This is a genomic window from Acinetobacter sp. YH12145, from assembly GCF_013418335.1.
Taxonomy (GTDB): domain Bacteria; phylum Pseudomonadota; class Gammaproteobacteria; order Pseudomonadales; family Moraxellaceae; genus Acinetobacter; species Acinetobacter amyesii.
In genome coordinates this window covers 1-57,671 of the sequence record NZ_VPCE01000018.1, presented here as the reverse complement: position 1 = coordinate 57,671, position 57,671 = coordinate 1, and the positions used below count along the sequence as shown (strand labels likewise).

General features: G+C 40.4%; 49 protein-coding genes and 3 pseudogenes. 29 read left to right on the top strand and 23 right to left on the bottom strand.

All coding sequences use genetic code 11. From position 1 onward, the window contains the following. Positions 1–173 precede the first annotated feature (173 nt). From FTU80_RS15295 to FTU80_RS15275, 5 genes and pseudogenes are all read left to right on the top strand, one after another. A complete protein-coding gene (locus FTU80_RS15295; protein WP_180085980.1) occupies positions 174–1,547 on the top strand; it encodes an MFS transporter in 1,374 nt (457 codons plus the stop codon). A 360-nt stretch (positions 1,548–1,907) separates the two neighbouring features. Continuing rightward, positions 1,908–3,353, top strand: a complete 1,446-nt coding sequence (locus FTU80_RS15290; RefSeq protein WP_180085978.1) for an aldehyde dehydrogenase family protein — start codon at positions 1,908–1,910, stop codon at positions 3,351–3,353. Between the two features lie 117 nt (positions 3,354–3,470). Next, positions 3,471–3,982 (top strand): annotated as a pseudogene (locus tag FTU80_RS15285) (DUF1287 domain-containing protein). Positions 3,983–4,349: 367 nt separating this feature from the next. Continuing rightward, a complete protein-coding gene (locus FTU80_RS15280; RefSeq protein WP_180085976.1) occupies positions 4,350–5,834 on the top strand; it encodes a sodium-dependent transporter in 1,485 nt (494 codons plus the stop codon). A 1-nt stretch (position 5,835) separates the two neighbouring features. After that, entirely contained in the window at positions 5,836–5,943 is a 108-nt protein-coding gene (locus FTU80_RS15275; protein ID WP_078194501.1) for a methionine/alanine import family NSS transporter small subunit, read from the top strand. 74 nt (positions 5,944–6,017) lie between these two features. Here the strand turns inward: FTU80_RS15275 and rsmB are convergent, their stop codons facing one another. Both rsmB and fmt read right to left on the bottom strand, forming a co-directional pair. Then, complete coding sequence (gene rsmB / locus FTU80_RS15270; protein WP_180085974.1) at positions 6,018–7,325, bottom strand: 16S rRNA (cytosine(967)-C(5))-methyltransferase RsmB; 1,308 nt, start codon at positions 7,323–7,325, stop codon at positions 6,018–6,020. Further along, positions 7,325–8,284 (bottom strand): methionyl-tRNA formyltransferase, encoded by a 960-nt coding sequence (gene fmt / locus FTU80_RS15265; protein ID WP_180085972.1) that lies wholly within the window; start codon positions 8,282–8,284, stop codon positions 7,325–7,327. Before fmt ends, rsmB begins: the two co-directional genes overlap by 1 nt. A gap of 437 nt (positions 8,285–8,721) precedes the next feature. On the opposite strand from fmt, the gene ilvD (FTU80_RS15260) reads away from it, so the two are divergent. The 6 genes and pseudogenes from ilvD (FTU80_RS15260) to FTU80_RS15240 all read left to right on the top strand — a co-directional run bounded on the left by ilvD (FTU80_RS15260) (position 8,722) and on the right by FTU80_RS15240 (position 15,978). Next, on the top strand, positions 8,722–10,551 hold the full coding sequence (ilvD, locus tag FTU80_RS15260; RefSeq protein ID WP_111885144.1) for a dihydroxy-acid dehydratase: 1,830 nt from the start codon (positions 8,722–8,724) through the stop codon (positions 10,549–10,551). A gap of 687 nt (positions 10,552–11,238) precedes the next feature. After that, positions 11,239–12,924 carry a dihydroxy-acid dehydratase gene (gene ilvD, locus FTU80_RS15255; RefSeq protein WP_180085970.1) on the top strand — a complete coding sequence of 562 codons (1,686 nt, stop codon included), beginning with the start codon at positions 11,239–11,241 and terminating at the stop codon, positions 12,922–12,924. 151 nt (positions 12,925–13,075) lie between these two features. Beyond that, positions 13,076–14,398, top strand: coding sequence for a hypothetical protein (locus tag FTU80_RS15250; protein ID WP_180085969.1), 1,323 nt, complete (start codon positions 13,076–13,078; stop codon positions 14,396–14,398). Then, positions 14,379–14,666, top strand: coding sequence for a chorismate mutase (locus FTU80_RS15245; protein WP_180026224.1), 288 nt, complete (start codon positions 14,379–14,381; stop codon positions 14,664–14,666). The genes FTU80_RS15250 and FTU80_RS15245 overlap by 20 nt, the downstream gene beginning before the upstream one ends. A gap of 175 nt (positions 14,667–14,841) precedes the next feature. Further along, positions 14,842–15,147 (top strand): annotated as a pseudogene (locus FTU80_RS16500) (DUF6508 domain-containing protein); the annotation flags it as partial. Positions 15,148–15,174: 27 nt separating this feature from the next. Then, positions 15,175–15,978: a GIY-YIG nuclease family protein gene (locus tag FTU80_RS15240; protein ID WP_257221580.1), complete on the top strand. Its 804-nt coding sequence runs from the start codon at positions 15,175–15,177 to the stop codon at positions 15,976–15,978. A 69-nt stretch (positions 15,979–16,047) separates the two neighbouring features. On the opposite strand, the gene nadS is transcribed toward FTU80_RS15240, so the two are convergent. The 3 genes from nadS to FTU80_RS15225 form a co-directional block, all read right to left on the bottom strand. Next, on the bottom strand, positions 16,048–16,320 hold the full coding sequence (gene nadS / locus FTU80_RS15235; RefSeq protein ID WP_180078947.1) for a NadS family protein: 273 nt from the start codon (positions 16,318–16,320) through the stop codon (positions 16,048–16,050). Further along, entirely contained in the window at positions 16,313–16,633 is a 321-nt protein-coding gene (locus tag FTU80_RS15230) for a type II toxin-antitoxin system RelE/ParE family toxin (protein WP_002126330.1), read from the bottom strand. The genes nadS and FTU80_RS15230 overlap by 8 nt, the downstream gene beginning before the upstream one ends. 156 nt (positions 16,634–16,789) lie before the next feature. Beyond that, positions 16,790–17,398: an FMN-dependent NADH-azoreductase gene (locus FTU80_RS15225; RefSeq protein WP_078194113.1), complete on the bottom strand. Its 609-nt coding sequence runs from the start codon at positions 17,396–17,398 to the stop codon at positions 16,790–16,792. A 98-nt stretch (positions 17,399–17,496) separates the two neighbouring features. On the opposite strand from FTU80_RS15225, the gene FTU80_RS15220 reads away from it, so the two are divergent. Together FTU80_RS15220 and FTU80_RS15215 are read left to right on the top strand one after the other, a co-directional pair. Beyond that, entirely contained in the window at positions 17,497–18,408 is a 912-nt protein-coding gene (locus tag FTU80_RS15220; protein ID WP_078194112.1) for a LysR family transcriptional regulator, read from the top strand. Between the two features lie 379 nt (positions 18,409–18,787). Then, the gene (locus FTU80_RS15215; protein ID WP_180085965.1) at positions 18,788–19,525 is read left to right on the top strand and encodes a sulfite exporter TauE/SafE family protein; all 738 of its coding nucleotides are present in this window, start codon (positions 18,788–18,790) and stop codon (positions 19,523–19,525) included. A 9-nt stretch (positions 19,526–19,534) separates the two neighbouring features. On the opposite strand, the gene FTU80_RS15210 is transcribed toward FTU80_RS15215, so the two are convergent. The 4 genes from FTU80_RS15210 to FTU80_RS15195 form a co-directional block, all read right to left on the bottom strand. Continuing rightward, positions 19,535–20,437, bottom strand: coding sequence for a LysR family transcriptional regulator (locus tag FTU80_RS15210; protein WP_180085963.1), 903 nt, complete (start codon positions 20,435–20,437; stop codon positions 19,535–19,537). 114 nt (positions 20,438–20,551) lie between these two features. Then, positions 20,552–21,856, bottom strand: a complete 1,305-nt coding sequence (locus FTU80_RS15205; protein ID WP_078191643.1) for a solute carrier family 23 protein — start codon at positions 21,854–21,856, stop codon at positions 20,552–20,554. Positions 21,857–22,153: 297 nt separating this feature from the next. Beyond that, the gene (gene ppc / locus FTU80_RS15200) at positions 22,154–24,838 is read right to left on the bottom strand and encodes a phosphoenolpyruvate carboxylase (protein WP_180085961.1); all 2,685 of its coding nucleotides are present in this window, start codon (positions 24,836–24,838) and stop codon (positions 22,154–22,156) included. 152 nt (positions 24,839–24,990) lie between these two features. Next, positions 24,991–25,614, bottom strand: coding sequence for a TetR/AcrR family transcriptional regulator (locus FTU80_RS15195; protein WP_180085959.1), 624 nt, complete (start codon positions 25,612–25,614; stop codon positions 24,991–24,993). Positions 25,615–25,765: 151 nt separating this feature from the next. On the opposite strand from FTU80_RS15195, the gene FTU80_RS15190 reads away from it, so the two are divergent. The 4 genes from FTU80_RS15190 to dnaJ all read left to right on the top strand — a co-directional run bounded on the left by FTU80_RS15190 (position 25,766) and on the right by dnaJ (position 31,745). After that, positions 25,766–26,872 carry an efflux RND transporter periplasmic adaptor subunit gene (locus FTU80_RS15190; RefSeq protein WP_180085957.1) on the top strand — a complete coding sequence of 369 codons (1,107 nt, stop codon included), beginning with the start codon at positions 25,766–25,768 and terminating at the stop codon, positions 26,870–26,872. Further along, positions 26,872–30,009, top strand: coding sequence for an efflux RND transporter permease subunit (locus FTU80_RS15185; RefSeq protein ID WP_180085955.1), 3,138 nt, complete (start codon positions 26,872–26,874; stop codon positions 30,007–30,009). The genes FTU80_RS15190 and FTU80_RS15185 overlap by 1 nt, the downstream gene beginning before the upstream one ends. Positions 30,010–30,142: 133 nt before the next feature. Next, the gene (locus FTU80_RS15180) at positions 30,143–30,520 is read left to right on the top strand and encodes a hypothetical protein (protein ID WP_078194105.1); all 378 of its coding nucleotides are present in this window, start codon (positions 30,143–30,145) and stop codon (positions 30,518–30,520) included. Positions 30,521–30,626: 106 nt separating this feature from the next. Continuing rightward, on the top strand, positions 30,627–31,745 hold the full coding sequence (gene dnaJ, locus FTU80_RS15175) for a molecular chaperone DnaJ (protein ID WP_180085953.1): 1,119 nt from the start codon (positions 30,627–30,629) through the stop codon (positions 31,743–31,745). 84 nt (positions 31,746–31,829) lie between these two features. On the opposite strand, the gene FTU80_RS15170 is transcribed toward dnaJ, so the two are convergent. Then, positions 31,830–33,473 carry a PglL family O-oligosaccharyltransferase gene (locus tag FTU80_RS15170; protein ID WP_180085951.1) on the bottom strand — a complete coding sequence of 548 codons (1,644 nt, stop codon included), beginning with the start codon at positions 33,471–33,473 and terminating at the stop codon, positions 31,830–31,832. 198 nt (positions 33,474–33,671) lie between these two features. Between FTU80_RS15170 and dapB the strand changes: the two genes are divergently transcribed. Together dapB and FTU80_RS15160 are read left to right on the top strand one after the other, a co-directional pair. Next, the gene (gene dapB, locus FTU80_RS15165; protein WP_078194102.1) at positions 33,672–34,493 is read left to right on the top strand and encodes a 4-hydroxy-tetrahydrodipicolinate reductase; all 822 of its coding nucleotides are present in this window, start codon (positions 33,672–33,674) and stop codon (positions 34,491–34,493) included. 58 nt (positions 34,494–34,551) lie between these two features. Continuing rightward, complete coding sequence (locus tag FTU80_RS15160) at positions 34,552–35,196, top strand: START domain-containing protein (RefSeq protein ID WP_180003644.1); 645 nt, start codon at positions 34,552–34,554, stop codon at positions 35,194–35,196. A gap of 32 nt (positions 35,197–35,228) precedes the next feature. On the opposite strand, the gene FTU80_RS15155 is transcribed toward FTU80_RS15160, so the two are convergent. Next, positions 35,229–35,651, bottom strand: coding sequence for a hypothetical protein (locus FTU80_RS15155; RefSeq protein WP_257221572.1), 423 nt, complete (start codon positions 35,649–35,651; stop codon positions 35,229–35,231). Positions 35,652–35,758: 107 nt separating this feature from the next. Between FTU80_RS15155 and FTU80_RS15150 the strand changes: the two genes are divergently transcribed. Next, positions 35,759–37,183, top strand: coding sequence for a PLP-dependent aminotransferase family protein (locus FTU80_RS15150; RefSeq protein ID WP_180085949.1), 1,425 nt, complete (start codon positions 35,759–35,761; stop codon positions 37,181–37,183). 82 nt (positions 37,184–37,265) lie between these two features. Here the strand turns inward: FTU80_RS15150 and FTU80_RS15145 are convergent, their stop codons facing one another. From FTU80_RS15145 to FTU80_RS15090, 12 genes are all read right to left on the bottom strand, one after another. Then, positions 37,266–38,288 (bottom strand): NAD(P)-dependent alcohol dehydrogenase, encoded by a 1,023-nt coding sequence (locus FTU80_RS15145; protein ID WP_180024808.1) that lies wholly within the window; start codon positions 38,286–38,288, stop codon positions 37,266–37,268. A 25-nt stretch (positions 38,289–38,313) separates the two neighbouring features. Further along, positions 38,314–38,883 carry a DNA-3-methyladenine glycosylase I gene (locus FTU80_RS15140; protein WP_180085947.1) on the bottom strand — a complete coding sequence of 190 codons (570 nt, stop codon included), beginning with the start codon at positions 38,881–38,883 and terminating at the stop codon, positions 38,314–38,316. 19 nt (positions 38,884–38,902) lie between these two features. Beyond that, entirely contained in the window at positions 38,903–39,148 is a 246-nt protein-coding gene (locus FTU80_RS15135) for a hypothetical protein (protein ID WP_078191630.1), read from the bottom strand. 15 nt (positions 39,149–39,163) lie between these two features. Next, positions 39,164–39,670, bottom strand: a complete 507-nt coding sequence (locus FTU80_RS15130; protein ID WP_180085982.1) for a M23 family metallopeptidase — start codon at positions 39,668–39,670, stop codon at positions 39,164–39,166. A gap of 85 nt (positions 39,671–39,755) precedes the next feature. After that, positions 39,756–40,802 carry an A/G-specific adenine glycosylase gene (mutY, locus tag FTU80_RS15125; protein ID WP_180085945.1) on the bottom strand — a complete coding sequence of 349 codons (1,047 nt, stop codon included), beginning with the start codon at positions 40,800–40,802 and terminating at the stop codon, positions 39,756–39,758. 156 nt (positions 40,803–40,958) lie between these two features. Continuing rightward, on the bottom strand, positions 40,959–41,318 hold the full coding sequence (locus tag FTU80_RS15120) for an HIT family protein (protein WP_180085943.1): 360 nt from the start codon (positions 41,316–41,318) through the stop codon (positions 40,959–40,961). Positions 41,319–41,369: 51 nt separating this feature from the next. Further along, positions 41,370–42,110 carry a dienelactone hydrolase family protein gene (locus FTU80_RS15115; RefSeq protein WP_180085941.1) on the bottom strand — a complete coding sequence of 247 codons (741 nt, stop codon included), beginning with the start codon at positions 42,108–42,110 and terminating at the stop codon, positions 41,370–41,372. Positions 42,111–42,303: 193 nt separating this feature from the next. Then, positions 42,304–42,996 carry an FKBP-type peptidyl-prolyl cis-trans isomerase gene (locus FTU80_RS15110; RefSeq protein ID WP_180085939.1) on the bottom strand — a complete coding sequence of 231 codons (693 nt, stop codon included), beginning with the start codon at positions 42,994–42,996 and terminating at the stop codon, positions 42,304–42,306. Positions 42,997–43,050: 54 nt separating this feature from the next. Beyond that, positions 43,051–43,764, bottom strand: coding sequence for an FKBP-type peptidyl-prolyl cis-trans isomerase (locus FTU80_RS15105; RefSeq protein WP_180085937.1), 714 nt, complete (start codon positions 43,762–43,764; stop codon positions 43,051–43,053). A 246-nt stretch (positions 43,765–44,010) separates the two neighbouring features. Then, a complete protein-coding gene (locus tag FTU80_RS15100) occupies positions 44,011–46,197 on the bottom strand; it encodes a polysaccharide biosynthesis tyrosine autokinase (RefSeq protein WP_180085935.1) in 2,187 nt (728 codons plus the stop codon). A gap of 16 nt (positions 46,198–46,213) precedes the next feature. Further along, positions 46,214–46,642 (bottom strand): low molecular weight protein-tyrosine-phosphatase, encoded by a 429-nt coding sequence (locus FTU80_RS15095; protein WP_180024801.1) that lies wholly within the window; start codon positions 46,640–46,642, stop codon positions 46,214–46,216. Continuing rightward, complete coding sequence (locus FTU80_RS15090) at positions 46,642–47,697, bottom strand: polysaccharide biosynthesis/export family protein (RefSeq protein ID WP_180022948.1); 1,056 nt, start codon at positions 47,695–47,697, stop codon at positions 46,642–46,644. The genes FTU80_RS15095 and FTU80_RS15090 overlap by 1 nt, the downstream gene beginning before the upstream one ends. Before the next feature lie 418 nt (positions 47,698–48,115). On the opposite strand from FTU80_RS15090, the gene tviB reads away from it, so the two are divergent. The 9 genes and pseudogenes from tviB to wecB all read left to right on the top strand — a co-directional run. Beyond that, the gene (gene tviB / locus FTU80_RS15085; RefSeq protein ID WP_078194117.1) at positions 48,116–49,411 is read left to right on the top strand and encodes a Vi polysaccharide biosynthesis UDP-N-acetylglucosamine C-6 dehydrogenase TviB; all 1,296 of its coding nucleotides are present in this window, start codon (positions 48,116–48,118) and stop codon (positions 49,409–49,411) included. 24 nt (positions 49,412–49,435) lie between these two features. After that, positions 49,436–50,380 (top strand): Gfo/Idh/MocA family protein, encoded by a 945-nt coding sequence (locus tag FTU80_RS15080; protein ID WP_078194090.1) that lies wholly within the window; start codon positions 49,436–49,438, stop codon positions 50,378–50,380. A gap of 14 nt (positions 50,381–50,394) precedes the next feature. After that, on the top strand, positions 50,395–50,982 hold the full coding sequence (wbpD, locus tag FTU80_RS15075; RefSeq protein WP_180085933.1) for a UDP-2-acetamido-3-amino-2,3-dideoxy-D-glucuronate N-acetyltransferase: 588 nt from the start codon (positions 50,395–50,397) through the stop codon (positions 50,980–50,982). Beyond that, positions 50,979–52,064 carry a DegT/DnrJ/EryC1/StrS aminotransferase family protein gene (locus FTU80_RS15070; RefSeq protein WP_180085931.1) on the top strand — a complete coding sequence of 362 codons (1,086 nt, stop codon included), beginning with the start codon at positions 50,979–50,981 and terminating at the stop codon, positions 52,062–52,064. The genes wbpD and FTU80_RS15070 overlap by 4 nt, the downstream gene beginning before the upstream one ends. A gap of 3 nt (positions 52,065–52,067) precedes the next feature. Next, positions 52,068–53,342 carry an oligosaccharide flippase family protein gene (locus tag FTU80_RS15065; protein ID WP_180085929.1) on the top strand — a complete coding sequence of 425 codons (1,275 nt, stop codon included), beginning with the start codon at positions 52,068–52,070 and terminating at the stop codon, positions 53,340–53,342. A 95-nt stretch (positions 53,343–53,437) separates the two neighbouring features. Then, positions 53,438–54,670 (top strand): O-antigen polymerase, encoded by a 1,233-nt coding sequence (locus tag FTU80_RS15060; RefSeq protein ID WP_180085927.1) that lies wholly within the window; start codon positions 53,438–53,440, stop codon positions 54,668–54,670. A 2-nt stretch (positions 54,671–54,672) separates the two neighbouring features. Beyond that, positions 54,673–55,776, top strand: coding sequence for a hypothetical protein (locus tag FTU80_RS15055; protein ID WP_180085925.1), 1,104 nt, complete (start codon positions 54,673–54,675; stop codon positions 55,774–55,776). Positions 55,777–55,786: 10 nt separating this feature from the next. Further along, the gene (locus FTU80_RS15050) at positions 55,787–56,845 is read left to right on the top strand and encodes a glycosyltransferase family 4 protein (protein WP_180085923.1); all 1,059 of its coding nucleotides are present in this window, start codon (positions 55,787–55,789) and stop codon (positions 56,843–56,845) included. A gap of 11 nt (positions 56,846–56,856) precedes the next feature. Beyond that, a pseudogene (wecB, locus tag FTU80_RS15045) lies at positions 56,857–57,543 on the top strand (non-hydrolyzing UDP-N-acetylglucosamine 2-epimerase); the annotation flags it as partial. Positions 57,544–57,671: the final 128 nt, after the last annotated feature.

Genomic DNA, 57,671 nt, shown 5'->3' with positions numbered 1-57,671 from the left:
ACTTTTTTATGTATAAATATTTCAAAAATATTCGAGTTTTTATGACATTTTCTTCCCAAACAACATGGATATATGTAAAAGGTATGGATCTATACCTTTGTAATTTTGGACAATTTACATTGAAAAACGGCATTGTAGCGAAAAATAAAACTCACAATTGGAGGTGAGGTTCAATGTCTACAAGCACAATGAATGTGAATAGCGTTGTCGATAACGCTAAGTTCACAAAATCGCATTTCAGTATCATGATGTGGTGTCTAATTCTTATTTTATTTGATGGTTATGACTTAGCGATCAATGGTGTTGCGCTGCCTTTATTGATGAAAGATTGGGGATTAACAGCTGTTCAGGCAGGCATGCTTGCGAGTACAGCACTTGCAGGGATGATGTTTGGTGCCATGATGTTTGGTACTTTGGCTGATAAGATTGGCCGTAAGAAAGTCATCATGATCTGTGTATTTTTATTCAGTACATTCACATTTCTAGGCGGTTTTGCATCAAATCCTACTGAATTTGGTGCTTTACGTTTTATTGCTGGACTTGGCATTGGTGGAGTATTACCGAACCTTGTGGCATTGACGTCTGAATATGCACCTAAGCATCTACGCAGTACTTTAGTGACCACTATGTTCAGTGGTTATGCAATGGGTGGCATCATGGCCGCTCTATTTGGTTCATGGTTTACTGCGGATTATGGCTGGCAAATCATGTTCTTCATTGCGGGTATTCCACTGTTACTGTTGCCATTTGCTTGGAAGTTTTTACCTGAATCGCTCACATTTTTGGTGAAGGTGAATCGTCACGATGAAGCTCGTAGGATGATTCAAACCATTGCACCAGAGCAAACGGTGACTGCAAATACTCAACTTGAACTGACTGAAGTTGCTGTTCCGGGTGGAGCGTCTGTTAGAGCATTGTATAAGCAAGGTCGTGGCATAAGTACGATGTTGTTTTGGCTATGCTTCTTTATGTGTCTATTAACCCTGTATGCATTAGGTAGTTGGTTACCAAAACTAATGATGGCCGCAGGTTATTCGTTAGGTAGCAGTTTGACGTTCTTATTGGCGATGAATATTGGTGCGGTAATTGGTACGATTGGGGGAGGTATCTTAGCGGATAAGTTCCATTTAAAACCGGTGATCATTACATTATGTGTAGCAGGTGCTGTGGCATTATCTTTACTTGGCTTTAATTCTCCACAGCCTGTGATCTACCTTTTGGTTGCAGTGGCAGGTGCATCAGCAATTGGTTCTCAAATTTTACTCTATAGCTATGTTGCACAGTATTATCCGCTGTCTGTTCGTTCGACAGGAATTGGTTGGGCATCTGCTGTGGGGCGTACAGGTGCGATTGTTGGTCCGATTCTGATCGGCTATTTATTATCACAAGAATTGCCACATCAAATTAATTTTATGGCTGTGGGAATTCCAGTAGTCATCGCAGCGATTGCAGTGTTCTTTATTCGCAAAGCTCAAACGGATGAAGAAGTTGCTGCTTTAGAAAATGTGAATAAGGCTTCAGTGAAAACACAACGTTCATATAGCTAAATCATAGATTTAAAAAGCCCGTCATTTGATGGGCTTTTTTCATGTTGTATTCACATTTTTTATTATTAATTTAGTTTGGAAGAATTTATTAATATTATGATAAATAATGAGATTTTTTATTTTAAATAACTTTTCTAATTTAATGTCATTGTTATATAGAGACTCGATCATCATTTTTTCAGTGCAAGCATAGATCTGAAAATAGGGATGGTATTCAGGGCAATTAGGTAGCTGAGTTTGAGGCTTGTGGTTCATTTTGTTACTTAAATATAGTGAACTCTGTGTTCAGTCAGCGCATGATAGAGGGCATAGATTTATTCACATTTATCAATAATGTCTCAAGATCATGGAAATATCGTCATGTCCAAAGCCGTACAAGATATAAAAGACTATCCGCTCTATGTTGCAGGTAAAGCAGCGACTACCGATCAGTGGTTAGAAGTGGATCAAAAATATACCCAAGACGTATATGCACGCGTTGCACTCGCAGATGCTGCAACCATTGAAAAAGCCATTGATTCAGCGGTTAAATCTAGCGCTGCAATGGCGGCATTGGAACCTTTTCAAAAACAAAAAATCTTACTGCACTGTGTTAAACGTTTTAATGAAATGCGTGCAGAATTGACTGAAATTTTAATTGCGGAAGGTGGAAAACCGCGTAAAGCCGCAGCTGCTGAAGTTGAACGTTTAATTAATACCTTTCAAATTGCTGCCGATGCTGTCACACAGATGGATGATGGTCGCATGATCCCATTGGCGGTTACCGCAGCGGCATCTGGCTATCAAGGCATGGTCAAACATGTGCCAATTGGTCCTGTATCGTTGATCAGCCCGTTTAATTTTCCGATCAATCTGACTGCGCATAAAATTGCACCTGCCATTGCCGCAGGCTGTCCATTTGTGTTGAAGCCTGCAAGTTTGACGCCTATTTCAGCTTTAAAAATTGCGGAAGTTTTAGCAGAAACGGATTTACCAAAAGGTGCCTTTTCGGTTTTACCTTGTCCACGTGAACACGCAGATGTCTTGGTCACAGACGACCGATTTAAACTGCTCAGCTTTACCGGTTCCGATGTTGTCGGCTGGGATATGAAAGCGCGTGCGGGACGTAAAAAAGTGACTTTGGAACTTGGTGGTAATGCTGCGGTATTGGTTGAGCCTGATACTGAAATTTCAGCGGCATTTATTGAACGCTTAGTCGGTGGGGCGTATAACCATGCAGGGCAAGTGTGTATCAGCGTACAGCGCATCTTGGTGCATGCTGATATCTATGCCGATGTGAAGAAAAAACTCGTGGCGAGAATGAAGCAGCTTAAAGCCGCTGATCCTCATTTAGAAAGTACCATGGTCGGTCCAATGATTAAGGAAGCAGAAGCAACACGCGTACATAAATGGGTCGATAAAGCAGTAAAAAAAGGTGCCAAAGCATTGGTTCGTGGTGAACATCAGGGTGCATTGCTCGATCCAATTTTATTGGAAAATGTCGATGAATCATTGGAAGTGTATAAAGATGAAATCTTTGGCCCTGTAGCGATTTTAGAAAAATACAAAAATTTTGAAAAAGGCATCGCCAAAATTAATAGTAGCCGTTTTGGCTTACAGGCGGGTGTCTATACGCAAAATTTGAATAAAATGTTGTATGCCTGGAATCACTTAGATGTCGGTGGAGTGATTATTAATGATATTCCATCTTTCCGTGTCGATAACATGCCATATGGTGGCGTAAAAGATTCTGGCTTAGGTCGTGAAGGGATTCAGTCTGCCATTCGAGATATGCAAGAAGAACGCGTATTGGCGATAAAACTGTAGCCGTTTAAACATGGGCTTGGTTCAGCATGGATCTGTTCGAAGCCCAGTTTTTGAATCATTGCAAAAATCTAAAGTGAATAAGAAAAAATGAAACGAATTTTATTATTGGTCAGTTTGATGACCGTGAATATGGCTGTCTTTGCCTTTAACGCCACTCAAATGGTGACGGATGCACGCAGTCAGATTGGGAAAACCTTATATTATGATCCTGCGTATACTGCACTGCGTTATCAATCAAGGGTGTTTGTACCGACGTGGTAATTCGTGCATTACGACAGCAAGGAATTGATTTACAAAAAGCCATTCATGAAGATATGAAAGCCAATTTTAAGCAGTATCCACAAAAATGGGGCTTAAAAAGTACTGATAAAAATATTGATCATCGGCGTGTTCCCAATATTCAAACCTGGATGCTACGTCAGGGCTTTGTTGTCAAAGATAAGCAGTATTTGGCCGGAGATATTGTCACTTGGGACTTAGGGCGTGGTTTAGTGCATATCGGTGTGGTTTCAGATCGTAAAGTGAAAGGTAGCGGTGTTCCGCTGATTATCCATAATATTGGAGAGGGCACACAGGAAGAAGATATTTTGCATGCCTATCAAATTACCGGACATTATCGAGTGAAATAACTTTAAAAATTTAATTGGAAATAAAATATTCCTAAAAGTTATATTATTGATAACTTAAATTGTATGAAAAATAAGCTGATTAAATGAACATTTAAGCCTAAACACATTATAAAAATGGAATATTTGCCGTAGAAATTACAGAAAAACTTAAAAAAAGTGAGTATTGTTAATTCATACAAAGGGAAAGTTATTTGTGGTGTTTTTAACCAAAATGCGCATGTAATTTTTCTGTTTGCAATTTGGTATAGACGCTCACAAGGTATCTCACCAGATCAAACACCCAGAATTTTATTTTTATGGTTCTTTTTTTGCTCGCGATATAACCATAACAAGCAGCAGTTAAAGATGCCTGAGGTTTAGGTGTTCTATGTCAGATAATCGTGAAAACTGGTCGGCACGATCAGGATTTATCATTGCCGCTATTGGTTCCGCTGTAGGTTTGGGAAATATTTGGCGTTTCCCTTACGTAGCATATGAAAATGGTGGCGGTGCATTTTTAATTCCCTATTTAATTGCAATTTTTGCAGCGGGTTTGCCTTTATTATTCTTAGATTATGCAGTGGGGCATAAATTCCGAAAAGCTCCGCCAACTGCATATAAAAAACTTATGAACAGTGAGGCATTAGGTTGGTGGCAAGTGATGGTGACACTCATCATCGGGATCTACTATGCCAGCGTATTGTCATGGGCCGGCAGTTATATTTTCTACTCAATTGGTCAAAAATGGGGTGAAGATACGCAAGGCTTCTTCTTTAATACCTACTTGCAAAATGCCGATGGAATTGCTTTTGGTTTTGTACCGACCTTATTCTTTGGATTGGTGATTGTTTGGGCGATTACCATGTTCATTTTATATGGTGGTGTGAAGAAGGGTGTAGAGCTTTCGAATAAAATCTTTATTCCATTGTTGGTGATTTTATTCTCGATTTTAGTGATTCAAGCAGTGCGTTTACCGGGTGCTACAGAAGGTCTAAATGCATTCTTTACACCAAATTGGGATGCGATGACTGACTATAAAGTATGGTTAGCAGCCTTTGGTCATATCTTCTTCTCGTTATCGATTGGTTTCGGGATCATGTTGACCTATGCGTCTTACTTAAAAGCAAAAACCAACTTGACCGGTTCAGGTGTAGTCGTTGCATTAGCCAACTCATCATTTGAAATTTTAGCGGGTATTGGTATTTTTGCGGCATTGGGCTTTATGGCGCATAGTGCGGGCGTACCTGTAAATGAAGTGGTTTCAGGCGGTATTGGTCTTGCGTTTATTGCTTTCCCGAAAATCATTTCGAGCTTGGGTACGGGCGGTGATTTATTTGGTTTCTTGTTCTTCTCATCACTTGCAGTTGCGGGTATAACGTCAATGGTGAGTATTTTGGAAGTGCCAATTGCGTCGTTCCAAGATAAATTCGGCTGGTCACGTAAAAAAGCCGTAACGATTGTGGCAGGTGGTTCTGCCATTGTATCAACCTTAATTTTCTCAACACATAGTGCAATTACTTTTGTTGACATTATTGACTACTTTGCCAATAACATTGGTATCGTGGCGGGTGGTTTGTTCTCGATTATCTTGGTGTCTTGGTTCCGTCGTCCATTGCTTGCGCAATTACGTGATCATGTGAATCAATATTCAAGTATCAAATTGGGCTTTGGTTGGAACTTCTTATTAACGGTTGTTACTCCGCTTTCATTATTAGTAGCTTTAGGATTAACCATTAAAGACGTTGCGTCTAAAGGCTATGGTGGTTATCCAGTTGACGTGTTATTGCCTGTAGCCGGTTTAGTCATTGCGATCTTTGTGCTTGGTGCGATTGTATTTAGTTGCATGAAAGACAAAAACCCTGAGGAGAAATAACATGAATACATCTGCATTAATCATGATGATCATTTCAATGGTTTTACTTTGGGGCGGTTTGATCTTAGCGTCGATCCATTTAGCAAAACATCCAGATGAAGAAGATTAAGCTTCATCGTTGATAAAAAAGGAACCCGAGGGTTCCTTTTTTATGTGGTACTAAAAAGCAAATTCTATTGTAGATTAAGCTGTTTTTTGAATGAGGCAGTAGAAGAAGCCATCGCCATAACCCACTTTCGGGAACAATTGACGACCATGGATTTGTTCAACACCCCAATCCGCTTCAATTTTAATTTCTTGGGCATCGGCATGATTTGCAAAGAACTCAAGCATTTGCTGTTCATTTTCAGCTTTCAAAATCGAGCAGGTGATGTAAAGCAGCGTGCCGCCGACTTTAAGCTGCTTCCACATGTTTTCCAAAATTTGTTTTTGTAACACTACAGTTTTTGCAATGTCGCCCGATTGACGTAGTAAACGTATATCAGGATGACGACGCATTACACCGACAGCAGTACATGGGGCATCGAGCACGATGCAATCAGCAAGTTCAGGAGCAGTATAGGTGACGGCATCGGCAGTTTGGATTTCGACATGTTTACCATCGAGATCCAAACGATCAAGGTTTTCAACCACACGTTTTAGACGCTTTTCATCTTGATCCAGTGCAATGAGTTTCTTCGGTTGGAAAGTCTCTAAAATATGTGCGGTTTTACCACCCGGCGCAGCACAAGCATCAATCACAAATTTACCATCGAGATTTGGTAATAGTGTTGCACACAGTTGAGCATGTTCATCTTGTACCGAAAAACCACCTGCTTCAAAGCCCGGTAAGCTTGGAATATGTAGGCTTTCGTCCATCACAATACCGACATTAGAGAGTTCACAGCGATGTGCATCGATGCCTTCATCTTCCAAAATATCAAGGTATTCGTCACGGCTGACTTGGCGTGTATTAACACGTAAAGTCAGTGGTGCAATTTGCTTAAGCTCATAACTAAGTTCATCAAATTGTTCGCCCCAGTCTTTTTTCAGACGTTTGGTTAACCAACTTGGTAAATTGGTGGCTTGTTCAAGTACGTCGTAGAACTGTTCTGTTTCACGTGTTGCACGGCGCAAAATTGCGTTGATTAAGCCACTTAGACTTCCCATACCCAATTGTTTTGCAGCTTCCACCGTTTCAGAAATTGCAGCATGAGCTGCGACACGGGTACATAACAATTGGTATAAACCGAGGTATAAACAGGTTTCAACCACTTGGTTATCTACCGGTTTAGACAGAAGCGGTAAAGTCAGTTGTTTCAATGCATACCATTGACGTAAACAACCGAGCACCAATTCATGGAATAACGCACGGTCTTTATCTGACACGATATTCATTTGCTGCGCGAGTACCGATTGCAGCGATTGACCATTTTGGACAGCCAATAACGTCTTCACTACCTGAGCACGTAAATTAAGGTCTCGGGTCGAGGCGTTGGGAGATTGCTTCATTATAAAATTTGTCCAATAGTCAATTTTTGGGTTTGTAAAATTTGTACAGGGTTGAGTGGTTTAGCACCTGGCCATTGTAAAGAGGTCAAAATAATCACGCTGCCATTGGCACAGGCAACGTGTATGCCTTTTTTGTCGATGGCAATGATTTCACCTGCTTGAGCGTTCGGTGCAGACACAGCAGAAAGTTCAGAATGCCAAACACGTAAGTTGTTTTGTTCATCCAACTGAATAAATGCTACCGGCCACGGATTAAAGGCGCGAATATTACGATCGATTTGTACAGCATCGATGGACCAATCAATTTTTGCTTCGGCTTTTGAAAGCTTATGTGCATAAACCGTTAACGCTTCGTCTTGGACTTCACGGCTGTCTAAATATTGCTGCAATGTTTGTTCAGTGTCTAAAACGGCAGCAATTGCAGTTGCACCTTGCTCTGCAAGTTTGTCATGCAAAGTTGCAGAGGTATCCGTTGCTTCAATCGGGCAGATGGTTTTATACATCATGTCACCAGTATCTAGTCCGGCTGCCATTTTCATAATGGTGACACCTGTTTCAATATCACCTGTTGCGATGGCACGTTGAATCGGTGCTGCACCACGCCAACGTGGCAGCAATGAGCCATGAATATTCAGGCAACCATATTTCGGGGTATCTAGCACCACTTGCGGCAAGATCAAACCATAGGCTGCAACCACCATAACATCGGCATTTAAGGCCTTTAATTCCGCTTGTGCGGCTAAACCTTCTTCAGTCGATGATTTGAAATGAAAGGGTTGGTAAACAGGAATATGGTGCTCTAAAGCCAATTGCTTTACGGCAGAAGCTGTGAGTTTTTGTCCACGTCCAGCTTTGCGGTCAGGTTGAGTGTATACCGCAACAATTTCATGTTGTGTGTTGAGCAATGCAGCTAGTGCTGTTGCGGCAAATTCTGGCGTACCGGCAAAGATGATTTTCAAAATGAATGAACCGAATCTGTGTTGAATATGTGGATTATAGCAAATGATTAATGCGTAATTTAGAACATTAGAAATTGATTTTTGCAACTTTGAAGCTGTCCAAGCTCAATGATTTCATAACCCAAAATCGCAAATTTGCAATTTTTAAATAAATTATATTTATATAAAATTTAAAAATTATTCATGAAAGTTTTGTATTGTGCAGCCATTGATGGCGGTATAGTAGATTTCAGTTAAAAGATTTTTGTCGTCAAATCACTCGGTTTTATTTATAGACCCATCTGCCCAAATCTCAGCTTAAAAAGCCATCTTTAAAAACAATGGCTTGGTGTATGATAGGTTTAAAATTCGACTGATTTTACATCATTGTCAGTATGATTTAGCCAGAGTGAATCTGTAGGATTCATTTCAAGCTCAAACTTTGTTGGAAATATAAAATGCCTGACTATCGTTCAAAAACATCGACACACGGAAGAAATATGGCGGGTGCGCGCGGCTTATGGCGCGCAACTGGTATGAAAGATGAAGACTTCGGTAAACCAATTATTGCCGTCGTGAACTCATTTACTCAATTTGTACCGGGTCACGTTCATCTTAAAGACCTTGGTCAACTCGTGGCGCGTCAAATTGAGCAAGCAGGCGGTGTAGCCAAAGAGTTCAATACCATTGCGGTTGATGACGGTATTGCGATGGGTCATGACGGGATGCTGTATTCATTGCCTTCACGTGACTTGATTGCAGACTCTGTTGAATACATGGTGAGCGCACACTGTGCCGATGCCATGGTATGTATTTCCAACTGTGACAAAATTACTCCAGGGATGTTGATGGCGGCAATGCGTTTGAACATTCCAGTGGTATTTGTCTCTGGTGGTCCAATGGAAGCGGGTAAAGTTAAAATCCGTGGTAACGACAAAGCCATCGACTTGATTGATGCCATGATTGTGGCTGCAGATGACAACTATACCGATGAAGAAGTTGCTGAATACGAACGTTCTGCATGCCCAACTTGCGGTTCATGCTCAGGTATGTTCACCGCAAACTCAATGAACTGCTTAACAGAAGCATTGGGCCTGTCTTTACCGGGTAACGGCTCTACACTGGCAACACATGCAAACCGTAAAAAATTATTCGAACGCGCAGGCTCTTTAATTGTTGAATTGGCTAAACGTCACTATGAACAAGATGATTACAGCGTATTGCCACGTGAAATGGTGACCAAAGCCTCGTATGAAAATGCCATGACTTTAGACATCGCGATGGGTGGTTCAACCAATACCGTTCTACACTTGTTGGCTGCAGCCAATGAAGCTGGCGTTGATTTCACGATGGACGACATTGACCGTTTATCTCGTAAAGTGCCTGTACTCTGTAAAGTTGCACCTGCGAAAAACGACGTACATATGGAAGATGTACACCGTGCTGGCGGTATCATGTCCATTCTCGGTGAATTAGACCGTGCAGGCTTATTGGACACATCTGTGGGTACTGTTCACGAAGCAAGCTTAAAAGATGCTTTAGATAAATGGGACATTATCCGTACTGAAAATGAAGACGTTTACCAATTCTTCCGTTCAGCACCAGGCGGTGTACCAACGCAAACTGCATTCTCACAAGATCGATATTATCAACGACTAGATGGTGACCGTGAAAATGGCGTGATCCGTAATGCTGAACATGCGTTCTCGAAAGACGGTGGCTTAGCTGTGCTTTACGGCAACATTGCGCTCGATGGTTGTATCGTAAAAACTGCGGGTGTAGATGATTCAATCTTGAAATTCAACGGTACTGCACGTGTGTTTGAAAGCCAAGATTCAGCAGTAGAGGCGATCTTGGGTAATGAAATCAAAGCCGGTGATGTGGTGGTGATTCGCTATGAAGGCCCACGTGGTGGTCCGGGTATGCAAGAAATGTTGTACCCAACTAGCTACCTGAAATCGAAAGGTCTAGGCAAAGAATGTGCGTTATTGACTGACGGTCGTTTCTCGGGCGGTTCGTCAGGCCTGTCTATTGGTCACGTTTCACCTGAAGCAGCAGAAGGTGGTGCAATTGGTTTGGTGGAAGATGGCGATTTAATCGAAATTGATATTCCAAACCGTACCATCAACTTAGCTGTTGATGAAGCAACCATGGCGGCTCGCCGTGCAGCGCAAGAAGCTAAAGGCTGGCATCCTGTGGAAGAGCGTCCACGCAAAATTTCGAAAGCATTGAAAGCGTATGCAATGCATACCACGAGTGCGGCGAAAGGCGCAGTACGTGAAATCTAAATTTTAGATCTCCAAATAAAAAAGCACTCCACATGGGGTGCTTTTTTAATTTACATCTACATAACTTGCATTGGATACGAGGAAATGTCATCCGCAACTGTCTGAGGCAAACGGTAATTTAAAAGTGAATGTTTCTGCGATCATTTTTTTAGTTGCAAACAGTTGCCGAGTTTTGCGGATGACAAATGGTTTTGGTTACTTTTGCCGAAACAAAAGTAACATACGAGCTCCGAAAATTAGCTTTTATAGAGGTAAGACTCCGCTGTAATCAGCTTTTAAATGAAATAATGGGACAATAATTCTAAGTTATAGATTTCTTAATCTGATTAAAAATAATGTTTCTTGAAGCAACTAAATAAAATTTAATAATTAGTGGATGTCATTAAAATTCTAAAAAGACAGCCTCGAATAGTAGCTATAATTTATATGGCTTTGTGTAGGCAATCCCTTACTTTTGAAAGATCCAAAGTAACAAAAATCTTTTGTTCTCCTGATATTGCATCCCTGCCATACAGGAAAACAGCGACATCCATGTCGCTTTGTCATGTGATTGAATGGTATTGCATGCGCTAAAAATCTCTTTTGTTGAGATGTAATTTCTTTTACATGCCGAGCGCTTTCTATACAATAAATTTAAAAGAACCCGCCAAAGCTGAAGCCAAAATCAGCCATCGCCAAGGAAGAACAATGAGTAAAAATAATATCCGCGAACATTCAGCACCTGTTTATGACGGCATAGAAAATGCGCCTGCACGTTCCATGATGCGTGCCACGGGCTTCCAAGATGCCGACTTTAAGCGCCCATTTATTGGTATTGCTTCGACTTGGGCCAACGTCACGCCGTGTAATATGCACATTGATGGATTGGCGCGTGAAGCTGAAAGCGGGGTGAATGCTGCAGGCGGGAAAGGCATTATTTTTAATACCATCACCATTTCTGACGGTATATCCAACGGTACAGAAGGCATGAAGTATTCATTGCTATCGCGGGAAATCATTGCCGATTCCATTGAAGCTGTGGTGGGCTGTCAGGCCTATGATGGCGTAATTGCCATAGGCGGCTGCGACAAGAATATGCCAGGCTGTATTATGGGTTTGGCGCGATTAAACCGTCCGGGCCTGTTTATTTATGGTGGCACCATCAAACCCGGAGCAGGTCATACCGACATGATCTCGGTATTTGAAGCAGTGGGTCAGCATGCCAAAGGCGAAATTAATGAAATTCAAGTGAAGCAGATTGAAGAAGTCGCGCTGCCGGGGCCGGGTTCGTGCGGCGGTATGTATACGGCCAATTCGATGGCTTCAGCGATTGAAGCCTTAGGCATGAGCTTGCCAGGTTCATCGGCGCAGGAAGCAGTTTCAGCAGATAAAATTGAAGATTGCCAACGCGCAGGTGAAGCCGTGATGAACCTGCTGCGTCTCGATATTAAGCCGCGCGACATTATGACCAAAGCCGCTTTTGAAAACTCGATTAAAGTGCTGATTGCTTTAGGCGGTTCAACCAATGGCGTACTGCATTTGATTGCCATGGCGCATACCGCAGGCGTGGAACTGTCTTTGGATGATTTTGTGCGTATTGGCAAAGACATACCAGTGGTGGCCGATGTGCGTCCATCGGGTAAATATTTAATGTCGGAACTGATCGCCATTGGCGGCATTCAACCGCTAATGAAGCGCATGCTGAAGGCAGGTATGCTCGATGGTTCTTGCCTGACGGTCACGGGCAAAACTTTGGCGGAAAACTTAGCCGATGTAGAGGATTATCCTGAAGGACAGCAAATTATTTTGCCGTTTGATGCACCTATCAAAAAGGATTCGCACTTGGTGGTACTGAAAGGAAATTTGTCGCCGACGGGTGCAGTGGCTAAAATTACCGGTAAAGAAGGGCTGTATTTTGAGGGGCCTGCGCGGGTATTTGAGGGTGAGCAGGGTGCCATGCGCGGTATTTTAGATGGTGAAGTACAAGAAGGCGAAGTGGTGGTGATCCGCGGTGTTGGACCCAAAGGCGGGCCGGGCATGCCTGAAATGCTGAAACCGACTTCAGCGATTATTGGTAAAGGTCTAGGCCAATCTGTTGCACTGTTGACTGATGGGCGTTTCTCGGGCGGCAGCCATGGTTTTGTGATTGGACATGTGACACCAGAAGCCTATGAAGGAGGCCCAATTGGCTTGGTCAAAAACGGCGATAAAATTTCAATTAACGCTGAAACCCGTGAAATGACTTGGCATGTGGCTGAGGATGAAATTGCTGCACGTCGCGCGGCCTGGGTCAAACCGAAACCAAACTATACCCACGGCGCTTTGGCTAAATTTGCCAAGTTGACCTCTGGTGCGGAAAAAGGTGCGGTGACTGACCTAAATCTAGACGTCTAATCCATTGTTAAACATTGAACATTCAGCCCTGACTTGATATAAGTTTTGCACAAGGCTTATATCTCATTTAAAACAGCTTCATAATAGAAGTTGAATTTTAAGCATGTGCTGGCAGGTTCGGCACAATTCATCATTTTGAGGCAAAAAACGCATGTCACTGTTACGCCGTTGGTTCGATCCAATCCGATCGAGTTGGTTTTATCAGAAACCGACCCGACAAGCGGTGTTACCCACGGAACAAGGTCTGAGTGTTTATCTTCGACTGGATGATGTCTATAGCTATTTGGCTGCGCAGCAGCTGCCTCAATTAGAGGAAATTCTCAGTGATGAAATCAAACCACTGAAAGTGATTATTTGTCGTCAGAGTGCTGAACCTCCTAATCAAATGTCATCGATAGAATGGCAACAATATTGTCTGAATGATGCCCAAATTTTAGCGCGGCAGCATCGTTTTAGTTTTCATGAAACACCTGAACAACCGACCGCTGAAGCTTTAGAACAAGCCGAAATTATTCTAAAAAATACCCCATTACGCGGCCAAGACTTTCTTTATTTACTTGAAGATGTGTTCCACATGTTGTGGCAAAAGCAGTATGGCAAGCTGAGAACACTGTACGCGATGGCCAGCCGTCATCATAAAGCGCAAGATTTTCCAGAACGGATCTTTTCTGACTTACCAATTTTGACGGGGTATTTTGAGTTTGGTGAACGTAAGTACCATGCTGTAGATGATTTACTGCGTTTAACGCGCCGTTTAAAACAACAAAAGCTCCTGACAGATAACCCGATCTTTATGATCAATCATATTGAATGGCGTGAGCACCTGATCAGTGATGCAGAAGAGTTGAATGAAATTCAGGGACTTGATCCTGAGCTTGATCTCTACATCGCGATGGAAGATCCGATTTCATGGTTACTGTTGGCTTATATTCGTGAGGAATTGGCGGACTATTATAATATTCAGCTGAATGTGTATCCATTGTCGTATCACGGTCGAGATTTGTTTGACTGGAGTTTGGCAACACGTCTGTCTAAACGGACAGAAGTTAAGTTCACGCCATTTTGCCGGCCTACAGAAGCTGCGACATTAGCTATGTCACAGCTTTACTACAGTGCGCCTGAAGAGCAACGTATTGATGTGATGTATCGCATTTTGGAAGCCGTATGGACCAAAGGGCGTGATTTATCCTTCAAAGCACATTTTCAGGCTTTACAGTATGAGTTAGAGATTTCTGAACTGACTACTGACGATATTGCTGAAAAATTAAAAGAAAATGATATGCACTGTGAGATGAAGTCACAGCCCGATTTTCCTGTTTTAGAATTACGTATTGCAGGTCAAAGCTATGTATTTAATAGCTTATACCGCGTATGGATGATTGAAAGTATTTTCAGTAATGTGTTAGAAGAGAAGTATAAAAGTGAAAACACCGCTGAAAGTGAAGCCAGAGAAGATGAAGAAAGTAAAAGTTGAGTCATTAGAGCAAGCCCGTGCACAGATTGATGTGATTGATCAGGGGATTATTGAGCTCATTGCTGCACGTCAGTTTTATGTCGATCAAGCGGTGCGTTTTAAGCGTTCAGTACAGGATGTTCAATCACCAGAGCGTGTCGAAGCGGTAATAAGTAAAATTCGTCTACAAGCCACAGAGCACGGTGTAAATGCAGATATTGTGGAACGTTTATACCGCGATATGATTCAGCATTTTATTCAACGTGAGTTGAAAGAGATTCGTCCATAGTTGGGACCGATTTGAATTTCGTATAAGCTCTATTATGTTAAATGGGGGAAGTGTAATCCATCTTATGAATAACGACATATTCTGACGTATATGTAAGTTTTGGCTATTAATTGAACTGATATATTGTTGTTTTTATTATAAATTATTAAAAATTAGTTACATTGAAAAAACGATTATGACTACATATACATCTTTATTGCAATTAATAAGTGATTTAGAAGAGTTAAAATTAGATCAGAGCTTACCTATAGAAAAAATTGAAAGTCGTTTCATTGAAGCAATGAAAGATAAGATGGTTTTCAATTATCAAGAAGTTTTATCAAAATACGTAAAGATAAGTGAAGATATAATCGCTACTTTTGATCAAAATAAAATCCTAGCTTTTTTAACTTCGGTTATTCGTAATGAACGTTTTATAGAGGGTACTCTCTCTCATAGTTTACGTTCAGGATTAGTTTTAGTGGCATTAGAAAAATTAGCTGTATTAGTGAATACAAAGCATAAAGTCATGTTAAATGATATTTTACAAATCAAAAACTTAGATAATGTAAAAATTAGACTGAATGTTATGTTTGGTGGAAATTGGAATCCAATAGAAGTATTTAAAGATGGGAATATGGATGAGATTCTGAAGGGGCATTATTGGAACTATAGTTCCAAAAAATCATATAAAGATGGTCAAACAACTATAGGGCTTATCCGAATCAAACCAAATGAAGATTTATGGTTATTGATTCATGTTGGGAAAATTACAAAGGATCTGAATAAGTTCAATGATGTAGGCTATGAGTTTGAGGTTTTAGAACAATATCGTAAGTATTTTGGACGAATTATTGTTAAGTATAAAAATTCATCACAGACACTAATACGGAATGCTCTAACGATCATTAATGATTGTGAAATTCATCAAATATTGCCTGATGTTTTTGATAATGATCTTTTCTCTGGATATGAAAGTGTGAATGTCTCATGGCAAGAATTAACACGAGTAATTGATAAAGAGTCGTGGAAGACTGCACTACAAAATCAAAAAGCAGTGTATTTAATCACTGATATTTTGAATGGGAAAAAGTATGTTGGTTCGGCATATGCTGAGAATATGTTGCTTAATAGATGGCAAAATTATGTTAAAAGTAGACATGGTGGGAATGTTCAACTAAAGCAGCTTTCGAAGGAACACATTGAAAGTAACTTTAGATATTCGATATTAGATATTTTTAAATCGACAACAGATGATAAAGTTATATTAGGTAGAGAGAATTGGTGGAAAGATACGTTATTAACAAGGAAATTTGGTTACAATTCTAATTAGAAAATTAAAATAATACACGTTATACGAAGTCAAAAAATGGGAGCTAAGCTCCCATTTTTAATGAATTTTTTAAATAAGATTAGGATGTGTATCTAAAATTCGAATCAATGTTGCAGCTGGTCCTGTTGGATAGCGTCGGCCTTGTTCCCAGTTTTGCAGAGTACGATGGCTAATGTGGAGACGTGCTGCAAATTCGCTTTGACTTAAACCAGTTTTTTCTCGCACTTCCTTAATATCTGGTAATTCAAGTTCGGTCGTTCGACTAGCTTGGATCTCTTTGCGCTTGATTGCTCCTGCTTCTTTAATCGAAGCAACTAAGTCATCAAATAAGTTGTTATCCATGAAATTGCTCCTTCACGAGTTGGCGCAGAATGGCGGTTTCTTTATCCGTTAGATTATCTTTTACAGATTTTGGATAAGCCACCAAGAAAAAGATTTGATCATCCTCATTTACCCAATAGTAAATTACTCTGATACCGCCACTTTTGCCTTTATTACCTTGAGCACAACGTACTTTTCGAATGCCACCGCCATTCTTGATTAAGTCACCTTTATCTGGCTGAACCAATAGATCTTGTTGAAGTTGACGATATTCCTCATCAGATACAAGGTCTTTGATTTGCTTGGTAAAGATACTGGTTTCAATGAATAACATAGATTCTGTGTACGTCAATGGCGTACAAGTATTCTAGCAGTTTCCACATCAAAAAACGAGAGCTGCTGCTCTCGTTTCGTATAACCGCCATTATGTTAAATAGGAACCTTAGAACAATAGAAAATTATAATTTCATTGCCATAAGGAAGAATATACTTACAATCCTACGTTCGTTTGTAAAGCAATTTGCTGTGAAGCTAATTCAAGTGCTTTAGATTTCCCTAATGGTTTAATATCAGTGCCTTCAGCATATATAAAATCTACCTTATCAATACCAATTAATCCTAATACTGCTATTAAATATGCTGTAACAGCATCTGTTGGAAGATCTTGATGAAAACCACCACGTGAACTAAAGATAATTGATTTAACACCTTTAATTAATCCTACGGGTGCGGTTTCTGTATATTGAAAAGTTACTCGTGCTCGTGCAATTAAGTCGAACCAGTTTTTTAATTGGGTTGGTACATTTAAGTTATACATTGGTGCTGCAATCAATAATAGATCACAATCTTTCAGCTCTTGAATAAATTGATCAGAGAGAGCTACTGCTGCTTTTACCTCAGGTTTTTCATTCGCCTCTCCACGTAAGGCATTAAATATCTCTAAGTTTAATACTGGTAAGTTCATAGCTCCTAGATCATGTTCAATTATTTGGTCAACATAACCACTTTGCTTACGTCTATATAAATATTTATTAATGAGCTGATTACTTAGAGATTTTTCCTGCATAAAACTAGATTTTATAACTAAAATTCTGTTCATAGTAAGGTTCCTAATATGAATTTTAATTAGATTATCATTGATAAATTGGATACAAAAGTGATAATAAATCAACTCATTGATTCCTAATTGGAACTAATATGCGTGTTAATGATCTGAAAAGTTTGATGGCATTTATTAGTGTTGTTGAACAAGGAAGTTTTACTAAAGCATCAGAAAAATTACATCTGACTCGTTCCGCTGTCAGTAAGATGATTTCAAAGCTTGAGGTACAGCTCGGAGTAGTACTTTTTAACAGAGATACACGTCATTTAGCTCTCACAGAAGAAGGTAGTATTTTCTATGAACATAGCCAGCGGGCTGTACAAGAATTATTAATAGCTGAGACATTATTTGAAAGTAATAATCAAAATATTCAGGGAATGATACGTATCTCTATGCCTGTATTATTTGGACAAAAGTTCATAGTTCCGATATTAAGAGACTTAGCAGATGAACATCAAAATTTGAATATGGTTCTTTCTTTTAATGATCGTTATATTGATTTAATTGAAGATAATTATGACCTAGTGATAAGAATTGGTAATTTAGAAGATAATAGTCAATTAATGGTTAAAAAGATTTCTGAGCATGCAATGTGGCTCTGTGCCACACCTGAATATTTAAAAAGATACCAGGTTCCTGAGAGCATCAAAGATTTAGATAACCATCAGACTATTGGATATTTGAAAAATGGGCAGCTTGAAAAGTGGATATTTCAAAGTTCTCATCATAAAACTATGAAATATTTGCCAAAAAATAAAGTTCAAATGGATGACATAAAAAGCATATTAGATTATGTACTAATGCATGGAGGAATTGGTTGGTTACCTTCCTGGTTGATTCAAGAATATATACAAAGTGGTCAATTAATACACCTACTTACTAACTATTCAAGTACTAACTATCCTATTCAAATTGTATGGAAAAGATCAAATTTCTTACCAATACGTGTTCGTACTACCATTGATAAAATAGCTTCATCAATACAAAAAGATAGCGTCATTAAATAAGATTTATAAGAGAGGAATTCTAAATTGATAGTAATACAAAATCTTTCTAGTTTAATTTTTAAACACGGATTTATTAAGCTTTCCTAAAATTAACATAATACACCTTATACGAAATTCTTGAAATTTTCCTATAAGTATCAATATTTTATTGAAAATCGTTCCAGTAAACAGCATATTGGAACGGTTTTTATATCACTATTCCACCAATACGCTTATAACTTATTCAAAATCAGAAGAGTTTGTTTAGCCCATCTACGCTATCTGTTTTAGATGCTATAACCTAGCCTCAATTTTTCATTGAGGCTCTATTCCAAAAACACTGATTTTTCAAAGTGCCTGAATTGCATAGCATAGAGCCAATTTTTCAGCGAGTTTCGCCATGATTTGGTTCGTCATCACAGTTTTTGCAATCGCAGGTCTAATTAAAGGCACGATTGGGTTAGGCCTGCCTGCGGTATCGATGGGCTTACTCACCATGGTGATCAGTCCATTTCAGGCAGCGACGTTATTAATCATTCCATCTATGGTCACCAACTTTTGGCAACTATTTGCCGAAGGGCAGGTGCTGCGCCTCATTCAACGCTTTTGGCCCTTGTTACTTGGGATTATCGTCGGTTCAATTTGGAGTATTTTTCCAACTTTAGGACATGGTGAATTTAAAAGTGAAGCTTTACTGGGGGGCATGTTGGCACTATACGGACTGTATGGGCTTTGTGCGAAAAGCTTGCCGAACTTTGCACCACATGAAAAATGGCTATCTCCAATGATCGGTTATCTCGGTGGAGCACTGACTGTAGCCACAGGTGTAGTGGTGATTCCTGTGGTGCCATATTTGCAAGGTTTACAGCTCAAACGCGATGATCTTGTACAGTCACTCGGTTTGGCCTTTACCACGTCAACCATTTGTTTGGCAGTGTTCTTACAGCAAAATCCTGTGGAAGATCTCCCGATTGATTATGCCATGTCAGCTATGGCACTGGTTCCTGCGCTCATTGGTATGTGGGCAGGGAAAAAAATACGTTACCGCATTCCAGAACAAAAATTCCGTAAGGTGTTTTTTATCGGATTGATTGCCCTTGGTAGCTATATGATGCTGCACCAGTTTGGCGTAATTTAAAGACTAGACTTAGCTATCCAAAGCAGATTTTTGTGACAGTAGAAACTGACTGAAATGCTGATAATTTAAGGGTAAATCATCAAAATTACGTGCGGTGAGGAGCAATTTCCGATTGGCCCAGTCACCGCTGAGCTCAACTTGTGCAAAGGCATACAAATTGAGTAATCGTTGGGCCGCACGTTTTGGCATGATGGCAATGCCCACACCATTCGCCACCACTTGCGCGATCGCGGCAAAGTTCGGCAACCGCAGCCGATACTGAATTTCACAGCCGAATAATTTGGCTTGAGCCTCGATCGATTGTTGCAAGGAATGATATTGCATCAAACCGACAAAAGGATAATGCAAAATCTCTGCGGGTTTGACGCTAGGTGTGGTGGCCAATTCATGGGTTATAGGACAAATCAGTACCAAAGGATCATCGGCAAACTCAAGTGTCTGTAGTTGTTCAGATTTAAAGAAACCTGAAATTAAGCCTAGTTGTGCATTACCTTGCTCTATCGCTGCAATGATGTCTTTAGACTCGGCTTCATGCAGCTCAATTTTTGTGTTGGGATTTTCCAGCAAATAACGTGGCAGCAAGACCGGTAAATATTCACTTTGTGCAGATGAATTACACCATAAGGTCATATTGGAACTCAGCCCACGCGCAAAGGGCAGCATAGCATGTTCTAATTGTTGCCCCTCACTTAAGATACGCTGTGCATGTTCAACCAAGGTTTGACCGGCAAGAGTCAGTTTGACCCCTTTGGCTTGGCGAGTGAACAGGGCTGTGCGGTAATGCTGTTCGAGTTTTTTAATCCGTTCACTGGCTGCTTGTAGCGAGATGGCAGAACGAGCAGCGCCTTTGGTCAGACTGCCGCTGTCTACAATGTGCAGCACTAATTGAAGGTCGAACAAATCCAGTCGCATAGGGTGTATTCCTTGGCTAATGCCTTATCTTACCGAAAGTGTAGCTATAAAAAAAAGCGACCTTTCGGCCGCTTTTCAAATGAATATTGTATTCTTTTTAAATGCTTTGGAGGCTTATTCTGATTTATCGCCCAAACTAAAGAACCAGTTCAAAATCAGCGCTGCAAATGTTGCAGTACCAATACCGCCTAAGTTGAAGTTACCGAATTGAAGTGCAAAGTCACCTGTACCTAAAATAATCGTGACTGCTGCCACCATCAGGTTTTTATTTTTTGAGAAATCGACTTTGTTTTCAATCCAAATTTTCGCACCTGCAATGGTAATTAGACCAAATACAACAATCGATGCACCTGTCAAAATGGCTTGCGGAATGGTATGAATAATTGCACCAAACTTTGGAGAAAGACCAAGGAAGATGGCGAATACACCTGCAAATACAAACACGATGGTCGAGTAAACACGCGTTACTGCCATCACACCAATATTTTCGCCATAGGTGGTCATACCCGGACCGCCGACACCGCCTGAAAGTGTGGTTGCAACACCATCTGCAACGAAGGCTTTACCAATGTGCGGATCGAGGTTTTCACCTGTCATCGCGCCTACAGCTTTGATGTGGCCAAGGTTTTCTGCAACCAAAATCAACGCAATCGGTGCAATGATCAGCATGGCATTGAAATCGAAGACGGGTGAATGGAAGTGCGGAACACCAAACCAAGCAGCTTCTTGTACGGGAACGAAATTGATTGGTGTGCCATGACCCATGACATTGGAAATGATGTAATACACCAAATATGCCAGTAATAGACCGACCAACAGTAATAAGCGTTGTAACAAGCCCTTCGTGAACACTGCAATCGAACCCATACACAGTACAGTGACTAATGCCATCCACATATTAAAGTTGTTGCCTGCAACCCCTTTAATGGTGACTGGGGCTAGGTTCAGACCAATAATCATCACCACTGCACCTGTAACGACAGGCGGCATGAGTTTTTCAATCCAACGTGTACCCGTTGCCATCACGATAAAACCAAAAATGGCATATAAGATACCGCACGCCATGATCCCGCCGGCCGCCATCGCGATATTGGCATTTGGCGCGCCAGTACCTGATGCTGCATAACCGGTTGCTGCGATCACCACACCAATAAAGGCAAAACTAGAGCCTAAATAACTTGGTACACGACCACCTGTCATAAAGAAGAACAGGATGGTACAGATCCCCGACATTAAAATCGCAAGGTTGGCATCAAAGCCCATCAAAAATGGCGCAAGGACAGTTGCACCAAACATTGCAAAGGCATGTTGTATCCCCAATACCACACTTTGCACCGGAGGTAGGTACTCATTTGTACCTACAGGACGTGCATCAATATTGCCTTCGTACGGGCGCCATTTGGGAAACCAATTGGACATAAAATGAGCACTCAATAGATAAATTGTGCACATCATACTCTTGTTTTTTAGAAGATTTAATCTCTTTTAAAAATATTTTGTTCAAATTAATTACATGACTTTACATGTAAATTTACCAAATGGTAAAAGTTTTGAGGGTGTAAAAAAGGCATTAAATCATGCAATTAATCAAATAGGCTTGGAGCCAATTCTTCATAAATTTTTCTTATTTTATATATTCCAAAATAAATTAAAACCAATATGACTGGTCAAAAAAAAAGCACACAGTTCTGTGTGCTTTTTGAAAACTTGGAAGATTTAGCCAGTGTTACGCAAACCTGCCGCAATACCCGCGATGCTGACCATCAACGCATGGTCGACTGGGGTATTTTCAGCCTGACGCTCGGCAAGGTAAGCACGGCGGCGTTTCATTAGCTCGGCTTGCAGTAAATGAAGCGGCAATAAATAAGGCTTACGCACCTTCATGGATTGGTCGAGCACATCGTTACTGCTGAGTAATTTCGATTCACCTTTGAGTGCTAATAGCGTTTGTACCGCATCACGTAAACGCTGACGTAACTCTTCGCCCAACTGTTTGAGGTCTGCGTCATCCGTCAGATGAGACTCATAATACAGCGCCACATGACCATCAGCCTTAGACAAGACCATTTCCAACATATCAATTAACGTTTGGAAATACGGCCATTGCTCCAACATTTCTTCGAGTGTCTGCTTTTGACCTTGATCAATCACTTGATTAATCGCAGCACCTGTACCGAGCCAAGCAGGTAGCATCAAACGGATTTGCGTCCATGCGAACACCCAAGGAATCGCACGTAATGACTCAATTCCACCGCTAACTTTACGTTTGGCTGGGCGTGAGCCGAGCGGTAACATTTGTAGTTCCAGTTCTGGCGTTACAGTCCGTAGGTATTTTACAAAATGCGGATTTTCACGCACGGTTTGACGATACACCTGTACCGACAGATCCGTCATGCTGTGCATGAGCTGACGCCATTCCTGTTTCGGTTCAGGCGGTGGCAATAAGGTCGCTTCTAAGGTCGCTGCGGTGTAAATTTCTAAGTTTTGTAAGGCAATGCCTTCTAATCCAAACTTGAAGCGAATCATTTCCCCTTGTTCTGTGACACGGATTGCACCTGAAATCGAACCTGGTGGCTGTGAAAATAGGGCTTGCTGTGTCGGTGCGCCACCACGGCTGATTGAACCGCCACGGCCATGGAATAATGTCAGTTGTACATCATGCTTTTTCGCAACTGCGGTTAATTCTTCCTGCGCACGATACTGCGCCCAGTTTGCCGACATAAAGCCCGCATCTTTGGCTGAGTCTGAATAGCCAATCATCACCTCGTGTTTACCCTGAATATGCTGTTTATACCAATGCATATTAAATAGGGTATTCATGGTACGGGCGGCACCATCCAAATCTTTTAAAGTTTCAAACAGTGGCACGACGCGTAGCGCTTGTTTGATGCCGGCTTCTTTTTGCAGTAACAATACGGCCAAGACATCGCTCGGATGTTCGGCCATGGATATAATATAAGCCCCTAAACTTTCAGGTGGCTGTTCTGCCAAAGTGCGCATGGTCGCAAAGACTTCTTGTACATCTGGATGTTCAATCAGACTTTGTTTCGGCTCATTTAAAAACTTCGGTAGCAGTGGACGTTTGCTTTGGAGTTCCTGAATCAAGAAGTTTTGACGGGCTTGCTCCGTCCATGTTTCAAAATTGCCTAAACCTAAATATTCCGTAATGGCAGAAATCGCTTGGCGATGACGAGTCGACTCCTGACGAATATCGAGTTTGAGTAATTCGATACCGAAGCAATTCACCCGATGAATAAAGTCGAGTAACTGACCATTGGCAATTTCAGGTAAACCGCTGTCAATCAGTGAACGGTAGCAAACCAATAGTGGATCGAGCAACTCATGGCGGCTTTTAATGACTTGGCTATCGTCAGCATCTTCGCCACGGAGTTTCAGTGCCAACCAGTGACGAGTGGCTTTGAGGCGTTCACGCGCATCACGCAGGTATTCACGATAGGGTTCAGGGTGGAAATGGCCCAAGGCGTCACTGAGTTCTTGACTGCACTCCTGAATCGAAAGTTCCCAACGCAGGTCTTCGATATCGCGTAAATACAGGTCGGCAGCTTTCCAACGTGAAAGCCAAAGCACTTCTTGAGTAATGTTATGGGTGACGTTTGGGTTGCCATCACGGTCACCACCCATCCATGACGCAAAGCGTACAGGGGCAACATGTAAAGGCAAGGTCTTGCCACAATGATCTTGAACCATGCCATCCAATTCACGCATGAATTTGGGTACAGCATTCCACAAGGTCTGTTCAATGGTCGTGAAGCCCCATTTTGCTTCGTCGACAGGCGTCGGGCGATGTTGACGAATTTCATCCGTTTGCCATGCCGAGCAAATCAGTTGTTTTAAATCATCCAGTACGGCTTTGCGTTCGCGTGGCGTAAGTTTTTGTTGATCCATTTTAAACAGGCAATCATTAATCCCATCATATTTCTGGATCAAGGTACGGCGGCTGACTTCAGTTGGATGTGCAGTCAGGACCAGTTCAATTTTTAATTCACAGATTTGTTGGAACAGTTGTTCTGCACTGATGTTATTGCTTTTAAATTTTTCAAATAAATGATCCAGTGGATTCGGTGAGGGTGCCTGCTCATCAAACTCACTTTGGCGACGGCTGCGCACCACATTGTATTGTTCGGCAATATTGGCAAAGTTGAGAAAGTGCGTAAATGCACGGGTCAGTGGCAGAATTTCTTCATCTTTTAAATTTAAAAATAATTGTTCTAACTGTTTTTCGGCTTCAACTTGTCCATCGCGCGCGCCTTTAGACAAAGCACGAATTTGCTCTACCTGATTAAACAAATCTTGTCCTGCATGCTGCTTTAGGGTTTCACCCAATAAATTGCCCAGTAAGCGCACGTCTTCACGTAATGGAGCATCAATTTGTTGAATCATTTGTTATTTCTCCGCGTATTCCTGTCTCGACTATACCCCGAAAGTGCCGTGGCAAAAGGGGGTACAGACAAAAGTCGGATGACTTTTCTAGGTAAATGAGCAATAGCTATGCCATTTGTTTCAGTTTAGCGTTGAAATATTTCAGAAAATGCTTAGTTTTGCGTGCCGAGTTGATATTTCAGCATAAAGATGTCGATGGCAGAGTGAATAATGGCCTGTCGCTCTGCTGTTTCAGGTACTGGGCGCATGCCCAATAAGACTTCTTGATGGCGTAGTCCCATCAGTAGCGACACAATCAGTTCAGTTTGTCTGGCAGGATTATCCGGCTGAATGAAATTTAAAGCCGCTGCGTCTTGAAAGAAATTCTCCCAGACTTGGCGCATTTTCAAATGTGAGGCACGGAAAAACTGGTCCACCAAGGGACTGTGTTCGGCAGCCAACTCCAAAAGTAATAAATCCAGTTTAATGGCTTCTGGCAAATTCATGATGTTCAGCCCTAACTCACAAATTTCAACGAAAGCCTGCATAAAATGACTTTCGCTGTGCAGATGTCGCGGGCGGGTATTCAAAATATATTCACAGGTGTCTTCAATCGCACTGGTAAATAAGGTGGCTTTGTCCTGAAAATGGTTATAGACCGTCAGTTTGGTGACCCCTGCATGTTGCGCAATCTGATTCATGCTGCAACCGTGATAGCCCATTTCTAAAAATAATTGTTTTGCAGACTCTAAAATCCGTTGTCGTTTTTCTAAGTCTTTCGGGCGGCCGACATTCATTTGCTGAAAAAATTCCAAAAAAGGCGAAAAGGTCATTGATTTCGGATAATTAATCTAATTAATGTACCGCATGGTTTATTAATTAAAAAATAACCAAATTAATTGAATAATATTCTGCCCTAAAAAAGACTTTTTATTAAGAGCGAACTTCATGAGTACGATTAAGACCACAGTTGTCAGCATGATTATCGTTTGCAGTGTGACCTTATGGGGATGCAGCAAGGATAAAGCCCAAACGGAACAGGAAGTGCCATTTGTGATGGTGATTCAGCCGGGCACCACACATTTTGAACAAAAAAGTTATGCGGGTGATGTACAAGCACGCCAGCAAACAGCTTTGGCGTTTCGGGTTGGCGGCCAAATCACTGAGCGCTATGTCGATGTTGGAGACCAAGTCCGAGTCGGGCAAGTCTTGGCAAAATTAGACGTCAAAGATGCACAGTTGCAACTGAATGCAGCACAAGCACAGCTTGAAAGTGCGCGTTCCGCTGCACAGATTGCTGAAGATGAACTAAAACGCTTTAAGCAATTATTGCCAGTCAATGCCGTGAGTCGTTCGCAGTACGATGCGGTGGAAAACCAATATAAAGCGGCACAGTCGAACTTAAAGCAAGCGCAATCAAATTATGATGTGAGTCGTAATCAGACCGGTTATAACCAATTAATTGCCAATAAAAATGGGGTCATTACTGAGCGTAATATTGAGATTGGTCAAGTGATTGCAGCAGGACAACCAGCATTTCAATTGGCGATTGCAGGTGAACGAGAAGTGGTCATTGGTGTGCCTGAACAAGCGGTTGCTGAAATTAAAACAGGGCAGGATGCATGGGTCACCTTGTGGTCGAAACCACAGGAAAAATTTGCAGGCTATGTGCGTGAAATTAGTCCTGCAGCCGATCAGTCTCGTACTTATAGTGTCAAAGTGGCATTACGTGAAGGCAATAGCGCCATTCAACTGGGGCAAAGTGCACGGGTATTTTTAACCAAAGCACAGCAGAATGTTTTGCATGTGCCGTTATCGAGTGTGTCTGCGAGTGGTCAGCAGGCATATGTGATGGTGGTCAATGCAGATAATACGGTACGTAAAGTTCCAGTAAGTTTAGGCGAATACGGACGTGACAGCGTGCCCGTACTCAGTGGTCTGCAAGCAGGGGATTTTGTTGTGGTTGGCGGCGTGCATTTGCTCCGCGAAAAACAAAAAATACAACCTGTTGATCGTGAAAATCGAGCGGTACACATTCAGGCAGGAGTTAAATAATGCATTTTAACTTGTCTGAGTGGGCATTGAAAAATAAAGGCTTAATCCTTTATTTTATGATTCTACTGGGCATTGTTGGGATATTTTCTTATTCCAAATTGTCGCAGAGTGAAGACCCGCCATTTACCTTTAAAGTCATGGTGATTCAAACCTATTGGCCTGGTGCAACAGCCAAAGAAGTTTCGCTACAAGTCACCGATCGGATTGAAAAAGAACTGATGACCACGGGGCAGTATGAACGCATCATGGCGTATTCACGTCCGGGTGAATCCATGGTGACCATTGTGGCCAAGGACAGTCTACGTTCACAGCAAGTCCCCGATGTTTGGTACACCGTACGTAAAAAGGTCAATGATATTCGCCATCAATTGCCATCTGGGGTGCAAGGTCCTTTCTTTAATGATGAGTTTGGTGACACCTTCGGTAATATCTATGTGCTGACCGGCAAAGACTTTGACTATGCCACCATGAAGGAATATGCCGACCGTTTACAGCTCCAGTTACAACGAGTGAAAGACGTTGCGAAAGTGGATTTGATTGGTCTGCAAGATCAAAAAGTTTGGATTGAAATTTCCAACACCAAAGCTACGCAAATGGGCATACCTGTGACGGCGATTCAACAAGCCTTGCAACAGCAAAACACAGTTGCCAGTGCCGGCTTTTTTGAAACCAATTCAGACCGGATTCAAGTGCGTGTCAGCGGCAATTTACAAAATATTGATGAACTGCGTCAGATGCCTTTATTGGTGAATGGTCGAACCATTCAATTGGGTGATGTAGCAGATGTACATCGGGGCTTTAGTGATCCACCACAGCCACGTATGCGTTTTATGGGCGAAAATGGTTTAGGTATTGCCGTGTCGATGCGTAAAGGTGGCGACATTCTGGCTTTGGGTAAAAATCTAGAAACAGAATTTGCCCGCTTACAAAAAACCTTGCCCTTGGGCATGGAACTAAAAAAAGTATCGGATCAGCCTGTAGCCGTGAAGCGCAGCGTCAATGAGTTTATGAAAGTCCTCGCTGAGGCGGTGATTATCGTCCTATTGGTGAGCTTCTTCTCCTTGGGTTTCCGTACAGGATTGGTTGTGGCATTTTCCATTCCCTTAGTCTTGGCCATGACTTTTGCTGGCATGCAGATGTTTGATGTCGGTTTGCACAAGATTTCTTTGGGGGCGTTAATTCTCGCACTCGGTTTATTGGTGGATGATGCGATTATTGCCGTCGAAATGATGGCGATCAAAATGGAGCAGGGCTATAGTCGATTACAAGCCGCCGGACATGCGTGGCGGACGACCGCATTTCCAATGCTGACAGGAACATTGATTACTGCGGCCGGCTTTTTGCCGATTGCCACAGCCGCATCGAGCACAGGCGAATACACTCGCTCGATTTTCCAAGTGGTCACCATCGCATTGGTGGTGTCATGGTTTGCAGCGGTGCTGTTTGTTCCCTATCTAGGGGATAAATTACTACCCGACTTCAACAAAGATTTGGTACAAAAAGCCCCATGGTATCAGCGCCTGTGGGCACGTTTGCGCAAACAACCTGAACCTCAGCCGATGGTGCATCATGCCGGGGAACATCACGATCCTTATCAGTCGCCGTTTTATCAACGTTTCCGTGGTTGGGTTGACACTTGTGTGACTTATCGCAAGACGGTGATTGCAGCGACGGTTGGCATCTTTGTATTATCAATTTTAATGTTTAAAACCGTACCACAGCAGTTTTTCCCACCGTCAAACCGTGCTGAAATTTTAGTGGATTTAAAGCTGGAGGAAGGTGCGTCGCTGAAAGCCACAGAAGCGGCAGTAAAAAAAGTCGAAGCGTTCTTGTCGAAAAAACAAGGCATTGATAATTTTGTGGCTTATGTGGGGACAGGTTCACCGCGGTTTTATTTACCTCTAGATCAGCAGTTGCCCCAAGCCAGTTTTGCTCAGTTTGTGGTATTGGCTTCATCTTTAGATGATCGCAATGAAATTCGTCAGTCATTAGCAGAAGAAATCCGTAAGCTCTTACCTGAAGTACGTACTCGCGTTTCACTTTTAGAAAATGGCCCACCTGTGGGTTATCCATTGCAGTTCCGCGTGTCGGGTGAAGATCTGAGCTTGGTTCGAGAGTGGGCACAACGGGTGTCTGCAAAAGTCAGTGAAAACCCGAACACCACCAATGTGCATTTGGATTGGGGTGAACCAAGCAAAGTCATTAAACTGGACATCGACCAAGATCGCGCACGTCAAATGGGGGTTTCCAGTCTAGATCTGTCCAATTTCCTGAATAGTTCAATCAGTGGTGCAGTGATTAATCAGTATCGTGAGAAACGAGAGCTGATTGAAATTCGGATGCGTGGTGATCAAGCCGAGCGATTGGATGTCGGTTCTCTCAGCAGTTTGGCTGTACCGACCAGCAATGGTGGTTCAGTGCCATTGGCGCAGATTGCGAAAATTGAGTATAGCTTTGAAGAAGGTTTGATTTGGCATCGTAACCGTTTACCGACCATTACTGTGCGCGCGGATATTCGCAGTAAATTGCAACCTGCAACGGTGGTGGGTGAGTTAAAAGATTCATTTGATCAGTTACGTGCAGAGATGCCGAATGGATATCTCCTCGAAGTAGGCGGTACTGTGGAAGAGTCAGCACGTGGTCAAACTTCTGTAAATGCGGGCATGCCATTATTTCTCGCAGTTGTCATGACTTTGTTGATGATTCAATTACGCAGCATGTCACGGGCGATGATCGTATTTTTAACTGCACCTTTGGGCATTATTGGCGTGGTGTTATTCCTGTTATTATTCAATAAACCCTTTGGTTTTGTGGCGATGCTCGGCACGATTGCACTGTCTGGAATGATTATGCGCAATTCACTGATTTTGATTGATCAGATTGAACAAGATATTCAGTCCGGGGAGTCGGCTTGGGATGCGATTATCAATGCGACGGTACGTCGTTGCCGTCCAATTGTGCTGACTGCATTGGCCGCTGTATTGGCGATGATTCCACTTTCTCGCAGTATTTTCTTCGGTCCAATGGCTGTGGCGATTATGGGTGGATTGATCGTGGCGACCCTGCTGACCTTGTTCTTTTTACCTGCGTTATATGCACAGTGGTTTAAAGTGAAAAAAACTCAGCAGAATCCTTAAAAGTGTCATAATATTGGGTGCGAAATATTGAATTTTTCTCTATAGTAGCACCTGATCTACAAAGACATTTTTAAAAAGTAAAACAACCACAAGTGCAGCACGGCATATTGTGGTGTACGGGGTTGAATCACAGATGACAGCAGAGAGTTTAGCTAAGTATCGCCGTTATGTTGCGATTTCTTATGTCTTCATGTTTTTCGCTTTATTTACCCTGATTAGTGGTGTATTTGCCTACGGCTTTGCACGCAAAGTCACTCAAATCGATTCTGCAGAAGTTTGGCTACAAGCCCAAGCGCTTTGGGTCATGCGCACCGTCGTGATTTATTCCATGATGGCCATTTTTGCCGCACTGTGGTTTATTCCTTTATTTTTCTATTATTGGGACACCTATCTTTGGGTGACTGCATGCACGGTAATTGGTGTGGTCTTTGCTGCGATTGCCTTTTTGTATTTATTAAATGCATGGATCCAAGGTCTATCCAAATTCGTTAAAAATAAGGCTGTTTTCTAAGTCAATTTATTTTTTTCCTGCCTACCCCTTGAAAAAATGGTTTGATTCCCCAATTTCAGACCACAGTTAAGTATTAAATTAAATTCCGTGAGGAGCATCGCCAGACATGGCTAAACGTGATTATTATGAGGTTTTAGGTGTATCTAAAACCGCAAGTGATGATGAAATTAAAAAAGCCTACCGTAAGTTGGCGATGAAGTATCACCCTGACCGTAATCCAGATAACCCAGAAGCTGAAGAAAAATTCAAAGAAGCTGCAGAAGCATATGAAGTTTTATCGGACAGCGAAAAACGCAGTATGTATGACCGTATGGGACATCAAGCTTTTGAAGGCGGCATGGGCGGCGGCGGTGGCTTCGGTGGTGGTTTTAGCGCAGAAGATATTTTTAGTCAGTTTGGTGACATATTCGGTGGCGCATTTGGCGGTGGTGGCCGTGGTGGTCAGCAACGTGCACGCCGTGGTTCAGACTTACGCTATGTTATGGAGCTTACCCTTGAGGAAGCTGTAAAAGGCGTGAAAAAAACCATTACCTTTACTGCGCCAGCGCCATGTGATGCCTGTGGTGGTAAAGGATCTAAAAATCCAAACGACGTTGAAACCTGTAAAACTTGTCATGGTGCAGGTCAAGTGCGTATGCAACAGGGCTTCTTCTCTGTGCAGCAAACCTGTAGCACATGTCGTGGTCAAGGTAAAATTATTAAGAACCCATGTAATAAATGTCATGGTTCAGGGGTTTCTGACCGTCAGCAAACTTTAGAAGTGACCATTCCTGCAGGTGTGGATAATGGCGACCGCGTACGTTTAAGTGGCAAAGGCGAGGCGATCCGTGATGGCCAAGCAGGCGACTTATATGTAGAAGTGGTGGTACGTGAACACGAAATCTTCCAACGTGATGGCGCTGACCTGTATATGGATGTGCCTGTAAGCATTGCAGATGCTGCATTGGGTAAAGAAATTCAAATTCCGACTCTCGATGGTCGTGTGAGCTTGAAAGTACCTGAAGGGACTCAAACTGGTAAGTTGTTCCGCTTACGTGGTAAAGGTGTGAAACCTGTACGTACCAGCATGACCGGTGACTTACTCTGCCGTATTGTGGTGGAAACGCCTGTAAACTTAACGGCTCGTCAACGTGAATTGTTGAAAGAGTTACAAGACACGATGGATGGCGATGACAATAAATCATCTCCGAAGAAAAAATCATTCTTCGACCGTTTATTTGATTAATTGATATGATTTGCTTGAGTTCGCTGTGATGTGAACTTAGCTATAAAAAAGCCTGCATAATTGCAGGCTTTTTTATTGAGCGTTTTAAGGTTTCGGCTGTGCTATAGGCGCTAATAAACTCTCATAGCTCATGTCGAGCCTATAGATATTTTTAAGACGCTGTAGCTGATGACGTGCTTCAGCCTCACGACCATTAAAGGCCAATAAACGTGCATATTTAATGATGTGGTATTTCGCTGGATAGCTGCGAACCAATTTTTCAGTATCCTGAATGGTTTGTTCAGAAACGATGGAATATGGATTTAAACGAATAATCGCTACCCGATGTCTAAATTCCGTGAGTAAATAGATCGGCTCATGGTTGGTGATTTTCTCCGGTGTTTTTTCATATTTTGATGCCTGACCCAGCTGAATCGCTGCATTGGCATAATCACGATAAATCACCGTGATCAGCACTGCGCCAATCACGAAAACAATGCGGATAAACCACGGAGACAGATTCAAAGTAGCCGCCTGTGGCTTCGCTGCTTGAAGAATCCCAATAATAAAACCCGCAGGCAGTAAGAAATATGCGTAGTTTTGCGGAAACTCCAACATGGCATGAATAACGAAGACACCGACCATCAATAGGCCAATCACAGATAATGCAGACTTGGCTAACTTCTGTAATTGGATGCCCCAATAAGCGAAATAGGCCAAGAACGGCACACCAATAATGGCGCCATTCCACAATAAGAAATCCAAAATAAAATTGTGTGAGCTACGAATCCATACAGGCCCTTGTACCGTGTCAGAGATCGAGACAAAAGCGCTACTGGTTTGATGCCAACCATAGCCAAACCAAGGCTGTGCAGCTACGGCATGCGCCATTTGTTGCCAAATGGCTAAACGAGACATATCTCCACCAGCACGTTCGGCTACGTCACGACTTTCTTGAATATTCATGTCGGATATTTGGCTCATGATTTGACTTAATTTTGGCATCAATACAATCAGTGCCACAAAGCCGATAAACCAGGCCAAGCTGTAAAACCAGCGAAGACGGATATAATCTTTGTACTGTGCATAAGCCAAATAGACTAGGACGCAGATACTTGCCACCCAAGAGGTGCGAGATTGGCTGAGCGCGACCCCAATTAAAATAGGAATTGCACAAGCGACCAAATAGCGGGTTTTAACTTTTTGCTGTTCATAAACATATAAGCAGGCTAACAAGGACATGAGCAGAAACGTGGCCATGTTATTCGGCTGAGCAAAGTTTGCAAATGGGCGCGTAGTTCCACTAATTTTCATCACAAAAGGAAGAAACGAGTCGAAATCTAGCCACTGACATATTGCGATGAGTCCGGTCATGACCCCCGAAGCAACAAAGGTATAGCTCAGGTATAGGAAGGTTTTTTCGCGTTTTTCCGTACCTTGCGAGAGGCTGAAACCAAGATTGATACACAGCCAGAAGCTGAACACAAACAGCATACAGAGCAAGGCAATACTAAAATAATACACCTGCCCAAAAGCCAATTGGACGAAGGGAATCAGCGCTAAGAGCAACAGGGGCAAGGAAATTTTTGCCACCATGAGCTTTTCTTTAAAGAACGTTGCCGCTAAGGCAAATAGGGCAAAGAAGGTGTAAAGCTCACCGGTATACGTGGCCCAAGGTCGGTAATGAATCGGAATCAGCCATGCCAGTGCAATACAGACTGCCGCACAAAGATACAATAGGGTTTTCATGAATATTCAAGATCAATAGAACGCGCCTATCATACCGTGAAAATGCCTAAACTTGGTGAGGGAATAGTCAGCGTCTGTGGTAGAAGTTGATTTGCAAAAGTCCTTCGGAAAATGCAGGATTTTTTTGTTTGTAACTTAGCCTGCGCATGGAGTTTTGATATAGTAAGACCAATTTCGAATCAACATTAGGAAAATGTTATGTCAGCAGCTCCACGTATTGGTATCTTGGGCGCAGGCGGTCGTATGGGACGCATCTTAATTCAGGCGGTTCAGCAAGCTGGTTATCAATTGGCTGCTGCGGTAGAACGTCCTGAAAGTAGCTTAGTCGGTGCGGATGCCGGTGAACTTGCAGGGATTGGCGCGGTTGGCGTAAAGGTTGTCGGTAACCTAGCTGAAGTTTTAAAAGATTGTGATGTCGTGATCGACTTTACTGCACCTGCAGCAACGGCACAGCATCTTAAACTTTGCCGTGAAGCAGGCGTTGCGATTGTCATTGGTACCACAGGTATGAATGATGAGCAAAAAGCTTATCTCGATGAAACAGCAACAGAAACCCCAGTGGTCTATGCAGCGAACTATTCTGTCGGTGTAAACGTTTCAATCAAACTTCTTGAATTGGCATCAAAAGTGTTTGGCGATACTGTGGATATTGAAGTGATTGAAGCTCATCATCGTCATAAAGTTGATGCACCATCAGGTACAGCGCTAATGTGGGGCGAAGCCATTGCCGGTGCTTTAGGACGTGACCTAAAACAAGATGCTGTGTATTGCCGTGAAGGTCATACGGGTCCACGTGAACGTCAAACCATTGGCTTCCAAACGATTCGTGGTGGTGACATTGTCGGTGAACATACTGCGATGTTTATTGCGGATGGCGAACGTGTTGAAATTACCCATAAAGCGACCAATCGTATGAACTTTGCCTCTGGTGCAGTACGTGCAGCTGCATGGGTAGTTGGTCGTGAAGCACGTAAGTACGATATGAAAGATGTACTGGGTTTTAACGATATTGACGTATAAAAGCGCGTTAAAATCCGTTATAACAACAGCATAAAATTAAAATAAGACGATCAATGGAATGAAAAAAGTCATCTTTATGGCCTGTGCTGTCGCATTCACTGCGGCAGTACAAGCGAAAACTATGGATAATGCCAAACTCACGATTAATAAAAATAATATTAAGGTTTGGACCTACCAAAATGCTCAAAATCCTGTCTTTCAATACAAAGCTGAAACTAGTTTTGATGTGCCCATCGAAAAAGCGGTTTCCCTGATTTTAGATGTGGAAAATGCAGTGAATTGGGTCCCTTATATGGGCAGTGTCAAAGTCTTATCCCGCGATGACCAGAAAGGTGAATTCAGTTTATATATGGTGTTGGATTTTCCTTTTCCCTTGAAAGACCGTGATTTAGTGGTACAAGGCAAAATGCGTAAAGATGCACAAGGCATCATTAGCATCCAAAATAAAGCAGTTAAAAAAGGTTATCCGATTAATCCCAATTATGTACGCCTAACCGACTATGAGGGTGATTGGACCTTCCAGCGTTTAGGCAATCAAAAAGTCAAAGTGTCGACCTATGGCTATGCCAATCCGGAAGGCTCCATTCCGCTCAGTTTCGTGAATATGTTTGTGCAGCAACAGCCTTATCAAATGCTACAAAAAATGAAAGTGCAGCTGGGTAAAAGCAAAACTGTTGCGACCGTTCCCGAAATTTTAAAATAAGCACCAGTAATGATTCAGTTCAATATGAATGATCAATAACTTTGCATCTCAGGCAGGCGAAATGCAGTCAACTGTTGCATGTGCTGTGTTTCTGGAAGTTCGATGCTGAGTAAGGTCTGTTCTGGAAATTGATGCGGATGTAACTTGATTTGAAATTGCCGCGCGGTCATTTGTTCACAGGCAAAGCGAAGTTTGGCTTGCTGCGGCATGATATTCATGCCGTTTTCAGATTTGGCTTTATAAATATATAGCTTTTGATGTAACCCACCGCTGGTGATCGGTTGGATCTGTTCAAGTTCATATTGCGTCAGTTTTTGGGCACTTAAAAAGCCTTGAATTAAAGATTTACAGATAAAATTTTGCTGGCTTTGAGTGTGCTGTTCGGGTTGGCACGCCATAAGCGTGAGTGTGCTGAAGATGATTAGACCCGCTCGAAGCTGCGTGAAGTCATTCATTTAATTTTCCCCCTATCGTTATTTTTGAGATATCAACCTGATGCCATCAGCTTAAATCTGTTAACTTAATGGGTACAGATACAAGAATGATTAAAAAAAGGGTACAGATGGCTTTTCAATATCAGCAGCTTGCGCAGCAGTTGGCACAGAAAATTTATAGTGGTGAATTGGCCGCAGGGCAGCGTCTTTATGCGCTACGTCAATTTTCACAGCAGCATCAGATCAGTTTAAATACCGCGAAACGCTGCTATGAATTACTTGAAGCCAAAGGCCTCATTTATGTCAAAGAAAAGTCTGGTTATTTTGTACAATCCTCACAGAAAGCCCAGCAAATTGCCGTGCCGAATCATCCTGATTTTGATTCCCGACCTCGTGAAATTTCGAATTTAGAATTGCAAATTCAGATCCATGAAGCATCTGCAAATAGTCGCCTGATTCATTTGGGTTCAATTCAGTTGTCCCCCAATTTTGTTCCTGTTGAAGCAATCAGACGTTCAATCCAAAGGGCATTAAAGCATTGTAAACCAGAAGATTTTTTATATAACAATCGGCAAGGTCATCCACAATTGCGTGAAGCGTTGTCGGCACATTGGGCTGAAGATGGTTTTTACATGCCTAAGGATGATATTTACATCAGCAATGGTTGTATGCCGGCTTTGTCAGTGATGTTGCAAAATCTGAGTGCGGAAGGGGAGAGTGTCATTGTCCCGACGCCGAACTATAACGGGCAATTGCAATTATTGGCTTTATTGAAGCGGAAAATTGTTGAAATTCCTGCCAATACTGAAGGTTTTGATTTAGATCGTTTAGAGCAGGCAATGCGGGATTCAGGCGCGAAAGTTTGCTTATTGACTGCAAATTTTCAAAATCCTTTGGGTTTTTGTTTAAGTAATGAAGATAAGGAACGAATTGCACAACTGGCTGAAAAATATCAATGTTATGTGATTGAAGATGATATTTATGTTGAGTGTAGTTTCAATGCAAAGCGACCATTGCCTATCAAATATTGGGATCGGGCGGGCTATGTGATCTATTGTGGGTCGATTTCAAAATCTTTATCGCCTTCTTATCGGGTGGGGTGGTTTTGTCTTCCACCACATTTGCAACATTTGCGTCCCAAATTACTTTTGCAAAATGATTCGGTGAATACGCCTTTGCAGTTAGGACTTGCCGATTTGATTTTTAGTCGTGCGTATCGCCAACATCTTGCTGAATTGCGTCCTAAATTAATGTTGCAAGTCGAGCAGTATCGTCAGTATATTTACGATGCTTTTCAAGGGGTTGATATCCGTCTAAATCGGCCTCAAGGCAGTTATGCACTGTGGTTGCAGATGCCAGAACAAATAGACAGTTTGGCGCTGTATTACCATGCGCAAAAACATGGCATCAATATTGTGCCAGGTTTAATTTTTGGTGAGGACAATCGTTATAACAATTGTATTCGCCTAAATGCAGGGCATGAGTTGTCGACAGAAATTCAGCAGGCCATTTTATTGCTTGCAGATTGGGTGCGTAAGGAATGCATAAACTGAAATACCGTCTACTTTTGATGAGTGCATAAAGGGTACAAAAAAGCCTGCATGCAGCAGGCTTTTTTGGCTTAGATTTTTGCCGTTAAAAATCAGCTTTCAGCACAATTCGATAACGCACGTTTCCTGAATGCAAACGTTCAATCGCTTCATTCACCTGAGACATTGGATACATTTCAATTTGTGGTGCAATATTTTGACGTGCGGCGAATCGAAGTAATTCACGCAGTGCCGCAGGAGAACCTGTTGATGAGCCTGTGACAGATTTAGCACCACTGATCAGCATACCTGCGGGAATTTGCATTGGCTCAAGTGCTAGGCCGAGCATGTGAACGCTTCCATTCGGTGCCAAAGTCGAAAGATAGGCTTGCCAATCCAACGTTACATTGACCGTGCTTAAAATCAAATTGAACTTCCCACGCTGTGCTTTAATTGCAGCAAGATCACGACTATTCACCACATGGTCAGCACCCATAGCTTTAAGTTCATCGGTTTTATCTAAGTTTGAACTGAACGCAGTAATTTCACAGCCCCAAGCTTTGAGCAGTTTAATCGCCATATGACCTAAACCACCAATGCCGATTACGGCAACATGGTGAATGGCCTGAATTTGATGCTGTAAAATGGGATCAAATACCGTAATCCCACCGCAGAGTAGAGGACCAGCACTGGTTGGATCAAGATCATCTGGAAGCGGAATAACCCATTGCCAGCCAGCACGGACTTTGTCGGCAAAGCCACCTGCATGACCGACGATTGTCGCTGTCTTGGTTCCAGTACATTGCACTTGGCGACCATCGATACACGAGTCACAGTGTTGACAACTTTCTGCTGTCCAGCCAATGCCTACACGCTGTCCGACTTTGAGTCCTTTTGCTTCGCTGCCGAGTTGGGTAATGGTTCCAATCACTTCATGCCCAGGGACTACAGGATATACCGAAGATTTCCAATCATTTTGGATAATAGAAATATCTGAGTGACAAAGACCGCAATACTCGACTTTGACTTCAACCTGATGGGCTTGTAATTCACCTGCATCAAATTGGTAGGGAACAAGGGCTTCACCACTGTTCATTGCTGCATAGGCGTGGATTGTATTGTCACTCATTATTCTATCCTTTCTGTTTTTGAGGTCATTCTTCGTGCGTGTATTTAAAGTCACAGTGATTTTCATGATCATTGACCATGCCGATGGCTTGCATCAGGGCATAGCAAGTCGTTGGGCCGACAAATTTAAAACCATGCTTTTTTAATGCTTTGGACATGGCCTGACTTTGAGCGGTTTGTGCAGGGGCGCTGCGATATTCAACAACATCGTTGTTGGCAATGTGACCTTCGACAAAACTCCAAAGTAATTCCACAGGATGAATCCCTTGGGCTTTTAACTGTTGCCAAGCTTTGGCATTATCTCGAATGGCAGTGAGTTTGCCGATATGACGAATCAAACCTGAATCTTGTAATTTTTCTTGTAATTGTAGGTCACTCAATGCTGCAATTTCGGCAATGGGATATTGAAAAAAATGCTGCTGATAGCAGGCCCGCTTTTTCAGCACAGTGATCCAAGACAGCCCCGCTTGTTGTCCTTCAAGACATAGCATTTCAAAGAGATGCTGCTCATCAAAACTAGGTTTAGCCCACTCAGTGTCGTGGTAGGCAATATATAAAGGATCTTCGGAGCACCAAGCACAGCGTTGTATCGTCATGTTGAATGCTCCTTTTGACTTAAATTTTAAAGACAGTCCATTGGTCGTTTTTATTGTCCCAATACAACAGTTCCGCTTGATCGAGATCGGCAAATTGAATCCATACATCTTTACCAGATTTGTCTGCGTAGCCGGTGCTGATGAGTAATGCTTCTTCAGTGATCTCCATGATCCAGCCCTGATAAGACTGTCCATTGAGGCTGATTTTTTGTTGATTACCAGATTCTGCAAATTCCACCAGACGATTGATCAACGCTTCTGACATGTATATTTCCTAAAATTAACGTAAATACGGATAGGGGTTAACGGCATTGCGACCTTTACCACCCAAGTAAATGCCGTAATGCAAATGTGGTGCAGTATGTCGAGCATTGCCAGTATTACCTACATAGCCAATGACATCACCTTTTTTGACATAGTCGCCGACATTTAAGCCACGTTTATGACCATCAAGATGCGCATAATAATGCCAAGAACCTGCGGGTCCCATAATCCATATCACTTTACCACCCAAATTGTTATTACGTAAGTCAGCAACTAAACCTTCTGTAGCACTGAGGACTTTTGTTCCACGTGGAACAATAATATCAATGCCTTCGTGGCTCCGCCCTTGGCTACGCGCTGCGCCCCAAGTATCCTTGAGCGCACTTCGTTTGACTTGATGAACAGGAACAGGCAATTGATTGGGTAAACGCATGTTTTGTAATTTTTTCACTTCATGTGCAGGCAATGTACTACCAGATGGTTTGGGGGGAGTTGACGTACAGGCGCTGAGTAAAAGCAACATAAAACCAATACCGCCGAACAACCCTCTGCGAAGCAAAAACTCTTGAGTCACATTTGTCCCTATTCAATTGATGAGCAGTTCAAAACTATGGCATAGAATGGCTTTCGAGTTCTAGCGTAGAAATGAGTTTTTTCATGGCGGTTGGAATACCGAGTGCAGTGGCTTGTATCGGGCTAAACCACTGTCCGTTGCATTCAATGGCTAAATGCTCTTTTTGCTCGGCGGCAACAGTAAATACAGTAGCCTCTAAAAGCCAAGTGAAGTGGGTAAAGCTATGTGATATCTGCACTTGAGTGGTGGTAGGTTTCAGTCCAAGCTGCTGAGTGTAGGATTGAAACTCATGGGGGTGATCAAAAATAGGTAAACACCACAGACCACCCCATAGACCGCTATTCGGACGTTGTATCCACAACCATTCTCCTGCAGATTGAATCAGCATGACTTGGGCCTCTCTCACTGGAACAGGCTTTTTAGGCTTTTTATAAGGTAATTCAGTCTCTAAACCTTGAGCATGTGCTTTGCAGTGCTGCTGCATAGGACAATATAAACAGAGCGGCTTTTTCGGTGTGCAAATGGTTGCACCAAGATCCATAATCGCTTGGGTATAATCGTGGTTGCGTTCAGTGGGACAGAGCTCTGTCGCCAGTTGCCACATGGCCCGTTCATGTACAGGTTTCGATAAATCATCTTCTATAGCAAAGAATCGAGACAATACTCGCTTGACGTTGCCGTCCATAATCACGCCATATTGTCTTAAACCCAAAGACATCAGCGCACCTGCGGTAGACGGGCCGATGCCGGGTAGTTCCATCCATTGCTCAAGATTGCTTGGAAAATGTCCCTGACGTGCAACAATACCCGCGGCTTTGTGTAAGTTCCGAGCCCGTGCATAGTAGCCTAAGCCAGCCCAATAGGGCGCCACATCATCCCAAGAGGCATGGCCTAAATCTTCAACAGTCGGAAATCGTTGAATAAATCGATCAAAATATTGTAGGACAGTTTTGACTTGGGTTTGTTGCAGCATAATTTCTGAAACCCATACTTTGTAAGGGTCATCCTTCACTTGCCACGGTAAGTCATGACGACCATGGACATCAAACCAGTCGAGAAGGGCATCAGAAAAGTTAAACATGCAATACAGTCAAAATTGAAAAAACCTGCCTAGTATACATCTTTCTATAGGTATTCTTTTTGTTCAAAACGAAATCTGTATATCAGGGGAAATGCCAAAATAGCAGCTATCAAAAAAGGAGCCGAAGCTCCCTTAGTGAGGGTCAATTTTTAAATTTTAGCTTTTAAAGCCCCAGCGGGAATCAAGCGCCAACGTTTGGTTTTCATAACGTGGAATAATGTGAATGTGCACATGTTCAGTAGCTTTGCCAAAAACTTGTCCATCATTAAACCCAATATGAAAGCCAGTAGGTTGATAACGTAAATTTAATTCATTACGTGCTTGTTCAAGTAAGGACATTAAACTTTTACGTTCTTTATCAGTAATTTCAAAAAAAGAACCAACGTGACGTAGCGGGACAATGACAGCATGTCCTTTAGACAGTGTGTGTGGTTCAGGAAGTACAACTCCAAAATCATTTTTTGCAATAACGTCATATTCGTCAAAATTGCAATATGGACAATTGAGATCTGTCATTGTGCTCTCCTCATTTTTATAAATTAAATATTGGTATTGGTTCTTAGCGCTTTAAGAACCAAGCTGGCGTGCTAACAAGGCATACATGGCCGCTAAGCTTTGTTGTTCTGCAGTAGCGTTATAAGCCAAATCTACGCCGTTGGCTTTGGCGCGTTCATCCGCCATCGGGTTGCTAAAGCCATGTTTTGCACCTTCAAAAATATTGATTTGATACTTCACTTGGGCAGCATCCATTTCATTTCTAAAGGTCGCAACATCTTCTAAGCTCACCATCGAGTCGAGCTCACCATGTTGCACTAAAATCTCTGCTTGAACTTGTCCTGTTTGTGCAGGAGTCGCTGTAGCAAGTGTTGCATGGAAGGTCACCACAGCTTTTAATGCAGCACCTGAACGAGCTAAATCCAGCACGACTTTTCCGCCATAGCAAAAGCCTATAGCTGCGAGTTTATCTGCATTTACTTCTTTTTGCTGTGCCAAAGTGTTTAATGCAGCAGACGCACGGGTCACAACGGTGTTGGCATGATCAAAAGTCTGCATCATCCATTCATAAGCTTGCTTGGCATCTGTGGTGACTTTTTTATCACCATACATATCCAAAGCGAAAGCAGCATAGCCTTGTTCTGCCAATTCACGTGCACGTTGTTCGGTATATTCATTGCGTCCCCACCATTCAGGTGCAACTAACACACCTGCGATCGCAGTGTCTGACTCTGGAGCAGCAAAATAGCCAAAAAGTTGAGTTCCATCCGCTGCTGTATATTGAATTTCGCGAGTCTTAATTTTAACGGTCATGGTCAAATCCTTATGTGCGGCTACGCAGTTGATGAAGATTTAAAATAAAGGGAAATGAGTTTTTGTGAAATAAATATAAGATATCAATGTGAATTTTAAGTCAAATCAATCAAAAAAATTGTAAAAGAAAATAATGGAACGATGAAATATTGAGGAGCACCGAGATTTGTCGATGCTCCTGAAGGGAGTATTATTATTTCGGGAGAACTTCAATGAGCTCTACATCAAAAATCAGTGTGCTGTTTGGCTCAATGACATCTGCTGAACCAATTTGACCATAGCCCAAATTGGCAGGAATGAAGAAGCGATATTTTGCACCTTCTTTCATCAACTGTAGACCGTCCGTCCAACCCTGAATGACTTGGCTCACTTGGAACATCGCAGGTTGGTTGCGTGCAATTGAACTATCAAAAACAGTGCCATCAATTAAGCGACCTTCATAGTGAACTTTCACTGTTGAATTGGCTTTAGGTGACTTACCTTTGCCAGCTTGAATGACTTGATACTGCAGGCCAGATTTCGTGACCTGAATGCCCGGTTTTTTGGCATTTTCAGCAAGGAAAGCTGCACCAATGGTGGCATTCGCATCCGCTTTTTGTTTCAGTTCAATCAGTTGTTTCGCTTCGGTTTGCTTTTTATATTGAGTTAAGGCGCGGGTCATTTCTTCATTTGTTAGTGACGAAGCTTGACCTTTAGATGCGGCTTTTAAACCTGCAACAAATGCATCAATATCTAAGTCCTTAATAGATTCTGCATTACTGCGTCCCATTAAGTAACCAAAACTATAACCGACTTGTTCTGCAGCACTACTTTTATTACTGACATCTTTGGCAAATACAGTGCTTGAGCAGAGTGCCAAACACAACATACTGATCTGTAATTTCATGACCGAGTCTCAAAATAAAGCAGGAGAGCGAAAAGCTCTCCTGTACCGGTTTTATTATTTAACTTCAATGAGTTCTACATCAAAAATTAAAGTACTGTTCGGTGGAATCGTTCCCGGAACACCTTGAGCACCATAACCTAGGTTTGAAGGAATATACAAAGTGGCTTTGCCACCTTCTTTCATTAACTGTAGACCTTCAGTCCAACCTGGAATCACTTGGTTCAACGGGAATTCAATTGGCTCGCCGCGCTGTACTGAACTATCAAATACCGTGCCATCTACTAACTTACCTGTGTAGTGAACTTTAACAACTGATGTGGCTTGCGGTTGTTTACCTGTACCTTCTTTCGTTGTTAGGTACTGTAAACCAGAAGCAGTGGTTTTAACCCCCGCTTTGCTTTTGTTTTTAGTTAAGAAATTATCGCTGCTACTTTGTGCTTGCTTATTGCTTTCAAGTTGTTTGTTTTGCATTTCTTGCTGGAACTCAGCATATGCTTTTTGTAATTCTTCTTCAGTATATGCAGGTTTTGCACGAGCATGGCCTGCACGAACGCCAGTGACAAAGCTATCAATATCTAATTCTGGAGGTGTTTGATGGGCAACTTCATAACCTAGAGCATAGCTGATTTTAGCGACAGCCGAAGCGTTTGCAGCTGGTTGAGTTGATGTTGCTGATTGCGTAGCAGGTGTTTTAGTTGCATAGTAAACAGGAACAAGTGCGGCACCGCCGAGTAATACAGCGACAGCGATAGGTAGGGCCTTACTCATATATTTTCCCACAATTATTTTATATGTAAAAAGTTGCTGAAATTCTAGCAGACTTTTCCTGTTCAGCGCTTACCTATCTCTATGATCAGGTAAGGTGCAGGAAAGATCATCATAGTCATGTTCCTATTTTTATACTATAACGGTATGAATATATAAAACATTTTTTATACAGAAAGAGGCATGCAACATAAATTTCGCAAATAAAAAAAGCCACCGTATTCGGTGGCTTTTTTACAACGCGCTGAATCAGTCTAGGTCTTTTGAAGCTTTATAACCATAAGAATAGTTATAGCCATAACCATAGCCTGCTGAGCTACGTTGAATGTCGTTTAGAATAATACCATTGACCTTCACACCCACTTGTTCAAAGCGGTTCACGGTTAACTCTAACTCTTTTAACTGAGTTTTCGCATAACGAGCAATCACCAGATTCACGCCAGCAAATTGCGAAATAATGATACCGTCTGTCACCGCAAGTACTGGAGGTGTATCAATGATCACATGATCGAACATCGGTGAAATTAGATCTAAGAATTCTTTAAATTTACCAGAACTTAAAAGCTCAGATGGATTAGAAGGGCTCTTACCGCGAGTAATCACACTTAAATTTGGAATTTCAGTGGTTTTAATGATGCTGTCTAGATCACGCTGACCATTTAAATACTCAGAAAGGCCTGGTTGGTTATCATGATTGAAGTATTTGTTTAAATAACCACGACGTAAATCAGCATCAATAATTAAAACGCGTTTATTACTTTGTGCAAGAATCGTAGCTAAGTTGGTTGAAATAAACGATTTACCAACTTCTGGTGCAGGCCCCGAAATCATGATCAGGTTGTTTTTTGCAGAGGTTAGTGCAAAGTGAATGGCAGTACGCATACTGCGCAGGCTTTCAATTGCAATATCATCGCTATTTTTAACTGCAAGAACTGGAATTGTTTTCTTCTTCTTCAAGAGTTTAATACGGCTTTCTTGAACAGGCGAACGTGGCACAGTGGCATAAACAGGAAGATCAAGGGTGTTCTCAATTTCTGAAGAATCTTTGATTCCTGAGCGTAGCATGTTACGTAGTAGTGCAAGTAATGTACCGAGGAAACCACCGAGAAAAATTGAAAGTATCAAGATTTGTAGTTTTTTTGGTGCAATTGGTTCAATTGGCTCTACAGCAGTATCGACAATACGGACATTGCCAATTTCACCAGCTTTGGCAATACGTAATTGTTGATAAGAGTTAAGTAGAGCAGTGTACAGTTGCTGCTTGACTTCAACTTCACGATAGAGCTGTAAATAACGACGTTGTAAGTCTGGTAATTTTTTTAAGGTGGTATTCAGTTCACCAATTTTGCTATTGATTGCACCCAATTGAGCATTCATTTGTTGCATCACTGGATGCTCACTGGTGTACTTCGCAGAAGCTTCAGCAACTTTTTGCTCTAATTCAGCTTTTTGAGTTTCAAGAGTGACACTTTGAGTTAAATAGAGTTCAGATTCTTTAGTGACATCGACAGTATTAAACTCTTGACGGAATTTGTTAAATTCACGTTCTGCGACATCAAGCTGTTGTTTTAATTCAGGGAGTTGTTCGTCTAGGAATTTTAATGTTTGTGCACTTTCAGCCGAACGTCTTTCAATATTTTGATGGCTGTAGGCTGCTAAAATGGCATTTAAAACTTTTGTAATATGTTCTTTATCTTGGCCTTGATAGTTAAGGCCAAGCACGCCCGTCATTTTACCTTTTTCAGCAACAGAATAATTTGCCAAAATACTGTCAACTGCAGCAGGTAAAGACTGTTTTTGAATTAAATAGTCATCTTTGAATTGATCTTTACTATAAATTGAGATTTCCCAAAGACCTTCTGCTGTACGCAAAGAGCTTTTTTGGTTCAATGGTGCTGTTAAAATTGTTTGTTCAGTCTGGAGGTCAATTAAAGAAAATTTATTATCTTGAAATTGGAGACCAAGGTTCTTGTCACGATATTGTGCAGGAATATCAAATTGGCGTATTTCAAAACTTTTCTCATTATCTTTGAAAATCACTGATTTATTTTTATATTCGGTGGCATATTCATGCGGTGAAAATAAGCGATCAGTGAAAGAGTTTTCAGTACCCGAAATTTTTAAATCTAGATGTAAGTTTTGAATCACGGTGCCTAGAACTAAACGTGATTTAAGAATCTCAATTTCTGCTTGCGCTGGTTGTTTTTGATCAATCATATTAGAGAGATCACCTAATAAGGCAGCAGAAGCCCCTTTATTCTCTTCGACCTGTACTAAAGCATTGACTGCATAAGTGTCGGGAGTGGTTCTAAGATAAAGTAAAGCACAAACAAGACTTAAAATTACACATAGAGCAATTAACTTCCACTGTGCAATCAGAGAGAAAAATAATTCCTTTAAATCAATTGTATCTTCTGTATTGGTATTTTGGCTCATAATCGTACATCAAAAGTTAAATTTGTTTAGTCCAATCTGCAACGCAAGATTGGATCAGTTCTGAGGTCTGGTCAAAAAAAGCTTGATCGTGCTGATATGGGTCAGGCACATTTTTACCTTGCCAATGGCCTAAACGAAAAGTCTTTCCTTTTGCAAATGGCCATGTTTGTTCAATATGCTTTTGTTGATTTGAACTCATGACTAAAATTAAATCTGATTTCTTGATCAGTTCAGCATTTAATTTTTGCGCAATGTGTCCACTCATATCGATGCCAATTTTTTGCATACAGTATTGAGCTTTTTCATCTGCTGGATGTCCAACCATGCCTGAGATTCCCGCTGAATAAATATTCAGATCGGGATGATTCTTTTTCAGAAGATATTCTGCCATAGGACTTCGGCAAATATTACCTACACACACCACCAGAATATTTTTAAATAACATTATTGACCCATTCTGTCGATGTTATAGATCATATTTGAGAAAGGAATCACCTGATTGATCACGCGCTGCCAACGTGCCAAGCCAGATGCATCAACATATACAATATCGTTGCTACGCATTCTGAACTGGTTTGCGAGTCCAAAGTCACCAATACTGGTTAAATCCAAATGATAAATTTCGGTCATCGGACTATTCATATCACTACGTACTACGTAGATTTTACCTCGACTTGCAGAAAGCGAGTTTACCCCAAGACTTTCGCCCAAGACATCACTTAAACTCATTCCTTGATCACGCATTGGTAGGGATTGATTTTTACCAGATTCACCCATTACATAAATTTTCTGATTTTCGCGTGAATTGACATAAATTGTATCGTTAGGCTGTATGAGTAGATTATGTAGTGAATAGCCAGCCTTTTCTAACTGAATGCTATTTAAGTTGTAAGTTTGTCCTTGGCGTACCAAGGTAATAGACGTATTATCGCCAAATTGAGTATTCACACCGCCAGCAAGACCAAGTGCAGTATATACGCTGGTAGGTTGGTCGGTGAGATTAAATTGACCACCTTTCATTACATTACCTTGGACAGAATAACGCTGGCCTTGGTAGGAAAGAACGCGAACAATCACATCTGGAGTTTTTAAATAGCGGGCAAGTTGGCTACGTAACTCCTGATTGACTTTTGTTAGGGATTTTCCGGCAGCTTTATATCGGCCAATAATAGGGAATTGAATATAACCATTTTGGTCGATTTGGTAACCGTTTGATTTTATCGCCTCTTCATTACTAATGGTATTTGTAGGTGGCGTTATTTCCGGATATGCCCATAAATAAATGGATAAAATATCACCAGAATTTAATCGATATTGTTGTTGTTGTTGATTGAAAAGGTGAGCAAAATTTTGTTGATTAATCTGTGCGGGTTGAACGGCTGCTAAATTGTCTTGTGATAATTTGATGACATTTACAGTTGAACCTAGATCTGTTTGGAAAACACCTTCTTTTGGTAAATCATATGTTTGAAGACCTGATGTGATTGCACAACCCGTCATACCTAAACTGAGTGCTAACAAGAAGCTATAACGATAGTAACTCACTCGAAATCCTACTTATAAAAATAATTGAATTGTAAAAAAGGCAATCGCCTGATTTTTAAAATATATAACGCAGCATTTTATACTATGTAAAGTAAACATCCTAGGATTTGCTGTCAAAATGTGTTGCTACAGTGTAATGATTATTGTGTGAAATAAAACACATATTTGTTAATGAATACATAATAAATTCATTTAAGTAATTGGTGTTAAAAATCAAATATTAATATATTGGATAAAAAATAAACGTTGAATTTTGCAGTTATATTTTTTGATTACGAAAAATAATAATTCCCGAAAAATATAAGGGCTATTTCTGCTATATTATGAGGCGTTTTTCACATGATTAAATCATAAATTATAAGGCTCTGGAATGTTGCAACTCTCGGAACTAAAAATAGCAGTAATTGGGTTGGGCTATGTAGGTTTACCTTTAGCTGTTGAATTTGGTAAAAAAAGCCCAGTTGTTGGTTTTGATATCCATCAAAAAAGAATCGATGAATTAAGAAGTGGTCAAGATCACACTTTAGAAGTTTCGCCTGAAGAATTAAAAAAAGCAGAATATTTACAATTTTCAGCTGATTTGGACGATTTAAAAAAATGTAACTTCTTTATTGTGACTGTGCCAACCCCGATTGATGGTGTAAACCGACCAGATCTAACTCCGTTGCGTAAAGCAAGTGAAACGATAGGCAAAGTAATATCTAAGGGCGATGTTGTTGTTTACGAGTCGACGGTTTATCCAGGCGCAACAGAAGAAGTTTGTATTCCGGTTATTGAAAAAATATCAGGGTTAAAATTTAACCAAGATTTTTACGCAGGCTATAGTCCAGAACGTATTAATCCAGGTGATAAAATAAATACACTCACCAAGATCAAAAAAATTACCAGTGGTAGCACACCTGAGATCGCAAATTTAGTTGACGCTGTATATAGCAGTATTATCACAGCAGGCACTCATAAAGCTGCAAGTATTAAAGTCGCAGAGGCAGCTAAAGTGATTGAAAATACGCAGCGTGATTTAAACATTGCGCTAGTAAATGAGTTGTCAGTGATTTTTGATCGTCTAAATATAGATACTATAGATGTATTAGAGGCTGCTGGTAGTAAATGGAACTTCTTACCTTTCCGTCCAGGTTTGGTGGGTGGTCACTGTATTGGCGTTGACCCGTATTATTTGACACATAAGGCCGAAGAAGTGGGATATAACCCACAAGTAATTTTGGCGGGCCGCCGTATTAATGACAACATGGCGCAATATGTTGCTCAATCTACCATTAAACATATGGTTAAAAATGGAATTGATGTTACCACTGCAACTGTCGGTATCTTGGGTGTGACATTTAAAGAAAATTGCCCTGATATTCGTAACAGTAAAATTGCGGATGTCATTGCTGAATTTAAACAGTGGGGCGTAAACGTTGTGGTTTGTGATCCTTGGGCAGATGCAGCAGAAGTCCAGCATGAATATGGTGTTGAATTAGGTCAGGTTGATGCTGAACACCAAGTTGATAGTTTGGTTGTTGCTGTAGGTCATAATGAATTCCGTGATATGTCGGCTTTAGAATTACGTAATTTGGTGAAATCCGAAAAACCTGTCATTGCAGATGTGAAAAGTTTGTTCGATCGCGATCAATTAACTGCTCAAGGTTTTACTGTATTCCGTCTCTAATCTGAAAATTAAGAAGTTTTATAAATGAAAAAATTTGCCCTTATCGGTGCTGCTGGTTATATCGCTCCACGTCACTTAAAAGCGATTAAAGAAACAGGTAACGATTTAGCCGTTGCTATGGATGTAAACGATTCTGTTGGGATTATGGATAGTCATTTCCCAGAGGCAGAATTTTTTACTGAGTTTGAACAGTTTGAAGCCTATGTTGAAGATCAGAAGCTGAAAGGCCAAAAATTAGATTATGTAGCGATTTGTTCACCAAACTATTTACATGCACCTCATATGAAATATGCCCTAAAAAATGGTATTGAGGTGATTTGTGAGAAGCCATTGGTTTTAAATTCAGAAGACTTAAATATGTTAGCTGAATATGAAAAACAGTATGGTGCAAAAGTAAACTCAATTCTTCAATTACGCTTACATCCTTCAATTATTGCTTTACGCGATAAAGTACAAGCTGCGCCTGCAGATAAAGTATTTGATGTCGATTTAACTTATCTGACTTCACGTGGTAAATGGTATTTAAAATCGTGGAAAGGTGTAGATAAAAAATCTGGCGGCGTAGCAACCAATATTGGTGTGCATTTCTATGACATGCTGCATTTCATTTTTGGTGATATCGTTAAAAATGAAGTACATTTTCGTGATGAAAAAACTGCATCAGGCTATTTAGAATATGAACGTGCTCGTGTTCGTTGGTTCTTGTCTATCGATGCAAATAACTTGCCGTCAAATGCTGTAAAAGGTGAAAAGCTAACTTACCGTAGTATTACGATTGAAAATGAAGAATTAGAATTTTCAGGCGGTTTTACAGATTTACATACGCAGAGTTATCAACGTATTTTGGAAGGCAAAGGCTACGGTGTGGAAGAAAACCGAGCGGCAATTGAAACAGTAGAAGTCATTCGTGTTGCTCCTATTGTGGAAAACCCTGCGAATCCACATCCATTATTAGCTAAAGTAAAATAAATCAGGGAATGATTATGAATTTTTATCAACATGAAACAGCGATTGTTGATGAAGGTGCGCAAATAGGAAGCGATTCGCGAGTTTGGCATTTTGTTCACGTATGTGGCGGTGCCAAAATCGGTCAAGGCGTATCTTTAGGACAAAACGTATTCGTTGGCAATAAAGTCGTTATTGGCGACCATTGTAAAGTTCAAAATAACGTGTCGGTATACGATAACGTGACCTTGGAAGAAGGTGTATTTTGCGGACCAAGCATGGTTTTCACCAATGTGTATAACCCACGCTCTTTAATTGAACGTAAAGACCAATATCGTAATACCTTGGTTAAAAAAGGCGCAACACTGGGTGCGAACTGTACGATTGTTTGTGGTGTGACGATTGGTGAATATTCATTTGTTGGTGCAGGTGCGGTAATTAATAAAGACGTACCGGCATATGCATTGATGGTAGGTGTTCCAGCAAAACAAATTGGCTGGATGAGTGAATTTGGTGAGCAGTTAGATTTACCTTTAGAAGGTGAAGCCCAAGTGGCGTGTGAACACACAGGGGCAATTTATCGCTTAAATGGTAAGATTGTGACCAAAGAGCAGGCGGCAGCATGATTGAATTTATTGATTTAAAAGCTCAGCAAGCTCGTTTAAAAGATAAGATTGAAGCGGGTATTCAAAATGTATTAACCCATGGTCAATACATTTTAGGTCCTGAGGTAAAAGAGTTAGAAGAAAAACTTGCTGCTTATGTAGGTGCAAAATACTGTATTACATGTGCAAATGGTACAGATGCCTTGCAAATTGCACAAATGGCGTTTGGTATCGGTCCGGGTGATGAAGTGATTACGCCCGGATTTACCTATATCGCAACAGCTGAAACAGTTGCAATATTGGGTGCGACGCCTGTCTATGTCGATGTTAATCCAAAAACATATAATTTGGATGTTGAACAATTAGAGGCAGCGATAACCCCGCGTACGAAAGCAATTATTCCAGTAAGCTTGTACGGTCAATGCGCTGATTTTGATGCAATCAATGCAATTGCAGCGAAATATAATATTCCTGTTATTGAAGATGCAGCGCAAAGCTTTGGTGCAACCTATAAAGGTCGTAAAAGTTGTAACTTGACTACAGTTGCTTGTACCAGCTTTTTCCCAAGTAAGCCTTTAGGTTGCTATGGGGACGGTGGTGCGATTTTTACCAATGATGATGAACTGGCAAAAGTGATTCGCCAAATTGCACGACATGGTCAAGACCGTCGTTATCATCACATTCGTGTAGGTATGAATAGTCGTTTGGATACATTACAAGCTGCCATTCTTTTGCCAAAACTTGAAATTTTGGATGAAGAAATGCAAGCGCGTCAGCGTGTAGCAGAAACCTATACCAAACTGTTTAATGAAGCGGGTGTTAATACTACACCATATATTGAGGCACATAATCAGAGTGCATGGGCGCAATATACCATTCAAGTTGAAAGTCGTGATGATGTACAACTAAAGTTGAAAGAGCAGGGTATACCAACAGCGGTACATTACCCAATTCCGTTAAATAAGCAGCCAGCAGTAGCCAATGCGAATGTAAACCTACCTGTTGGTGATGCAATTGCTGAACGTGTAATGAGTTTGCCAATGCATCCTTACTTGACTGTAGAGGCTCAAGAGAAGATTGTTGCGGCACTTTTGAGTAAATAAGTTGTGAAAAGCCTTCTTGATAAAGTTAATGCAAAGTTAAATGTGCAAGGGGGCTTTTTAAAAGCAGTATCTGTTTTGGCTGGAGGTACTGCTTTTGCTCAGTTAATTGGTTTTGTGTGTTTACCCATATTAACGCGTTTATATACACCAGAAGACTATTCTGTTTTAGGTGTTTATGTAGCAATAGTGGCTATTTTAGCTGTAATTTCATGCTTAAGATTCGATATAGCCATCCCTATTCCAGAAAATGAAAATGATGGAAAAGCTTTATTGCTCTTGTCTTTTTTGAGTAATACAATTTTTAGCATAATTCTTTATGTAGTACTTTTTATAAGTTATCCATATATCCAACATTATAAAATAATTGATCAGCTATCTTATTGGATTTGGTTAATACCACTTGGTGTATTTGTATCGGGGTTTTATTCTGCTCTACAGTATTGGGCAACACGACATAAACGCTTTAAAGATATTGCCAAAACAAGAATAACACAAGCGATATCAGGAAATACTGCAAGTCTGGCAGGTGGGATGTTATCTGTTGGGTTTGGTGGATTGATTATTGGGCAGCTTTTAAATTTCTCTGGTGGGCTATTTAAGTTAGCTGTGAGTGCCAAAAAGGATTTAGCTGTTGTTAAGAGTAGTCCCTTAAAAACTACATTTGCAAAATATAGCAATTTTCCTAAATATTCGACATTTGAAGCTTTAGCTAACACGAGTGCGATTCAACTCCCTTTGATTATTATTGCAAGCTTTTTGATTGGACCAGAAGTTGGCTATCTCATGCTCGCTATGAAAGTTTTAGGAATTCCTATGGGGCTTATAGGCTCTGCAATGTCACAGGTGTATTTGTCACATGCACCTGCATATCACCAGAAAGGTGAATTATTTGAATATACCAAAAGTATTTTAAGAAAAATATTAAAACTAGTAATATTTCCTTTTTTAATATTATTATTAATTAGCCCTTATATTTTTGGTTATATATTTGGTACACAATGGGCAGATATTGGATATTATATATCTGCTATGATTCCTTGGTATTTTATGCAGATGTTATCGTCACCAGTCTCCATGTCTTTGCATATAATTGAAGAGCAAAAGATAGCTTTGATTTTGCAAATATTTGGTTTTTTTATTCGTGTGATAATTTTGCTGATATTGGCTTTATATTTTAGTAAATATATTTCTGAGTATTATATTTTATCTGGATTTATATTTTATACTGTCTATATGGTAGTTATCTTGGCTTGTTTGAAATATAAAAAGGTGAAATAGAAATAATGTATTTAATTTTTTCTTTAATATGCCTGTTTTTTTCTGCTTACTTTTTTTATAAAGCATCAGGATCACTAAGTCCTAAGAAAATGAATATGATCTCATGGGTTTTTTGGTATTCCCTTGTTATTCAGTCTTTTATTGCCTCTATACTAGTGGTTTATAATATTGATGGTCACTACGGTGTACAAAAAATATATTTTGAAGAGTCTAGAGTTAAAGGGTGGCTTGCTGTTCAATATTGTATGGTTGCATTGCCATTATCTATGTGGGTTACTTTAATTTTCTTTAAGAAAAGAGTCAGTAATAAGGGAGCGTGGAATTCATTTATTAGCAAAAAGTTATCTTCGTGTATAACAACAAACGATCTTGCTTTAAGAAGAGTATTTTATTTATTTAGTATTGTTTGTGTTTTATCTGTTTTTTATTCCTTTTTTAGTGTGGGAATGTATCCATTCCAAGGGTATATATCTGGGGGGAATATTAGTGGTCTAAGACAAAGTGTAACACGAGAGTTTGGTGGAATTGTATATTTAAAAAATATTTTTGGCCTAGCACTAACTCCTATATTGTCATATATATTTTATTGTTATTATCGCTTATACAAAGAAAAAATTGATCTTGTTTTTTTTGTGATTTTATTTTTATCTAGTATAGCAATAGTGTCCTTTGATTATGCTAAATCCCCATTAGCATTTTACCTTTTAGGATTCTTCTTTATAAAAATTTCACTGGGAGATAATATAAACTATATTAAGCTTCTAAAATATTTTATAGCTATTTTAGGATTACTTGTCATATTCTATATTTTGACTGGTTATCAAGATACAGTTATTTCGTTATTTAATTCTTATAACTCTGGTCTTGTTGGTCGGCTAACGATTTCCCAAGCATTTGGAACATATTTAGCTTTTGATTTATATCCTATTGTATATGATCATATAGGCTTTTCTTCACTTACAGATTTGTTCGGTGAGTCAAGAGAACGTATGGCTAGAGAAATTATGCTTAGTGTGAATTCTCAAGGTATATCTGATGGAACTGCAGGTGTTGTAAATACGCTTTTTGTAGCAGAAGCCTGGGCTAATTTTGGTTTAATTGGTGTCATCTTATCTGTAATTTGGGTGGGTTTTTTAATCCAAGTTTTATATTCAAGTATTATATATTCAAGAAAAACCCCAGTTGTTTTGGGTGTGTACGCATACCTAACATGTAAGTTGCCTATTACTGGGGGGTTTAATGATTTTTTTTATAATCCAGTATTATTTATTTCAATAGTACTTATATTCGGTATAGTTCTTTTTGTAAAATTAAGAGTTAATAGATAACTATGAATAATTTAAATATTATTTTCCATTGCCCATTCCCGCTTGATTTAAATGCTAAATCTGCAAGTGGTATTCGGCCTATTAAAATTTTACAAGCTTTTCGTGATTTGGGATGTAATGTAGACTTAGTTACTGGATACTCAAGAGAACGCCGCTTGGCAATAAATGAAATTAAAAGAAAAATAAAAAATGGACATCAGTATAGTTTTGTATACTCTGAGAGTTCCACTATGCCTACTGCCTTAACAGATCCTCATCATTTACCATTAAACCCCTTTTTGGATTTTAATTTTTTTAAATTTTTAAAAAATAATAATATTAAAATAGGTTTGTTTTATCGTGATATACATTGGAAATTTGATCATTATGGTAAAGGGCTTCCATGGTATAAAAAGCAACTTGCATTATTTTTTTATTATTTTGATTTAAAAAAATATAATGAATATATAGATATTTTTTATCTCCCATCTTGGCAGATGGCCAAGTATATAAATTTTATTGATCAAGATAAGATTAATGTTCTTCCTCCTGCTCATGACTTTTATTCATACTCATGTAATACCTTTTTATCTGCACCCTTAAAGCTTTTATATGTAGGCGGTATTGGTGAAGGATATAAACTGCATCATTTATTTCAAGTGTTAAACCTTATAGATAATATTCATCTCACAGTCTGTACAAGGGAAAATGATTGGCTCAAAGTAAAAGAAGAATATGGTGAGTTCTCTAAAAATATCCAAATTGTTCATGAAAACTCAAAAGGTCTCGATATATTGTATGAGCAAGCAGACATATGTGTCTTATTTGTTGAGCCTAAAGACTATTGGGAGTTTGCTGTTCCATTTAAACTATATGAATATATAGGTAGAAATAAACCTATCCTTTGTTGTAGCAATACTTTAGTTGGTGATATTGTATATAACAACAATATTGGATGGGCTATTGATTATAACCTTGAAGCACTTACACTTTTTTTAAAAGGAGTAACATATTCTGAAATTCAAGAGAAGATGATAAATGTGCAGAAAATTAGTAAAAATGAGACTTGGGTTGCTCGAGTGAAAAAAGTTTTAGCAGATTTTCAAGTGGTTAGCTCAATTGTTTAAGGAGTTTTTTGTGAAAAGTATACTAGTTTTGGCTCAATCTTATCCGAGTCCAAATAATGTTTATAGCTTAGCATTTATTCATAGTCGGAATTTAGAGTATATAAAAAATAATATTAAAGTAACAGTATTAAACTTTAGTACAAAGAATAGCTATGAGTATGAAGGTGTTAGTGTAATATCTCCTAAAGTTAGTGTGGATTTTGATCAATTTGATGCAGTAGTTTCCCATGCACCGAACTTGAGAAATCATTTGTTCTTAATATTAAGGAACTATTCAAAAATTAAAAAAATTGTATTTGTCTTTCATGGTCATGAAGTTTTATTTTTAAATAAATATTATCCTGAACCTTATTTATGGGAGAAAAATAATGAATCTCCAATATTAAGGTGGTTATATGATCATATTAAATTAAAAGCAATTAAATACTTTTTAAAAGTAAACAAAGTTTCTCTTATCTATGTGAGCGAATGGATGAAAGAGCAGGCACATAAGTGCTTAAATATCAACTATTTTTCAAAAGAAGCAGTGGTTTATAATCCTATAAACTATTCTTTTTATAATCGACACTATAGCTATAAAAAAACTAATGAATTCTCAGATTTTATTACAATTAGACCATTAAATGGTTCAAAATATGCTGTTGATTTGGTAGTTGCCTTGGCAAAAGTAAATCCAAATTTTACTTTTGATATTTATGGTAAAGGAGATTATTTTTTACATAATAACCTTCCTAAGAATGTACGCCATATTGATAAGTTTGTACCACAAAGTGAGATTCCTAATTTGTTGGATAATTATAGAGGAGCTGTAATGCCAACACGACTCGATGCGCAAGGTGTAATGATGTGTGAAATGGCTAGTTATGGTATTCCAACTATAGTTTCAGATTTAAAAGTATGTCATGAAATGTTAGATGGTTTCTCTAATGTTTACTTTATCCCAAATGATTTTTTCTCAAATAAGGAAATTAATGATTTTAATTTAATGCCTTTGGAAAATTTTGAACAAATTGAAAGATTTAATCCAGAGAAATTAGCTTTGAAAGAACTTAACTTTATTTTGTCATAACTTGTTGTCCTATTATGAAAATTTTATGTGTATTTGGAACGAGACCTGAAGCCATTAAAATGGCTCCTCTAGTATTGCAGTTACAACAAAACGTAAACTTTGATACGAAGGTATGTGTAACTGGGCAACATCGTCAGATGTTAGATCAAGTATTAAATTTATTTGCCTTAAAACCAGATTTTGACCTTAATTTGATGAAGTCACAACAAACCTTATCTGATGTAACTTCAGGGGTTTTAAAGGGTTTAGAGCAAGTGTTTATAAAATGGATGCCTGATCTAATTTTAGTCCATGGCGATACTGCCACTACCTTTGCTGCTTCTTTAGCTGCTTATTACAATAAGATTAAAGTTGGTCATGTTGAAGCAGGATTAAGGACTGGTGATTTATATTCACCTTGGCCCGAAGAGGCGAACCGTAAACTAACAGGTGTTTTGGCTAACTATCATTTTGCACCTACTCAATCATCTTATAATAATCTTATAAAAGAGAATATAGACCCATTACATATTACCGTTACGGGTAATACAGTTATTGATGCATTATTACAAGTTAATGATAAAATTATGAATGATGAAAAATTAGTTGCGGAATATAAGGATCAATTTGAATTTTTGGATAATAATAAAAAATTGATACTAGTAACTGGTCATAGACGTGAAAATTTTGGCCAAGGATTCATAAATATATGTTCAGCATGGCTTTGTTGCACAAAGATTTGAAATGCAAAGCGCCCCTAATTGAGCCAAATTTAAGGCGTAACTTGGGTAAGTGGTCGACCTAATTCCGTAAATCTGTTAAGAACTGCTACACGTGCATGGATCTC

What these genes read in the sequence shown, in the direction of transcription:
- FTU80_RS15195 (WP_180085959.1), bottom strand. Translation starts at nt 25,614, where the DNA reads ATGAATGTCGGCCGCCCGAAAGACTTAGAAAAACGACAACGGATTTTA.
- FTU80_RS15275 (WP_078194501.1), top strand. Translation starts at nt 5,836, where the DNA reads ATGAATACATCTGCATTAATCATGATGATCATTTCAATGGTTTTACTT.
- dapB (WP_078194102.1), top strand. Translation starts at nt 33,672, where the DNA reads ATGTCAGCAGCTCCACGTATTGGTATCTTGGGCGCAGGCGGTCGTATG.
- FTU80_RS15140 (WP_180085947.1), bottom strand. Translation starts at nt 38,883, where the DNA reads ATGACGATACAACGCTGTGCTTGGTGCTCCGAAGATCCTTTATATATT.
- FTU80_RS15155 (WP_257221572.1), bottom strand. Translation starts at nt 35,651, where the DNA reads ATGAATGACTTCACGCAGCTTCGAGCGGGTCTAATCATCTTCAGCACA.
- FTU80_RS15060 (WP_180085927.1), top strand. Translation starts at nt 53,438, where the DNA reads ATGATCTCATGGGTTTTTTGGTATTCCCTTGTTATTCAGTCTTTTATT.
- FTU80_RS15095 (WP_180024801.1), bottom strand. Translation starts at nt 46,642, where the DNA reads ATGTTATTTAAAAATATTCTGGTGGTGTGTGTAGGTAATATTTGCCGA.
- mutY (WP_180085945.1), bottom strand. Translation starts at nt 40,802, where the DNA reads ATGTTTAACTTTTCTGATGCCCTTCTCGACTGGTTTGATGTCCATGGT.
- FTU80_RS15250 (WP_180085969.1), top strand. Translation starts at nt 13,076, where the DNA reads ATGTCACTGTTACGCCGTTGGTTCGATCCAATCCGATCGAGTTGGTTT.
- dnaJ (WP_180085953.1), top strand. Translation starts at nt 30,627, where the DNA reads ATGGCTAAACGTGATTATTATGAGGTTTTAGGTGTATCTAAAACCGCA.
- FTU80_RS15185 (WP_180085955.1), top strand. Translation starts at nt 26,872, where the DNA reads ATGCATTTTAACTTGTCTGAGTGGGCATTGAAAAATAAAGGCTTAATC.
- FTU80_RS15190 (WP_180085957.1), top strand. Translation starts at nt 25,766, where the DNA reads ATGAGTACGATTAAGACCACAGTTGTCAGCATGATTATCGTTTGCAGT.
- FTU80_RS15240 (WP_257221580.1), top strand. Translation starts at nt 15,175, where the DNA reads ATGTTAAATGATATTTTACAAATCAAAAACTTAGATAATGTAAAAATT.
- FTU80_RS15055 (WP_180085925.1), top strand. Translation starts at nt 54,673, where the DNA reads ATGAATAATTTAAATATTATTTTCCATTGCCCATTCCCGCTTGATTTA.
- FTU80_RS15080 (WP_078194090.1), top strand. Translation starts at nt 49,436, where the DNA reads ATGAAAAAATTTGCCCTTATCGGTGCTGCTGGTTATATCGCTCCACGT.
- FTU80_RS15290 (WP_180085978.1), top strand. Translation starts at nt 1,908, where the DNA reads ATGTCCAAAGCCGTACAAGATATAAAAGACTATCCGCTCTATGTTGCA.
- FTU80_RS15145 (WP_180024808.1), bottom strand. Translation starts at nt 38,288, where the DNA reads ATGAGTGACAATACAATCCACGCCTATGCAGCAATGAACAGTGGTGAA.
- FTU80_RS15105 (WP_180085937.1), bottom strand. Translation starts at nt 43,764, where the DNA reads ATGAGTAAGGCCCTACCTATCGCTGTCGCTGTATTACTCGGCGGTGCC.
- FTU80_RS15120 (WP_180085943.1), bottom strand. Translation starts at nt 41,318, where the DNA reads ATGACAGATCTCAATTGTCCATATTGCAATTTTGACGAATATGACGTT.
- rsmB (WP_180085974.1), bottom strand. Translation starts at nt 7,325, where the DNA reads ATGAAGCAATCTCCCAACGCCTCGACCCGAGACCTTAATTTACGTGCT.
- FTU80_RS15210 (WP_180085963.1), bottom strand. Translation starts at nt 20,437, where the DNA reads ATGCGACTGGATTTGTTCGACCTTCAATTAGTGCTGCACATTGTAGAC.
- FTU80_RS15225 (WP_078194113.1), bottom strand. Translation starts at nt 17,398, where the DNA reads ATGAACAGAATTTTAGTTATAAAATCTAGTTTTATGCAGGAAAAATCT.
- FTU80_RS15215 (WP_180085965.1), top strand. Translation starts at nt 18,788, where the DNA reads ATGATTTGGTTCGTCATCACAGTTTTTGCAATCGCAGGTCTAATTAAA.
- FTU80_RS15170 (WP_180085951.1), bottom strand. Translation starts at nt 33,473, where the DNA reads ATGAAAACCCTATTGTATCTTTGTGCGGCAGTCTGTATTGCACTGGCA.
- FTU80_RS15180 (WP_078194105.1), top strand. Translation starts at nt 30,143, where the DNA reads ATGACAGCAGAGAGTTTAGCTAAGTATCGCCGTTATGTTGCGATTTCT.
- ilvD (WP_111885144.1), top strand. Translation starts at nt 8,722, where the DNA reads ATGCCTGACTATCGTTCAAAAACATCGACACACGGAAGAAATATGGCG.
- FTU80_RS15160 (WP_180003644.1), top strand. Translation starts at nt 34,552, where the DNA reads ATGAAAAAAGTCATCTTTATGGCCTGTGCTGTCGCATTCACTGCGGCA.
- FTU80_RS15280 (WP_180085976.1), top strand. Translation starts at nt 4,350, where the DNA reads ATGTCAGATAATCGTGAAAACTGGTCGGCACGATCAGGATTTATCATT.
- FTU80_RS15245 (WP_180026224.1), top strand. Translation starts at nt 14,379, where the DNA reads ATGAAGAAAGTAAAAGTTGAGTCATTAGAGCAAGCCCGTGCACAGATT.
- FTU80_RS15230 (WP_002126330.1), bottom strand. Translation starts at nt 16,633, where the DNA reads ATGTTATTCATTGAAACCAGTATCTTTACCAAGCAAATCAAAGACCTT.
- FTU80_RS15100 (WP_180085935.1), bottom strand. Translation starts at nt 46,197, where the DNA reads ATGAGCCAAAATACCAATACAGAAGATACAATTGATTTAAAGGAATTA.
- wbpD (WP_180085933.1), top strand. Translation starts at nt 50,395, where the DNA reads ATGAATTTTTATCAACATGAAACAGCGATTGTTGATGAAGGTGCGCAA.
- FTU80_RS15090 (WP_180022948.1), bottom strand. Translation starts at nt 47,697, where the DNA reads ATGACGGGTTGTGCAATCACATCAGGTCTTCAAACATATGATTTACCA.
- FTU80_RS15135 (WP_078191630.1), bottom strand. Translation starts at nt 39,148, where the DNA reads ATGTCAGAAGCGTTGATCAATCGTCTGGTGGAATTTGCAGAATCTGGT.
- FTU80_RS15130 (WP_180085982.1), bottom strand. Translation starts at nt 39,670, where the DNA reads ATGTTGCTTTTACTCAGCGCCTGTACGTCAACTCCCCCCAAACCATCT.
- FTU80_RS15110 (WP_180085939.1), bottom strand. Translation starts at nt 42,996, where the DNA reads ATGAAATTACAGATCAGTATGTTGTGTTTGGCACTCTGCTCAAGCACT.
- FTU80_RS15205 (WP_078191643.1), bottom strand. Translation starts at nt 21,856, where the DNA reads ATGTCCAATTGGTTTCCCAAATGGCGCCCGTACGAAGGCAATATTGAT.
- FTU80_RS15220 (WP_078194112.1), top strand. Translation starts at nt 17,497, where the DNA reads ATGCGTGTTAATGATCTGAAAAGTTTGATGGCATTTATTAGTGTTGTT.
- ppc (WP_180085961.1), bottom strand. Translation starts at nt 24,838, where the DNA reads ATGATTCAACAAATTGATGCTCCATTACGTGAAGACGTGCGCTTACTG.
- FTU80_RS15150 (WP_180085949.1), top strand. Translation starts at nt 35,759, where the DNA reads ATGGCTTTTCAATATCAGCAGCTTGCGCAGCAGTTGGCACAGAAAATT.
- FTU80_RS15115 (WP_180085941.1), bottom strand. Translation starts at nt 42,110, where the DNA reads ATGACCGTTAAAATTAAGACTCGCGAAATTCAATATACAGCAGCGGAT.
- FTU80_RS15070 (WP_180085931.1), top strand. Translation starts at nt 50,979, where the DNA reads ATGATTGAATTTATTGATTTAAAAGCTCAGCAAGCTCGTTTAAAAGAT.
- nadS (WP_180078947.1), bottom strand. Translation starts at nt 16,320, where the DNA reads ATGGATAACAACTTATTTGATGACTTAGTTGCTTCGATTAAAGAAGCA.
- ilvD (WP_180085970.1), top strand. Translation starts at nt 11,239, where the DNA reads ATGAGTAAAAATAATATCCGCGAACATTCAGCACCTGTTTATGACGGC.
- FTU80_RS15295 (WP_180085980.1), top strand. Translation starts at nt 174, where the DNA reads ATGTCTACAAGCACAATGAATGTGAATAGCGTTGTCGATAACGCTAAG.